We start from the raw sequence: 57,671 nt of genomic DNA, 5'->3' as shown, positions 1-57,671 counted from the left end.
ACCACGAGTAATTCTTGGCAATGGCAACCGTCAATTCCCGGTTTAGACCAAATGCATTGGCAGACTTTAGGGTTGGAAGAATTAGAACTACCTAGAGTTGGAGAACCAGATATCACCGCTCGCATTCGTCTCCAGCAACGTCTAGAAAGTTCTTTACTGGGACAGGCGGTATTAGATGCGGCATTAGCCCTAAAGCTGATTTTGCAACACCAAGACTCTTTTACCCTAGAATTAGCCGATCAGCGGTGGGTTTTGCAGCGACGAGACTTAGAAAGCCAGGTATTTATTCCCTTTGTGCGCCGCCTGAACCGAGAACTTAACAAGTTATTGGTAGCTCGTGGTATCCCCACAGAAGCCATTAATCAAGCGATTCTGACTGGTGGAGTGGCTTGTATTGGGACGGTGAACCGCTGGTTACGGCAAAAACTTCCCAGCACTAAGATTATTCAAGATTTATATCTCGGTGAAAACGGCGCTCCCAATTGCAGCCGGGTTGCTTATGGTTTGGCGATGCTGCCTTTGCATCCGCAGATTTTAGATATACCCAGGCAACAATACACTGATTATTTCTTGTTTACAGAATTGTTGCGATTGCTACCAGACCGTCCCTTATCTTTCGGTGAAGTTATTCAGTTATTTGAGGGTCGTGGGATTAATACTCGCATTTGTCAGCAACGGCTGCTGGCTTTTTTGGAAGGTGAACTGCCTTCCGGTTTGATACCTTCAGTCACAGAATCAACCTGGCTGACCCAGAGTTCGCAAGAAAATCCTGACTATCAGGCGATCGCCACAGCACCACTTTTTGAAAAACAAGGAAGTCTCACTTATCGTCCCAATTCTCAACAACTGTTGTCTTTACGTCGCTATCTAGATGCAATTAAGGCTAGTAATCAGCAATCACTGGAGGAACCATATACGGTGAATTTTGCCTTAGAGGTCGATCGTTGAGACTAGCAGATCGCGCTAGAAATAAGAATACTACTCAAAATTCCAAATGCTTATGTTACGAGCATTTGGAATTTTGCGAATTACTACTAGTACTTCAGCACAGTAATTTTTGGGATATGTGGGATATATACGATAGTATTATCTTTTTATTAGTTTTTATTAGATAGATAAAATACCGTAATTTTACAATCTATCACTTGAATTGAAAGATTCTGTAAATTTTTGGTTTTTGGTTTTTATATCGGCTAAAATTTGTGTATATTAACACTCAGTAGTATCGACAACAGTAGAAAAAATCGCCTAACAATCATGTCTATGTCTACACTACTAATGTAAAAATTCCTGTTATAAAACTAAGTTAGCCCTTGTGAATAATCTTTATCTTTATTCAGTTAATTGTTTACAACAGCCTTCACACCCATCAACTTTAAGCGTGAGAAAACGATTAATTGACATTGTTGGAGCCATTGTCGGGCTGATTATTACATTTATAATATCAATTCCTGTAGCAATTGCTACTTTTATTCATGAGCCAAGTCCAATATTTTATTCCCAAATTCGCTGTGGTTTAAACGGAAAAACTTTCCGCATCTGGAAATTCCGCTCAATGATAGTCGATGCTGATAAATTCAAGCATTTGGTTGAGAACCAAGCCAAAGGTCATATTTTTAAATCCATTGACGATCCTCGCATTACTCCTGTTGGGAAATTTTTGCGGCGTACTAGCTTGGATGAATTCCCTCAATTTTGGAATGTTTTGTTAGGGGACATGAGTTTAGTTGGTACTCGTCCACCTACTCCTGATGAAGTCAGCAATTACGATCCACACCACTGGGATAGATTGCGAGTCAAACCAGGCATTACCGGCGAATGGCAAGCTAATGGGCGTTCCAGCATTACAGACTTTGAAACCATTGTGAAAATGGATATGGATTATCAACGCAAGTGGTCTGTAACTTACGATCTGAGTCTGATTATTAAAACTATCTGGGTAGTCTTGAAAAAGACTGGGGCTTATTAAATTAGAGCATTGGGCATTAGGAGTACTGTTAGCGTCAGCGGGGCGTTTAGCCCGTGCTGAGTTAAGAGTTAAGAGTTAGGAGTTTTGTTTATCTCCTTGTCCCCTTGTCTCCCTTGTCTCCCTCATCTCCCTCATCTACCACTTTCTTGTTCTGACTTCTGAATTCTGAATTCTTTTTTCATCCCTTAACACCGCTACCTGTTTCTGTAGGTACAATGTAACGTTGTAAAAACAAAAATAGTAATAATACTGGAGCGATCGCAATCACTGAGCCAGCCGCTACTAACCGCCAGTCAAGGGAAAATGTACCTGCTAGCTTTGCGACTCCCAAGGGAAGAGTATATAAATTTTCGTCTTGGATGACAATTAAAGGCCACAAAAAGTCACTCCAAGCACCAATGAATACAAAAATAGCTAAAGTTACCAGTGCTGGGCGAACTGCTGGTAACATAATATGCCACCACAAACCTAACTCTGAGCTGCCATCCATCCGGGCGGCTTCTTCTATTTCTTTGGGGACACTCATGAAAGCTTGGCGCAACAGAAAAATGCCAAAGGCAGAAGCTAAACTCGGAAAAATCATCCCTAAATAAGTATTTCTCAAACCCATCTGGACTGTCAAAATATAAAGGGGAATCATCACGATTTGGAAGGGAATCATAATCGTAGAGACGATCGCTACAAAAATCCAGTCTCGCCCGACAAACGATAATCTTGCCAACGGATAGGCAGCCAAGGCGCAAAACAGCAGATTTAAGCCCACAGTCAGCACTGATACCAAGGTACTGTTATACAGGTATTGTCCAAAAGGTAGAGAGTTCCACACACTAGAGAAGTTATTTAGTGTCGGTTGGCTAGGTAGCAACTGTGGCGGCGACTGAAAAATATTTTCCGTTGGCGATTTCAAGGATGTACTGATTAGCCATAGTAAAGGAAAGAGCATCAACAGTGCGATCGCTCCCAACAGCGCATACATTAGCAGATTTTGCGATCGTGACTTTTTCCAGTTCAGCATTTGATTAATGAGGAAAAATTCCTTTCATAAAAGATATTTGCACAGTCAGCAAAATAATTATAAATGTGATTTTCTAATTCAATAGTAATGTAAGAATAATGCTATTTGCTGTTTATTTAAAAAATATTTGAGGGATACCTAGCTAGATTTTTAATCCTATTTAATTGATCGACTTGTGTCAATAATATGTTTAAATATATCTACAGGTAGAAAAAGTCCTATAGGTGAAACAGATATAGCAAGACAAACAGTTAAATCATTACAAATATACTGTTGTTTGGCTTTCCATTAATTCTTTTCAGTTATTTAAGTTTTGGAAATTTATGAACATACGACGTTTAGCTTTAATTAGTGCATTCGCTGTAATACTTCCTGCACTCAGCTTGAGCATCAAACCACCAAGTGCTGATGCTGTAGTTTATGGACAATATAAAAACATTAAGCTTCCCTTTGCCGCTGGTCAATCTCGTAAGGTAACAGGGACTCACAACAGAGCAACTGGTCGTCATGCCATTGATTTTGGTATGAATAAAGAAAATGTCCTAGCTATTCGTGGTGGCACAGTTTATCGTAAAGCGTTCGACTCTGAGGGTGGCGGTAATATGCTGATTATTGACCACGGAGACAATTTTTGCTCCATTTACTTGCATCTAAATGAGTTTAAAGTTTCTGAAGGTCAAACAGTACAGCAAGGGCAAGTTATAGCTATATCTGGAAATACGACATCTGTAGGTGCTACGCTTCCCTATCACCTTCACGTGAGTGTAACTCAAAAGGTAAATGGGGTTTGCTCGGCAAATCGAAGCCAGGAAATCGCAATGTTTTTTGATGAAATGCCAACCAGAGAACTACAGTACCCAGAGTTTATAACTTCTCAAAATAGGATTTCTAGCTCTAGCATTCCTTTTGCATCACCTGTTTCCAGCCGACTGAGCATGTCTTCATCAACTGTTGATCTTACAGTCAATGCTGCTAACTTACCTGGTAAAACGGTTTACGTGCAAATGTGGCGGTCAACAGCTTATGGCTATGCACCAAAAGAATGGAATTTTAGTAAAGTAGCTTCAGGAACTTCCATAACTTTTAATGACCTTGATGGGCCTGGTAATACTTTTGCTGGAGTTTCTTATTACACTATCGCCTCACTAAAACCTATTCCAGCAGGAGAAGCGGCAAAACAACGCACCTCTTGTTTTAGCGCGACAGGAGGACAGTATCTTTGTGACACAGTTCGTCGTTGATTAAGTAGACGTAGATTGGGTGGAGCGGAGCGCAGCCCAACTGATTATCAGGATGTTGGGTTATGCAAAGCCTCCACCCAACCTACAATTTTTTTGCAACTTAGCTTCTGTACACACAGGGTTCAAAAGTTTCTCTTACAGGCTAAAGCCAATTCACAGTAGTTAATCTTCAATCGCTACATAAGGTTGTGGTTCCCGCGAACGTTGGGCAATTTGTTCTCGCCGATACTTTGCAAGTTCGCTGTAAAGCCTCTTACGAGAGAGATTCACACTTCCAACAGGCTCATGCTCTAGCAGTGTATGCCAAGGGGAAAACAATATACCCTCATCTAAGCGTTTGCGTTCTTCAAAGTCAAATTTCTGACTGGGAATACGCACAGTTGCAACTTTAATAAATGGTGAATCTGCTTCTTGCCATTCCTGAACGTGGTCTTCAATCGGTGTTTTGTCGTCATCTACATAAAACTGAATTAGGAAGTCAAAAGATGCTTCTCGACCTTCTTCAGTCAAATATTTGACCAGCGTTTCTCGAAGGTAATTTTCTGATTCTGGAAGTATTTCTGGTGGTTTTTCAGGTTGTTGAGATTTGACAGATAATTTTACAATCCGCTCACCAAATTTAAACGGAGCCATACTCCAATATTGAATCAAAAGTGGATTTCCTACCTTTTTGCTACCAATTTTTTGCAAGATAGCAAAGGCGTAACCAAGTTCTTCCAGCCGTTCTGGGGACAGTTTTCCACTACCTGCTTGGGAAAGGTCGGCGTAATCACGAACATCTTTAGTCAAGAAAATAGGATAATTGTTAAGTATAAAATCTTGAGTTTTTTCTTCATCATCCAAGACTTTTTGCCCGTCCACATTCATCACCTTGATGGCGATACCGCGAACATCAGGCTGGCTATCGGAGTGAAATTTACCACGTTTTTCAGGCGAACCACCACTAGAGAAACGAATCCACGCAGGATAGGTTTGAGGCGTTTTGAACAAACCTACTTTTAGGTCTTCAGGAAGATTGGGTTCAATAATAAACTCTCCCCAAACGAGTCCATGACTTTTGCTATGAATTTGGCGGAGGTCTGGGCCTGTTTTTTGTTGAGCTTGGAGACTAGTTGCTATAATTTCGTCAATTATTGCTTCCTGCTCAGTGGTAGATGACGTTGGATTAGTCATAAAACATTTGATAATGTGTCCTCATTATCCTGAATCCTGGAACCTTTTTGAGTCAATCCGGTTTCCGTACAAATAACTTGTAGTGGTTTATCCCAAGGTTCAATAGGTATATGAGACAAATAGGCAAAATCAAAGACAATTCCGATAGTCGGCTTTGTCTGCCATTGCGGTAAACTGAGCAAGCGATCGTAATATCCGCCGCCATAGCCTAAGCGATATCCTTGATAGTCACAAGCGACACTAGGGACGAGAATCAAATCTACTTCGGCAGCATCTAAGATTGGAGCGTCGGGGTGTGGTTCACTAATCCCATAAGCGCCACTTTGGATAGGAACACTCGGTGTCCAAATATGCCAACATAGGGATTTATCAACGCAGCGAGGAAATCCCCAACGGTATTTTGTGTTTGCAAATAGTGGAGTGAGATCGGGTTCTTGGCGAAAGCTGAAATAAGCGAGTATTGTTTTTGCTTGGGTAAACAAAGTAGAATTTTGTAAATGAAAGCATAAGCGATCGCTTTTTTCTCTCCATTCTCCAACGGACATTGATTTACGTCTTTTAAGTAGAGTGCGGCGCAGTTGTGCTTTATTTAGTTGATGATTGACTTTGTCCATATAAATAAAAATATTCAAAAAAATAAGCTGGGCATCGCCCAGCTTGTATCACTCTACATTCAGCAGTACATTGTTATGCAGCGTGTTGACGATACCACTCAATGGTATTCTTTAGCCCTTGCTCAAAACTCACTTGAGCCGTGAAATTAAAGGCAAGATTTGCCCGTTCAGTATCTAAACAGCGGCGGGGTTGACCATTAGGCTTATCAGTTTGCCACACAATTTCCCCCTTAAACTCCATCAAGTCGCAGATTAGAGTTACTAAATCAAGAATGGAGATTTCATAACCTGTTCCCAAATTAACTGGTTCCGATTCATTATAGAATTGAGTCCCCATCACAATCCCCCGCGCTGCATCTTCTGAATAGAGAAACTCACGGGTAGGACTGCCATCACCCCAAACTGCAAGTTGCTTTTCTGCATTAATTTGGGCTTCGTGAACTTTGCGAACTAACGCTGGAATGACATGAGAACTTCCGGGGTCAAAGTTATCTTCTGGGCCATATAAATTTACTGGCAGTAGGTAAATCCCATTAAAACCGTACTGTTGACGGTAAGATTGCAATTGAACTAAAAGCGCTTTTTTTGCAATTCCGTAAGGGGCGTTAGTTTCCTCTGGGTAACCATTCCACAGATCGTCTTCTTTGAATGGTACTGGAGTGAATTTAGGATAGGCGCAGATTGTGCCAACACAAACAAATTTTTCTACTCCCGCTTGATAGGAAGCGTGAATTAGCTGGGTTCCCATAATCAAGTTATCGTAGAACAACTCTGCGGGTTTTTCGCGGTTCAAACCAATACCACCGACATGAGCTGCTAGATGGATGATTATGTCTTGCTGGTCAACTGCACGTTGGCTATTTTCCCAGACCCGCAAATCGTGATCGCGCGATCGCGGTATTGTAATTTTCTCGCGATCGGCTCCTGCTTTACACAGTTGATCTATCACCTGACGGCCTAGAAACCCCGATCCACCAGTGACTAGAATCCGTTTATTTTTTAGTTCTAAGGCGGTCATATTTTATCCTCTGTGATGCGAATCAGAAGTGCAAAGCGCCCAGTGTTTGACGAATAGTTGCAATATCATCTGGAAATTGCGAACCTTTTCCATTGGGTGAAGTATGACCCAATGCTTGTAAGTCTGCTTCTACCATTAGGGAAACTAGTTCTTCAAAGGTTACTGATGGTGTCCAGCCCAAGTTCTGCCGTGCTTTGGTAGAATCGCCAATCAACAACTCTACCTCAGATGGACGCAGGTAACGCTCATCAAACTCTACATAATCTTGCCAATTAAGATTCACATAACTAAATGCCAGTTCCAAAAACTCTCGTACCGAGTGGGTTTCACCAGTAGCAATTACGTAATCGTCTGGCTGGTCTTTCTGCAACATCAACCACATTGCTTTGACGTAATCCTTCGCATAGCCCCAATCTCGCTTGGCATCTAGATTACCCATATAAATCTTTTTCTGCTTCCCAGCAACGATACCAGCTACCGCTCTAGTAATTTTGCGGGTTACAAAGGTTTCACCCCGCCGTGGTGACTCGTGGTTAAAAAGTATGCCATTACAAGCAAACAAATTATAAGATTCACGATAATTTACAGTTTGCCAGTGAGCGTAAACTTTCGCACAGGCATAGGGACTGCGGGGATAAAAGGGCGTTGTCTCAGTTTGAGGTATTGCTTGTACTAAACCATACATTTCTGAAGAACCCGCCTGGTAAAATCGCACCTGAATTCCGGTACGATGCTGGTAGTCTCGAATTGCTTCCAACAGACGCAATGTCCCCATTCCTACTGCATCTACTGTGTATTCTGGTGAATCAAAACTGACTCTGACGTGGGATTGAGCGCCGAGGTTGTAAATTTCTACTGGCTTTACTTCTTCTAAAATACGCCGTAACGTTGTACCGTCTGTCAAGTCACCGTAGTGAAGAAACAAGCGCACTCCCTCTTTGTGGGGGTCTTCGTAAATGTGATCGATGCGGTCTGTGTTGAAGGTAGAAGTCCGGCGAATTACCCCATGAACCTCATAACCTTGTTCCAACAAAAACTCACTTAGATATGAACCATCTTGTCCAGTAATACCAGTAATCAACGCTCGCTTCTGTTGCGTCATGCTCAATTATCCCTTATTGTCTTTGATTAAAAAGTTACAGCCAATCTGATACAACCTAGCAACTAATTGCTGAATTGCCTAATGGGAAACCTACGAGTTCTTGTTGTTCTGAAACTTTTTCCGTAAATAAATATACTGAAGAAAAAGCAATTTAGCACGTAAGTCCAACATTTAGATAACTCAAAATTATTTAATTATGTATATTTTCTTCTACCAGACGATCGAGATTATTTTTATATATATTTTTTGTCAAAACTTCATATATCTCTAGTTATGTGAAGACTTAATAAAATAGCCATTTGAAATTAGACTTCTCACAAAAGTACCAAATATCCACACTCACAGAAGTCTGAATTAAGTAGAAAAGCACAAATGATAGAAATAAACATGAGCAATCCTGTGAGGGGAGAATTGGTACTTAGGGGCATTAACTGCCCCACAGAATCCACCCTAAGTATTTACTTAGTATGCGCCGTTATTTTTGGGTAGAATTACTACATCAACAGTTTTCAAGATGATCCATAAATCAAGCCAGAAATTCCTAAATTTGACATAATGCAGGTCTATTTGGACTCTCCGAGGATAGGGAATGTCATTACGCCCAGATACCTGCCACAAACCAGTAATTCCTGGACGGATTGTTAAAATCTCATCAATGTGATAACCGTATTTTGGAAGTTCTTCTCTTACCAAGGGTCGGGGCCCGACTACACTCATATCCCCTTTTAAAACGTTCCAGAACTGGGGAAATTCGTCTAAGCTAGTAATTCGCAAAAATCGACCAATTTTGGTAATCCGGGGGTCTTGTTTTAGCTTAAAACTGCTCTCAAATTCTTGTCGCAATTCGGGCGATGTTTCCATCATTTGCATGAGGATTTCATCCGCATTGCTTACCATTGTTCGGAATTTAATACAATTAAACGCTTTGTAATTTTTCCCTACCCGTTCCTGGACATAAAATATTGGCCCTTCTGAGCTGAAGGCAATCAGCAAGGCCAAAATTAAGTAGACGGGGAAGAACAAAATCAATACCGACAGCGAAAACACTATATCGAACAGTCGCTTGGCAAACTCTCCGTTTAAACCCTGAAAAGATAAACCTTTGGGCTTAACTTTTGGCGTCTTCGTTTTTTGACCGCGTTTTAAGAAACGCACAGACGCTCTAGTGTCTTGCCTTACGCCTCGCTTGCCGGAGAGGAGTGAGCTCTGGGCAGTCATCATACTCCTTAATAATCCACACCACACATAGTCCCAATATTAAAGCCAAAATGAGATGCTTCTGGGGGAAATTGCCAAAAGCCTAAAAAAATAAGACGTTAATCAAGACCATCATTGCAAAAATGGTCTTTTTTCGTTGCACTTGTTTACAAAATCTAGATAACGATCTGCAAAGATTTGCGGTGAAAACTGCGCAGCGTGCGATCGCATATACTCAGAATTGAATGAACCCTCATACATTTCAAATTTTTCTACTGCCTCCACCAAAGCCGCCTCTGTTTGCGTCTTGAAAAATATACCTGTCCCTGTATCCGCATCAGAGCGAATATCTCGCACTGTTTCTAAAGCACCCCCTGCACCATAAGCAATCACTGGCGTGCCGCAAGCTTGTGCTTCCACTAAGGCAATACCAAAATCTTCACAAGCTGCATATACAAACGCCTTAGCCCTAGACATATATTTTTTTACCACATTATCGGGTTGCCATCCCAGTATTTGGATATTAGAGTTTGCCATCTCGCGAATCTTGTTCATTTCATCTCCTGTACCAATGACTACTAACGGTCGTTTTAGTTGATTAAAAGCCTTGACAATCAACGATATTTGCTTGTAACTCACTAACCGGGAAACTGTCAGGTAGAAGTCTTCTTTCTCAGACAGAAACAGAAATTGAGCAATATTCACTGGTGGGTAAATGACTGTTGCTTCTCGTCGATAGCAACGCCAAATCCGCCGAGCTGTATGTTGCGAGTTGGCAATGAAATAATCAACGCGATTGGCACTCAATACATCCCACTGGCGCAAACGATGTAATAAATATCGCGTCACCCATCCAGGTAAGCCACTACCCAGTTTGCTGTGGTGCAGATAATCAAAGGTCAAGTCCCAGGCATAGCGCATAGGGCTGTGACAGTAGCAAATATGCATCTGTTCGGGAGTGGTAAGGATTCCTTTGGCAACAGCATGGGATGAAGACAGAATGACATCATAATGCCGCAAATCCATTTGTTCAATTGCCAAGGGCCACAAAGGCAAGTATTTTTGTATACCGTTGCGGGCATAAGGAAAGTTCTGGAGAAACGTCTTACCAATTTGACGCTTATATAAATAACTTTCAGGATTGCTGGATTCAAAATCGATGAGAGCATACAAATCAGCATCAATGTGATTCAAAATTTCTCGGACAACGAGTTCTGAACCACCGGTGGCTTTGGGTGTTAGCCACTCATGAACCAGAGCATATTTCAAGGGCACAGCTAACTTGAATAAATGGAAAATACAAAGGCCAACTTGATGACGTTAACTTAAAAGTTTCCTCTTGTGATTAATTAACGGGAAGCGCCCCAGATTAGCACATAAGACGGAATCTTTCCCTTAGAGGTTCCAGATGGATACTACAACCTGATAATCTCAGATTGGGCATGGGGCATTGGGCATGGGGCATTGGGCATTAGTTATTTCTTTTTGTCTCCCTAATTCCTAGTCCCCAGTCCCTACTCCCTCGATGAAAACTGATATGAAAGGGTGAATTTATGCGAATTCTGATTATGGGTGGTACTCGGTTCATTGGTGTTTATTTGACTCAATTACTGGTGGAACAAGGACACGAGGTGGTGCTGTTCAATCGTGGAAATCGGCCAGCACCTTCTTTAAAGGGAGTAGGACAAATTATAGGCGATCGCACAGATGCTACTCAATTAAAAGCAAAATTATCACAAGAAAACTTTGATGTCATTTTTGACAATAACGGACGAGAACTTACTGATACTCAACCATTAGCAGAAATTTTTCAAGACCGAGTGCAACATTTTGTGTATATGAGTTCTGCGGGAGTGTATCTCAAATCCGATCAATTGCCCCATGTAGAAGGCGATGCAGTAGATCCCAAAAGTCGTCATAAGGGTAAACATGAAACAGAAGCTTACCTGACTCAATTGGGATTACCTTTTACTTCCATTCGTCCTACTTATATTTACGGGCCTCGTAATTATAATGAGTTAGAAGGCTGGTTTTTTGACAGAATTGTGCGCGATCGCCCCGTTCCTATTCCCGGAAATGGTTTGCATATCACCCAGCTAGGTCATATAAAAGACTTGGCGCTGGCAATGACTCAGGTTTTGGGCAATGAAAAAGCCATAGGACAGATTTATAATATCTCTGGCGATCGCTTTGTCACTTTTGATGGTTTAGCCCGTGCTAGCGCTGTTGCGGCTGGCAAATCACCCGATGCTGTCAAAATCGTCCACTACGACCCGAAAAAGTTTGATTTCGGCAAGCGCAAAGCTTTTCCAATGCGGGTGCAGCATTTCTTTGCTTCGGTGAATAAAGCGCAAACAGAATTAAACTGGCATCCTGAATATGATTTGATTTCTGGTTTACAAGACTCTCTGGAAAATGATTATTTGGCTAATGCAAAAGATAAAGCTGAAGTAGATTTTTCTGTAGATGAGGAAATTTTAAAAGCGTTGTGAGTAAAGATGTTTAGGGGCAGACAGCGATATGCCCCTCACATCTTCAAAACTCATCAGGGTTAACGCCTAACTCGCGCAGTTGTGCTGCTAATCTGTTAGCACGTTGACTTTCTCGTTCTAGTTTTTCTAGCGGTGTGGGCAGCCAATTCCCACTTGCATCATACCAACGTAGCCACAATCGCTCAATTTGTTGGTAAGAACCTTGCCAAAGTCCTAAGCCCAGTTCCAAACCCGGCATCCACACCCGTGGGGTACTCAAGTCCAATTCGCTGTAACGGTCTGCAACTAATTGGAATGCTTGGAGTTTGTCAGTGTAGCGGTCAAACACAATGTAGTAAGGAATTCGCAAGATCCGCTCATAAACTTCCCATTTGGTCGGTGGTTGGTTAATTTCCCGCAGAGTTTGTCCTAAGTCTTCTTTTTCAGTACCAGGAGAAAGCAATTCTACCACTACAAAAGGAGCAACCCCTTCTTGCCAGATGACGTAACTTAGACGCAAGTTTTGCTGCTCGTAGAGACGTGAAACTCCCACAGCTGCAAACCAGTCTGGGCGTTTGTACCATAGTGTATGCCGGAGGTCATAATAAAGATTTAAGTCACTGGCTACAAATACCTCCTCTGTTGGATAGTTAGGTGGACGGAAGGTTTCGCGCAGAAGTTGGGGCTGAAAAAGGTGAAATTCGTCAGGCAAACCAGAGTCCTCCGGGTATTCACTGGGAAGATCGTACATGGTTGGTAAGACTTCTTTAGGAGATAGAGGCGGGTCTGTTTGGTACATAAAGGGAATCCTGACCGACTAATTTTAAGTTAACGGATCGCGGTAAAGATTGAGTCAAAATCAAAAATATTTTCTTCTACCTGAGAAAGACGCGATAAATTGCGTTTTTAGTCTTTACTGAAATAGGAATGAAAATTTTCTCTATTAGTCAGGCAAATCTTTTTTAAAATTGCCTGAATGCTACTGAAACTAGTTTCTGTAAATACCATTGTTGGTTGATAAAATGAGCCAGATTGTGCAATATCCACTCCACAATGTACTAGAAGCCCGTGCGCGTTTAGGTGAAGGGCCTATCTGGGATTCTACCCAAAACCTAATTTACTGGGTTGATATTTACAACCATCGAGTGCATCAATTCGACCCTGCAACAGGAAAAAATCGCTTTTTTGATGTGGGAGATGTGGTAGGTGCGATCGCAACAGCAGGTGCAGATAGATTAATTATGGCACTACGTCATCATTTAGCATTCCTCAACACCCAGACAGGCGAAGTTACTCCCATTTTGGAGATTGAAGCAAATCTGCCAGAGAACCGTCTCAATGATGGTAAATGTGACCCTCAAGGCCGCTTTTGGATCGGTTCAATGTCTTCTTCAGAAAAACCCCATGCTAGCCTCTATCGTTATGATGCTGATGGCTCATTACATGTGATGGAAACAGGATTGACTATCTCTAATGGGTTGGGTTGGAGTCCAGATCAGAAGACATTTTATTTAGCTGATTCTCCTCACCAAAAAATATATGCTTATGACTTTGATTCAGTAACAGGTAATATTATCAACCGCCGAACTTTTGTTGATTTAACTCATGAATCTTTCCATCCAGATGGGTTAACAATAGATAGTCAAGGAAATATTTGGTCAGCGATGTGGGATGGGTGGTGTGTGATTCGTTTCAATCCCAAGGGTGAAGAAATATTGCGGATTAATCTACCCGTTCCACTCGTAACGAGTTGTACCTTTGGTGGCAAAGATTTGCAAACACTCTACATTACTACCGCTTCAGTTGGACTCAGCCAAGCGGAGATAGAAAAAAGTTTCTACTCAGGTGATTTGTTTGCTCTCCAAACTGATGTTACTGGATTACCTAGCTATGATTTTGATAAATAAAGTATTAGCTGTGTAAAAGTGAAGCGCTAAATTTGCCTCTCGTATTCGTTCAACTCAACTCTTTACTTGTTTGCGAATTCTAAAAATTCCGAGTTCCGAGTTTTGATCTCGAAGTTTCCAGTTCTGATCCTGAAGTTTCGAGTTTTGAATCTCAAGTTTCGAGTTCTGATCTCGAAATTCCGAGTTCTGATCTCGAAATTCCGAGTTCTGATCTCGAAATTCCGAGTTTTGATCTCGAAGTTTCCAGTTCTGATCCTGAAGTTTCGAGTTTTGAATCTCAAGTTTCGAGTTCTGATCCTGAAGTTTCGAGTTTTAAATCTCAAGTTTCGAGTTCTGATCTCGAAGTTTCCAGTTCTGATCCTGAAGTTTTGAGTTTTGATCTCAAAATTCCGAGTTTTGCTCTCGAAATTCCGAGTTTTGAGGTTGCTGCCAATATTCCTATGTAGCTTATTCGTGGTTCACTTTACATCTAATATGGTATTTTCCTTAATTGGATTTTGCGGCAAAAGATAAATACCACCAGAAATTAAAGTTAGGGCAACAGAAACCCAAAAGGCAATCAGAGAGGGAGTTTGCCACACTTCAGGTAAGGGTGCAATTAAAAGTGCGATCGCAACTATTTGACTAACAGTTTTGAGTTTACCCCAAATATTCGCCCCGGTAATCGTCGTTTGATTCACCCGCCAACCAGCGATCGCTAATTCCCGCGCTAAAATCAAAAATACTCCCCAAGCCGGGATTTTTTCTAGTTCAATCAAAACCATCAATGGCGCTAGTACTAGAAATTTATCCACTAAGGGGTCGAGAAATTTACCCAACTCACTAATTTGGTTGAGTTTCCGCGCCAAATAGCCATCTAACCAATCAGTTAACGCCGCAACGATAAAAATCGCCAAACATATCCACCTAGCTTGTGGTGTGGGGTTGTACAAGCCATAAAGCAGAAATGGTACACCTAGAAGGCGAGAGAAGGTAATCCAGTTGGGTAGCGTCATTGAAAATTCAAAATTCAAAATTAACAAGTGTAAAGCAACAACCTGGCAAGCAAATATGCAAAATATATGCAGATTAGTGTATCTGAGTGTGCCTGCGTGGGAAAATCTGTTTTCTGAAGCTCTCTTAAAACAATACTATGACTGAACACACAGACTCTCAATTCCGCATCGAACGCGATTCGATGGGCGATCGCCAAATTGCTAGTAGCGTTTATTACGGTATACAAACGCTACGAGCCATAGAAAACTTCCCCATTAGCGGCATTAAGCCTTTAGCTACCTACGTAGATGCAGGATTAATCATTAAAAAAGCTACAGCGATTGTCAATGGAGAACTAAATTGCATTCCCCAAGATATTAGTCAGGCGATTGTCCAAGCAACTGATGAAATCTTAGCTGGGAAGTTCCGAGATCAATTTGTTGTGGATGTTTATCAAGCGGGTGCTGGAACATCCCATCACATGAATGTCAATGAAGTTCTCGCAAATCGCGCCTTAGAAATACTTGGTGAAGAAAAGGGCAATTACAAACGTGTTAGTCCCAACGACCACGTTAATTATGGGCAGTCTACCAATGATGTGATTCCGACAGCAATTCGCATTGGTGGATTATTGGCATTATCTAAAACATTACACCCAGCAATAAATGGAGCGATCGCATCTTTAGAAAACAAAGCTGTAGAATTTCAAGATATCGTCAAATCTGGCAGAACCCACTTACAAGACGCTGTACCTGTGCGTTTGGGCGAAAATTTTCGCGCATGGGCGCACATTCTTACAGAACACCAAAACCGGATTTATACCGCCTCTGGTGATTTGATGGTGCTGGGTTTGGGAGGTAGTGCAGCCGGAACGGGATTAAATACTCATCCTTTGTATCGCGCCCGCGTGGTAGAAGTTCTTTCAGAATTGATTGATACTCCTTTAGAACCTGCACCCCATCTCATGGCAGCTATGCAAAGTATGGCGCCATTTGTAAATGTTTCTGGTGCTTTACGCAACTTAGCACAGGATTTAGCCAAAATATCTCATGATTTACGGTTGATGGATTCGGGGCCGAAAACTGGTTTCAAAGAAATTCAACTGCCTCCAGTGCAACCCGGTTCCTCGATTATGCCAGGGAAATATAACCCAGTGATGGCAGAGATGACATCAATGGTGTGTTTTCAGGTGATGGGTTACGATAGTGCGATCGCTTTAGCCGCCCAAGCCGGACAATTAGAATTAAATGTGATGATGCCGCTAATTGCCTATAACTTGATTCACAGTATCGAAATTCTCGGCAATACCATCGCTGCACTCACCGAACGCTGCATTGAGGGAATTACTGCCAATCAGGAACGTTGTTTAGCTTATGCTGAAGGCAGTTTAGCTTTAGTAACCGCCCTAAATACCCACATCGGTTATTTAAATGCCGCAGCTGTCGCCAAAGAATCTTTAGAAACTGGTAAATCTTTACGGCAAATTGTTTTAGAACGCGGATTAATGAATGAAACAGATTTAGCCACAGTGTTAAATCTAGAACAAATGAGTGGTATCGTACCACTCAAAACAGAATAATAGATTATGGGGCATGGGGCATGGGGCATGGGGCATGGGGCATTGGGCATTGGGCATGGGGCATTGGACAATAATTAATAGTTCTTCTTCCCCTGCTTCCCCTGCTTCCCCTACTTCCCCTGCTCCCCCTGCTCCCTCTATCCCCTACCTATACCATGCAGACTCAAAAACCAGCTGTTAGTCTTATTCGGGCTACATCTTACGAACAAGAGGCTTTAAGAGAATCCTTAGTCACGCTGCTGGAACCTTTTGGAGGAATGGCAGCGTTTGTAAAAAAAGGCGATCGCGTTTTACTCAAACCGAATCTACTTACCGGATCGCGTCCTGGTAAAGAGTGTATCACCCGTGCCGAACTAGTTTATCAAGTTGCCCAAATGATAATTGAAGTTGGTGGTAAGCCATTTTTGGGCGATAGTCCTGCTTTTGGTAGTGCCAAGGGTGTAGCAATAGCAAATGGCTATCTGCCTATTTTAGAAGAACTCAATCTTCCCATCATCGATTTTCACGGTCAGCGTTACCAAACCGTTAGTGACAATTTTAACCATCTGCGACTGTCTAAAGAAGCAATGGAAGCAGACGTAGTGATTAACCTACCGAAAGTTAAATCACATGCCCAGTTAACATTAACACTGGGTGTAAAAAACCTGTTTGGTTGTGTCCCCGGCAAAATGAAAGCTTGGTGGCATATGGAAGCGGGAAAAGACGCGAATAGATTTGGTGAAATGTTAGTAGAAACTGCCAGAGCGATTAACCCTGACTTAACGATATTAGATGGTATCATCGGTCACGAAGGTAATGGCCCCAGCAATGGGGAACCTCGCCAACTGGGCATTTTAGCAGCCGCATCAGATATATTTGCCTTAGATCGGGCAATGGTAGAAATCCTCAATGTTTCTCCTGAACAAGTGCCCACAGTTGCAGCTTCTCAAAGGCTAGGAGTTTGTCCAGAACTTGCTGCCATAGAGTTTCCACATTTAAATCCTGACTTATTAAAAATAGAAGATTGGCGGCTACCAGACAAGTTAATCCCTATTGATTTTGGTATGCCCCGCGTCATTAAGTCTACCTTTAAGCATCTTTACACCCGATTTATCAAGGAACCAATCAGTGTTTATGGAAGGCAGTAGGGGGTGGGGAGAAATCAATTCAAAATTCAACTTGCGCTTCTAGCGCACCAAAGGTGCGACTCAAAATTCAAAATTGTACACTTACAGGGAAGCAAGCTACGCGCAGCGTCTGTCTGCGACACGCTGCGCGAACGTAGAGAAGAAAAAGACAAGGGGAGAATAACCCATGCCCCATGCCCCATGCCCAATGCCCCATGCCCCATGCCCAATGTCCAATCCCCAATCCTCAATTTAGTGCAAACGTCGTTACAGCAATTTCATTTATTAGCAGAGTAATCTGTAATTACCCTCCGATTGCTTAACTAAACCGCCCTATTATATTTAGTGGCGGTTTTTTTAGCTGATTAATTTGTTATACAATTTTTCGTCTGAGATTTTGATTTATTCAAAAAGTTATACGGATTTAGAATCTGGAAGTTGGGATTGGGTATTTTGTTCAGACATGGGGATTTGGTAATAACTTACTACACCTCTAGGCTACCTTCTAAAACTTGTTTACTCTATCTTTATGTAGATTGACAAAACGGCTGTAATATTACACAGATTGCAAAATTTAAATTCTTAAATATTTGTTTAGTGATATCACTGAATCCATTCAGCCTTATACAGTTAATGTATCTGTGTTTATTCGGTAGTTATCATTGGTTACAAAAATCATTACTACTATTTTTTCTCTGGTGTCAAATATTTTGTGTATAACTACCATATAACAATCAAAAGCACTGAATATCTATCAGTGCAATTGCGGTTTTGTGTCCTGTATCACAAATTAGCAATTCCAGTAAAATGACCTTATCAAAAGCTTTATAGAATGTTATAATCATGAAGTATCGGATAAATATGTTTTGCTAATTAATCTTTAATCAGCGAAAAAATGTAACTTATGATGCTGTCAAAGTTTGCTTTGCGTATGCAACCCGTTACACCATACAAGGAAACACCTGAAAATATTAATTACAAAATAAAACATGATTTGTTGACTTGTAACTTTGTATTAAGAACTCCATGTATAAAAAGGCTACTATGACAGTTGTATAACTGATTTAAATTGTAGAATGCTACACATTTTACAGTTTAAAAATAGCTAAAATAGTATTAATACTCTCACTCAGAGAGTAAACCTACACAGTGTTGCGAAGAACTTCAATTTTGTATGAATTCAAATAGCCAGTCTGCCAATGCCGATACATATTCCCAACGTTTGGCAGACATTGTGGGAACTGCGATCGCTCTGTTGACTCTTACCCTACCCGTATTTGTCATCGCCCACTATTCTTCAACTAATGTTCAAAATAACCAGCAACCTCTGATTCAAAATATACAAAGAAATCAAGATTGATCGAGCTTACCAGTCGCATTTTCTCATAAGGATATCTACAAAAAAGCAGAACACTGATTTTGTAGACAATCTCTGTAGATGTGGCTGTAGTTAGTCAAAAATAAGCTAAATCTGGATTGTGTGACCCAGATTTTAGTTGTCTTAAACATTGTTAGGACAGAAATGCCTCTAAGAACAATTAAGGGCGGAGGATATCCATAATACCCTCTTGGAAAAAGCGTTGCGAAGTTTGCTCGTAACGCTTTTTCTATTTTTTGGCTAATTCAAGGGAATAGGTTGCATCTGAAAGTTTCTTCCCCAGTGCCCTATGCCATAGAACAAATACCTTGGGAAGAGATCCATATTGCCCTAAAATTCTACACGGGGAGCGAAGCTGACAGAGTGCCCCCATGATTCACAGTTATCAGAGGAGTTTTTTGTGGACTTATCTCGTATTCCTGCCCAACCGAAACCTGGTCTAATCAACGTTCTGATTGAAATTACTGGCAAAAGTAAAAATAAATACGAATACGACAAGGAACTACAAGCTTTTGCTCTAGACCGAGTACTTTATTCCTCAGTACAATATCCTTATGACTACGGCTTTGTACCCAATACTTTGGCTGATGATGGCGATCCCCTAGATGGTATGGTCATAATTGATGAGCCGACCTTTCCCGGCTGTATTATTGCTGCGCGACCAATTGGCTTTTTGGAGATGATTGACGGTGGCGATCGCGATGAAAAAATCCTTTGTGTTCCTGACAAAGATCCGCGCTACACTCAGGTAAAATCTCTGAAAGACATAGCACCACACCGCTTAGATGAAATTGCTGAATTTTTCCGTAGTTATAAAAATTTGGAAAAAAAGGTGACTGAAATTCTCGGTTGGCAAGATGTAGACAAGGTTGCAGCTTTAGTTGAAAAATCCGTCAAAGCTTATAGAGGATAATAGAGGAGTTAAGAGTTAAGAGTTAGGAGTTAAGAGTTAAGAGTTATGAATTTTTATTCCTAACTCCTCACTCCTAACTCCTCACTTCACTTTGCTAACTTTCCCTTGTTACGGATTTTAAAATCTGCCACCAACCCTAAACCAGAATGCAGCGTACTCTCCTTTTGGCAAAAATTCATAACTGCACCCTTACAGGGGCAAATATCAACTACGTAGGTAGTATCAGTATTGATGAAATCCTTTTGGAAAAAGCTGGTATCTTACCTTATGAGCAGGTGCAAGTAGTTAATAGTGCCAACGGTCAGCGCTTTATTACTTATGCGATCCCGGCTCTAGCTCATTCAGGAATCATTGAGCTAAATGGGGGTGCGGCACGTCTAGGCATTATTGGCGATCGCTTGATTATAATGACTTACGGGCAGTTCACTCCAGAAGAGTTAAAAAGTTACTCTCCTACGGTAGTCATTGTGGACGAAAAAAACAGGCTGTTAGAAGTGCGGCGCTACGATGACCTGCTCACTAAGGTCTAATTTCAAGGAAAATGTCAAATTTTGAGTTGTCGGATTCCCAAAGCTACATAAGAGAAAAGTCATCTACCCTGCCAAGTAGCCCAGCAGGTGAGTTTATCGTGCAATTCTGGGGTGTAAGAGGTTTAATTCCTACTCCTAGTAGCAATACCAGTCGTTATGGTGGTAATACCGCTTGTGTAGAAATACATGTAGCTGGGAAACGCTTGATTTTTGATGGCGGTACAGGCTTACGCATATTGGGTAAAACTTGGCAAGAACTGGAACAGCCACTAGAAGCCCATTTATTTTTTACCAACTGCCAATCAAACCGAATTCAAGGATTTCCCTTTTTTGCTCCTGCATTTATTGGAGAAAATTGCTTCCATATTTACGGCACAGCGGCCTCAAATGGAGCCTCAATCAAACAATGTCTGTACGATCAGATGCTCCAGCCACACTTTCCTTACCCTTTACAGGTAATGCAGTCAGAATTGCAATTTTACAATCTGACCCCAGAAAGTGACGTAAAGTTAGATGATGTCACCATTACAATTGCATTAATTAATCAAACTCAGCGGTCAGTTGGCTACCGAGTTAGTTGGCAGGAGTATAGTGTTGCTTATATCACGGATTTGCACCAAAATGCCGATCAAGTGGAGCGAGAGCGGATTTTAGAGTTTATTAAAGGCGTTGACTTGCTGATTGCCAATGCCACTTATACTCCGCCGACATCTCACAACCATGATTCTGCTGATTTACTCTGGCAAGCTGCGGTGAATGCAGCTCTGAATGCTGGCGTCAAACGGCTAGCCATTTCTCATCATCACCCAGATGACCATGATGATTTTCTCGATCGGGTGCAAGTCGATATTAAATCTGCTTTTCCTCAAGCCCTATTAGCCCATGAAGGTCTGGTATTAGTTGTTGGTAAGTGATTTAGAGTCGTTGTAGCGATTTCCTAAGTTATGTTTAGGGTCATAGCCCTGACTGGGGAAGGAAGTTTCGCAGCATTGGTAGCCCTAAACTTTTACTACAAGTGATTGGCAGCTTTTATAAAAGAGCCGTTTTACCTGTTTTTCTGAGATCGGGCAGGAAGGCTTTTTTTCAGAGTATATGCTCTACTCTGTACAAACTAAACCCAAATTACACAGATATCGGCTTAATCCTAAAAAAGCTCAACGTTATATTATCATTGTTAGCATTTCGTTGAGATAACCAATTTTGATAAAGCTCTTCCCAATCCATCTATTTCACAAAATTGCTGTATACATCTAACTTAGCGGCTTGTATCGAAAAATTTCATATAATAATTGTTTAAGTATATACAGCTAGGTGAAATGTAGTGTATGTGATAACAGAAATAGGACGAAAGCTGCAATTTTTGCTCGGAGTATGGAGAAGTTCATGTAAGCTAAAAGCACTCTCGTCTTTTCCGACAGTATTGAAAGTAACTCATACACCAAATCCTGTACAAGCACACAGAGGCGGATTAAGTGGATATCAATACACTTGGGTATATGCCACTACAATTGAGTCATTAGCTGGAAAAGTTGTTATTGAAGAATTTGGTGCTTTTAGTTGGGTTGGAGGACAATGGTACTTCAAAAACTTCACAGGTAAACCCTTTACTCGTAATGATTTTATTGAATGGTATTCCTGTCCAAGAGGAATGATATTACCTAATTATCAATACACTGATTTTCAAAATTGGAGTGGTAGTGCCGAATTAATTAACATGAAAACCAAGTGGTATTTTATTGGGCGAAATGAAAGTGGTAGGCGTGTTAAGGGTGAAGCTGAGATTGAAGGATTTGGTGAGCTTTAGTCGGTAGACCCCCTTATTTGCAGTTAATGTGGTTTCAAAATTGCCTTGTTTCCAGTTCGCTACATTTATCTGTGGCGATCGCAGTATTGAAAGTGGCTCATCAAGTCCTTAGCATAAGTTTCAGTATCAATGCTCATTTCACCCCGTAAACAGGGTAGTACAGCATTCCACGAAAAAACTAATATGTGTAATAAGTGACCGAAAGCATTCTAACTCCGTTAGCTCCCCCAATGCTTAGGTGTAGCCCGCCGTAGGCATCGCAACCCATCAATTCCAACTTATCAAAAGAGGAAACCAGTAGTACCGAAAACTGCGATCGCACATCGCAGTTTCTATTCAAAGAGGATGTTTGAAAAGTCTAAATTGTTACTGGTCTTGGCTACTGGAAGTCGCGGCTACACGAAACTTTACTCACTTCTGTAGGTTAAAAACCTTTATAGACTATACGCGCTTTGGGCACAGCATTGCTGTGCCCTTACTATTCCACACAATTAAAATAGGCTATATTGCCCCTACGACGCATTTTGCAACTCGGCTGTGCGGACTGAAAGCTGCTCTGTCTTATTACCTCGTTGCACTTTTACCTGTAATACTTGACCAAGGCGACTGTCTTCCACAACATTCTGCAATTGTTCGGCACTGGTAATAGCTTTACCATCAATTTGCAGAATTACATCTCCGCGTCGGATACCCGCAGATGCGGCTGGAGAATTGGGGACAACTCGCATAACAAAAACACCATTGATTTCTGGTATCTGAATCGGAGAGTTGGGATCGGTATTATTTTGCTTGGCAAGATCGGGTGTCAAAGTTAGCATTTGCACACCGAGATAGGGATGAGCAACTTTGCCATCGCGTTGCAGTTGCGTTGCGATCGCTTTAGCTTTATCAATAGGAATGGCAAACCCAATACCCATTGCATCAGGGCGAATGGCTGTGTTAATCCCAATTACTTCACCTTGACCATTCAATAGTGGGCCGCCAGAGTTACCAGGGTTAATAGCGGCGTCTGTCTGAATGAAATCCAAGCGTTTATCGCTAATGCCGACTTGGGCGCTGGAACGTTTGAGGGTACTGACAATTCCCAAGGTAACAGTGTTATCGAATCCCAAAGGATTACCAACTGCGATCGCCCAGTCTCCTACTTGGACATTAGTGGAAGAACCCAAAGGCGCGACTGGTAAATCGTTACCAGCGTTAATTTTGACTACTGCCAAATCTGTGACTTCATCAATACCTTGAACTTTTCCTTCAAAGGTGCGACCATCTTTGAGTCGGACTGTTACTTTATCCGCCTTATCGACCACATGAGCATTAGTCATAACTAACCCGCTCTTGTCAATAATGAAACCTGAGCCTAAACCACGTAATTGCTCAGACGGCGGCATCTGTTGGGAGAAACCGTCACCAAAAAACCGACGGAAAAAGGGGTCTTCCATAAATGGATCGACGCGGCGAGTAATTGTTCGCTCAGTATCAATGCGGACAACTGCTGAACCAACACGATTCACTGCGGCTGTGACAAAGCTAGTGCTACCGATCGCAGCACTAGCTGGTGATTGCCGTTGAGCAATTAAATTTGAAGTATCAACAGTTATTGTGGGTGCTGGTTCGGCTTGGGAGGGTAACACTTGCAATGTGCTAACCGCTAGCACAACTCCTAGCGCGATCGCTAAAACATGAGTACTTAGTTGCCGTAAAGACCGAGATATTTTGGGAAATCGCATAATCACAACCTAATTTATAAGCTTAATTGTTGCTTAGTCGTGACAAATCTATTTACAGTTATTTTTATTTTAGGTTTCGCTTGCTCTTTACCCTACTGGGGTTAGGGCATTTTGCGAACTACCTGTAATCAACTTAATAGAAAATTTAACCCAAAAGCTATTATGGACATTACCCTTTCAAGTTCGGTTTTTACCCATCAATAAAACTTTTGGATTGCGAATAACATTAGTCCCCTCTCTGTTCTAACTGTAGATTATGGAAGTCCCTAACTTTTGTATAAAATTTCATTCCGATTAACTGCACCTAGCTGGGGTAAAGAGTTAATGGCTGAGTGGGGAGTGAGGTTAACAGGAACGGTTGGAGGTAATTGTAATTGTTTAACAACACTTTGCAAGAGTTGGTCTTGTCCAGTCCGCAAACCCCAGACATTTGTCCCACGGTTGATAATCGCAAACCAAACCAAACCGCGATCGCGTGTGGGCATTACTCCCGCTAAAGCGCTCACATCCCGGAGAGTACCAGTTTTGATCACAGTCGCTAGGGGAATGTGTCTAGTGTGTAGTGTCCCCCGGTGGTCGAATCCAGACATCGGGAATAAGTCAGCTAGATTCAGTTGATGGGCAGATGCTTCAGCTTGAATAGCCATAAACATGGCACACACAGCCCTGGGGGAAATGCGATTTTCCGGCCCCAATCCAGAACCATTGATTAACTGGATTTCCGCTTGTGGCACTCTCGCTAGATTAGCAGCAGTTGATTGGACTACAGGCGCTCCCCCTACTGAGTCTGCCAGCATCTCTGCCATATCGTTGTTACTATAAACGTTCATTTCCTTGAGCAGTTGCTTCAAGGGCAATGAGCGATGACGCAGTAACAAAGTTTGTTGAGGGTTTGGTTGCGCCTCAACTTTCACTGCACCCGCAATCACAACTTGAGGCTTGGGTGTTCCCTTGGGCATGATTGAGTGTGTATAAATTGCAGGGCGACCCCAAGTGGCACGATTTAGCGTTTGCTTGAGCATCAGACCGGCTAGCATTGGCTGACGTTGAAAATTCATGGCAAAACTGCCAGTAATAATCAAATTTCCTTTTACTTGCTTGATGCCCATTTGATTGAGAGTATTACCAAGAGCGATCGCTTCTTCCCAAACAAACAAAGGATCGCCACGGCCTGTAACCACCAAATCGCCCTGCACAACTCCATTTACCACTGGGCCAGTGACACTCACCAAAGTATCAAATTGGTAATCTGGCCCCCAAGTTTTCAAAGCAACTAGTGAAGTGGCAATTTTGGTTAAAGAAGCAGCCGGCAGAGGTGTCGTACCTTGGTGATTTGCCATCAGCATTGGTCCCGACTGCATCCAAATTCCCTGACTCTCAGCCAGATTTTGCGCCACCACTTTTGATGTGATGAGCTTTTTCAAATATTCCTGCACTGTAGTCGCCCCAGTTGGATTTGGATCGGGGGCAAGAACAAAGCCAGGGCTACTTTGCCAAGTTAGTGCATCTAAGGCATCTAGAGGTTTGATTTGTACTCCAGCCATTTCCAGCCAAAGCGACACCAAACCTGAACCCAATAATTCCAGCATTTTTTATTCCTCTGTTAGGATCTCAAGCGTTGTTTACTGTGCTAATATACAAGCTTTTTTACAAAAATCAGTATTGAGTCATAATAACTGGTGTTTTTCTCATCTGTAAGTAGGGTGAATAATATTGTTTTCGCGCTAAAGACACGATAAATCGCCGCCTCTATAATAATCAGCCTTTTGTCTTGACAGCGATTCATCGCGTCTTTTGCCTTAACCTACGCGCAGGGTGTCGCAGCCTGATAATAAAAGGCTTTATGCTGTGCGATCGCTCTTGGTAATTCCATAACCTTGAAACAAGGAAAGGGAAAGTATTCAAAATTCTCTCCCTTTTTTCCCTTAATACACTAATCAGCATTCAAGTTGCATAATCAGGGCGGACATCTTATCCGCCCTACAAGATAGTGAGAAAATTTTAATATGCAAATTAGATGTGTTTTAGCTTACCTACTTTCTTTCTGGATGCGCTGCATCCTCTGGTGAAGGAGTACCCATCCGGTTAATTGTGGCAATCATCTGATACAAACGTCCCAAATCGCGTTGATTGAAGTATAAAATGAGGCGAGGTAATCCAACAGTTTCATCTTGTGCTTCTTGAGGTAATGCCTGACTTTTTTCAATTCTTCCTTGAATAATAATGTCGCTGAAATCAGCATTAAGTTGTTCTAAAAGAGCGTCTGATATATCTGTCTTCAGGCGGATGACTAGCTTATTGCTTACATAGCGGCTGGAATGATAAACCTGGTAAAAACGGGTGATAGCATCACAAGCCACATCCAGGTTGTCTGTCACTGTATAAAGGTTGGGGTCTTCAGGATTGACAAGACCGTTTTGCACTAATTGCTTATCAATATATTCGCTCCAAGAGCGCCAGTAATCACCACCAGGGCGATCGATTAAAACTAAAGGTACTGGCCCAAATTTACCAGTTTGGCTTAATGTCATACATTCAAAGGCTTCATCTTGAGTGCCAAAGCCTCCCGGAAACAAGGCTACAGCATCACTTTCTTTGAGGAGAAACAGCTTGCGGGTAAAGAAATATTTGAAGTTAATTAGCTTGGGATCGCCCTCTATAAAAGGGTTTGCTTGTTGTTCAAAGGGTAACTGAATGTTTAATCCAAAGGAATTTTCTCGTCCAGCACCTTCATGACCCGCCTGCATGATTCCACCACCACCGCCAGTCATCACCATAAATCCTAATTGAGAAACAGCGCGAGCAAACTCAAGGGCCATTTGGTATTCTGGCCTATCTGGCGCTAGACGAGCAGAACCAAAGATGGTGACTTTGCGAACGTGTCGGTAATCATAGAAAAGCTGGAAACCGCGCTCCATATCTGCTAATGCAGCGGATAATATTTTCCAATCGAGACGCTCAATTTCAGTATCAGCTAGACGAACAATAGTAGTAAGTGCTTGCTGAATAAATTGCCGATTTTTTAATGTCGGTAAACGAACGATCAATTCAGCGATATCCGCCTGTAAAGACTCTAATATGTCAAACGACGCAGATGAGGTCATGAGAACTGCTGCAACAATGGCACTATATTTTACGTGAACTACTCACACTCTAGCAAGCGAGAATAGCCTTCTGATGTGCAATTAGCAAATTTATAACTGGTTTTGAAGCTAGGAAATTCTAAAAATCTTTTTGATAAGGCTTGTTGCAATACTTCAACTGTTGGACACCATAACAAGTTCTCTTAGTAGATAGATTGACATAATTTCCCTACTAAGGATAATTGTCATCACAATACATAGCAGATTTCAAGGAAGGTGAGGTACACAACGATTTGTCTGACCCAGGTATAAAGCTTGTTTTACTCCTGAATTCTGTATTCTGCGGTATATCGGAGTTTGTGTAAAATGATATAACTTACATCTATAGCGTATATCAAAAGAAAATTTTGTATCTTATTGCCAGATTTTTTAGGAATTAATGTCCATAATAAAAGCACTCTAACCCTAATCTAAGAAAGTAAAAAAGCTCTTTAAATCGCAATACCGTTCAGTTCAACCTAAAATCCTTGGTAGAGACACGAAATGGGACTAGGCTTCTCTACAAGACGCTGCGCGATCGCCCCACTATGCTAATGTCCCGCTGGCTAACGTGTCTTTACAGGTCAAAATCAGTACCCAAAATCCTTAACCCAAGCTTATTTCTCTAAAGGATGTTTGATCGCAAACTATATCAATTACGCTTAGACACATTAATTCATAATGTGAGTTATTTATATAGTGCCTAAATCTTATAGAATATTTTCGCAAATCTAAGTAGGAAGATAGATGGAAGTTTCTGGACGCATCAATTACCCACTGAATCCTCCTCCCCCTCTTGAAGATTTTCCCGTCCTTCAAACTGAAAAATATACCCTACGGCTGGCTTCAACTGAAGAAGAATTAGAATCAATTTTTCGGTTGCGCTTTGAAGTTTTTAATCTTGAACTAGGCTTGGGGTTTTCTGCTTCTAATTTTACCCAGATGGATATAGATAAGTTTGATGCGGTTTGCCATCATTTAATCCTAATCTCCAAACATACGGGTAAAACGATTGGAACTTATCGGATGCAGACCTATATAATGGCTTCTCAAAGACTAGGCTTTGATGCTACCGATATATTTAATCTTAATGGAATTCCCAATTCTGTGCTTCAGGTATCAGTGGAAGTTGGGCGTGTATGTATAGCTAAAGAATATCGCAATAGTCAGGCACTTTTACTACTCTGGGAAGGGCTGGCAAATTATCTCATCTGGAGTAAAAACCAATATTTTTTTGGCTGTGCATCATTACTAACACAATGTCCTGGGCAAGCTACTTGCGCTTATGATTATTTTCGGCAGAATAACTTGATGCATCCAAGTATTTTGGTTTACCCAAATTCACAATTTTGTTTAGAACTGACTCAAAATTATCCAGGTTCATCTAATATTGAAATTCCTAAAATTTTGCAGGCTTACTTGAATATTGGAGCTAAAATATGCAGCCTTCCTGCTATTGACCGACACTTTAAAACTATTGATTTTTTAACTATATCTAATATTGCAGACTTTGGCAGATGGCGTTATCCAAACCCTCTCAAAAAACCCTTACCACAAATATAGCTAGATTTAGTGTATTTTATACTTTATTGACATCTCGGTTTCAAAACAAAATCCAGTTTTGCAGGATTTGATACAACCTTGCCCATTTCTTTTTGTAGTTAATAAAGAAGAGGTGTTGATTGCCAATCTTTCCAATCAAATTAAAGTCCAGTTGGCGATGTTTAACAAATAGGCTTTGCTTGAAGTCTTCGCTATGTCTACGATGGGCGTAGCTGCGACACCTCATCCAGTCCACTTAATTTAGATAATTTGAGAAAACTTTTTAGGAAACCCACTTATGCGCCATCTCAAATTTGCTCCGAGTTGGTTGCGATTTTTAACTATCTTCTTATTGACGATGGGTATATTATTTCGCTTTTCTAATCTTGATGGTAAAGTTTTTTGGCACGATGAAATTTATGCCTCATTGCGAATTTCTGGTTACACAATTAATGAAGCTAAACAGCAACTCTTTAATAATCGTGTGATTGGTAAAGAAAGTTTTGCTCAGTTTCAAGGTGCAAATCCAGAAAAAAGCTTAAATGACACAATTATGTCTTTAGCAAAACAAGATCCTCAACATCCGCCATTGTATTACATAATAGCTAGATTGTGGATGGAAATCTTTGGTAATTCGGTGACGGCTATTAGAAGTTTATCAGCCTGCATTAGTTTGCTGGTGTTCCCTTGTGTTTATTGGCTATGTCGAGAATTATTTAATGTGCCATTATCGGTTCCTGGTGTTGCGATCGCACTCATGGCTATCTCTCCAATTCATCTAGTATACGCCCAAGAAGCACAAGAATATATTCTTTGGTTAGTCACCATTTTACTATCTAGTGCGTCTCTGCTGCGAGCCATAAGGCTAGAAGATGAGCTAGCAGAAGAACGACAAAAACCAGATTTATTCGCTATTTGGAGCCTTTATGCAGTTACTTTAGCGATTAGTCTTTATACATTTCTTTGGAGTGCATTTGTAGCAGTTGCTCACGGAATTTATATAATTACCGCTGCCAAATTTCAGTTTAATGAAACTGTTAGAACTTATCTGATAGCATCACTGGTAGCTTTTTTAGCTTTCATGCCTTGGATAACAGTTGTGATTGGTGAATTTTTTCAATTTTTGATTTCAGCAGATAAAACAACGATACAGTCAGAATTGATACCTATATTTCCATTTTTGCTAATGCAGTTAAGCCGGATTTTTTTTGATATAGACCTTAGTTCCGAAAATTCTCTAGGCTATGTAATTGCACTAGCTTTTTTAACTTTAGTAGCATATTCAATTTATTTTATTTGTCGAGCAACTAACTATAAAGTCTGGTCTTTTATCATCACATTAATTGTAGTACCAGCATTACCCCTAATACTGCCAAATTTAATTGCTGGGAGTATACGAGCGTCTATCGAACCATATTTAATACCATCTTATTTAGGAATCCAAATAGCTGTTGCTTATCTATTAGCTACACAATTATATAATGAGAGCGGGGCACGTCGGAGCTTTTGGTACATAATCATGACATTAGTGATTATTTGTGGTTTAATTTCTTCTAAGGTAAGTTTTCAGGCAGAAACTTGGTGGAATAAGGGTATAAATTATAGCAGTCCACAAGTTGCCCAAATCATCAATCAGAGTAATCGTCCACTTTTGATCGCTGATGCTTTGGGTAATAATTATGGTAATATCTTTTCTTTAAGCTATCTTTTGGAACCAAAAGTACGATTTCTGTTGGTAAATCAAAAAATTCCTAAAATTCCTGATGGGTTTACTGATGTGTTTTTACTTAATCCTTCAGACACTTGGGGCAAAACAATAGAAAAAAAGTATAAATTAAAGACAGATATTGTTTATAGCGATCGCTATTATTCGATTTGGAAATTGGCTAAAGCTCGTAATGTGCGCCGACGTAATATCTCATCTAATAATAAATTATCTGCTAATTTATAGCGTGCTATAGCTGTTACCAGATGCTTTAATGACAGCGATTAAACATGATGTAGTTGTTTCATTAAGATACATAATTTTTGTAAAATTTATTGTGAAATTTAGTTATGCGGCATCTCCAACTTGCTCCAAATAGATTGCGATTTCTCATTGTAGTTTTGTTAATGGTGGGTATATTTTTTCGTTTTTTTAACCTTGACCGCAAAGTTTACTGGCACGATGAGACTTTCACTTCATTACGAATTTCTGGTTATACGTCAAATGAAGTTAAGCAGCAAATATTTAATGGTCGCATAATTAATAAGGAAAGTTTTGCCAAATTCCAAAGTCCCAATATGGAGAAAGGCTTACGTGACACAATTATATCTTTGGAAGTAGACGATCCACAGCATCCACCACTGTATTATATACTCGCTCGGCTTTGGGTAGGAATCTTTGGTAATTCGGTGACAGCAATCAGAAGTTTATCTGCGTTTATCAGCTTGTTGATTTTTCCGAGTATTTATTGGCTATGTCGAGAATTATTTAAAGCATCGGTATGGGTATCTGAGGTTGCGATCGCACTCATGGCAATCTCCCCTATTCACTTAGTATACGCCCAAGAAGCACGAGAATATATTCTCTGGATAGTGACTATATTGCTATGTAACGCTTCATTACTACGAGCATTACGATTGGAATCACAACATGGAGTACTACGTATACTAAATTGGGGAATATATGCAGTCACTTTGGTACTTAGTCTCTATACATTTTTGTTCAGTGGATTTGTTGTAGTCGCTCATGGAATTTATGTAATTGCCACTGCAAAATTTAGGTTTACTAGAACAGTAAAAGCTTATCTATTAGCATCTTTTGCAGGGTTTTTAGCTTTTACACCTTGGATACAGGTTGTGATAGTTAACTTGTTGCAATTAAAAAGTTCAACAGCTTGGACAAAAAGACATTTACCCTTAGATGCTTTGATTAAATCTTGGCTTTTACAGTTAAATAGGATTTTTCTGGATTTAGATTTAGGCTTTGAAAATCCCTTTACCTATGTAATTACGCCATTTTTTTTAGTTCTTGTTGGATATTCTATTTATTTTATTTATCGAAAAACTAACTATAAAATTTGGTTGTTTATTGTCACGCTAATTCTGATTCCTGCATTACCTTTAATGCTACCAGACTTACTTTTTGGGGGTATACGCTCACTTGCAGAACGTTATTTATTGGTTTCTTATTTAGGAATTCAATTAGCTGTTACTTATTTACTAGCTATGCAGCTATATAATAAGAGTATTGTACGCCGAAGAATCTGGCAAACAATCATGGGACTAGTGATTATTTGTGGACTAGTTTCTTATGGAGTGAGTTCTCAGGCCGAAACTTGGTGGAGTAAGGTTATTAGCTATGGTAATCCACAAGTTGCAAAAATTATAAATCAGGCAACTCATCCACTTTTAATTAGCAATGATTCTGGTATTAATTATGGAAATGTCTTTTCTCTCAGCTATCTTTTACAGCCAAAAGTGCAGTTTCAATTAGTAAGAAACCTTTCTATCCCTAATATTCCTGATGAGTTCACTGATATTTTTTTACTAAATCCTTCGGATACCTGGCGTAAGCAAATAGAAACAAATTATAATTATAAAACTTTTGTAGTATACCGTGACAAAAATTACTTGCTTTGGAAAATAGAAAATCCACGTAGGTAGCAATGTATTTTTTGAAAAAATTAGGACTTAACCAAAACTAGACACTGTAGTTATGGGCAATTCATATAAATGAGTTCGCGTCAGATAGAGAAGGAACTTAATTGTTTTTCAATTATTATTTGTATAATTTTATATTAAAAAATATTTTTATATATTCAAAATTATATGGAGATATTTGCTAAAGTCATTATCTTTTATAAGATATTTAAATAGGTTCTTGATTAAAATCAGCTAAAAACAACAAAAATAAATATTAAACAAATTCTCATCTGAAATTAATTTAAGTAATGGTACGATGCTTTAAATTATCCTTTGTGATGAATTCAATGATTCATTGAAAGGTGTTCTATGCAAATAACAGATTTTCTTAGTCTTTTACATCCTGCGATCGCAATTATATTCGTCTTTCCACTTATTGGTACAGTAGTTAATTTTGCTTGGCAAACACGCCAACGCAGATTGCAAATTTTAGCAGGTAGTAAGAGTAAAATTCCTCCAGTGGTGGGTGCAGAACATAAGCAGTTAGGTGAAAGGCTCACAAGTGCAGTTGTTGGATTAACTTTAATCGGATTAAGCTACCCTATTGGTAAAAATATTATCAAAAATCAATTGTGGAATCAAACACCTTTCCAAGTTATTTTTATACTGCTAATATTTGCTGTCACCATCGCCTCATTAGTATTTCTTTATCGGGCAAAACAGCGGGTGTGGCGGGCAGTTTTTGCAACTTTGACTGGTGCAGGTTTAGTAATTATCGGCTGTCAAGATGGAGTCTATCGCCGCACCAATGAGTGGTATTGGTCACATTATTATATTGGCATTACCGCAGCACTGCTAATGATTTTCTCATTAGCAATTGTTCAAGATATTTATCAAGATAAGTCCAATCGCTGGCGTCTTGTCCATACGATTTTAAATTGCATTGCTTTGTTGCTATTTATTGGACAAGGTATGACAGGAACGCGAGACTTGTTAGAAATTCCTCTGAATTGGCAAGAACCTTATATTTATCAGTGTGATTTTGTTAATAAAACTTGTCCAACACCAAATTCCCAAGCACCAAAATAAGCAGGGGAGCAGGGGAGACAAGGGGACAAGGGGACGGAATTATTGAACAAGCCTCTTCCTTATCTACCTTGTCTCTTCTCCATACCCAATGCCCAATGCCCAATGCCCAATTATAATAATTTATTTGTCTAATCATTGTAGTGGTAAAGTGACAATTACTGTTGTACCAACACCCTGCTCACTTTCTAATTGAATATGACCACCATGTAACTCCACACATTTTTTAACTATAGTGAGTCCCAATCCTGTTCCTTGAATTACACCCACATTGCTGGCGCGATAGAAGGTTTGAAATAGATGAGTTTGATCTTTGAGAGGAATTCCCATTCCCCGATCTTTGATTTGAAAAATTGCGAGGCGATCTTTGCAAATCAAATCAAACCAAATAGTATCACTTTCAGGAGAATATTTAATGGCATTGGAAATCAAATTAGTTAAGGTACAATTTAGTAGGTCTTCATCAATTTGGGCTTGGGTCGATTCACCTTGACAAGTAAAGATAATGCTGTGCTTACTACCTGCATTGAGTTGAAGAATATCTGTGAGTTCGCTACAGAAATTTTCTAAATTTAACAGCGTAGGCTTGTATTCAAGTTTAGCTGCTTCCGTTTTACTCAAGAATAATATCTCATCTAAAAGATTAAGCATCTGGTTGATAGCATTTTGTATTCGATCGAAATATTTAGTTCTGCGGATATCAGTTAGTTTATTGTTGTTGTATTGAAGGATATCTACAGCCGTCTGAATCGTAGTCATAGGGGTGCGGAACTCGTGAGAAACCATTGCTACAAAGTTTGACTTTAACTCGTTGAGTTCCTGTTCTTTTGCCAGCGCTTGACGGGTGCGTTCTTCACTCTCGCGTAGTTGGTTGAGAATTTCGCTTCTTTCAATGGCATAGCGAATGGCACGCACTAACCATTGTATAGTGATTTTATCTTTAACTAAATAGTCTTGCGCTCCTTCTGCTAATGCTTGCAGTGCTAAATCTTGATCGTCAACACCTGTTAATACCACAACTGGGATATCAGGTACTGCTGCCATAAATTCTTTCAACGTGTCCAGTCCAATAGAGTCTGGAAGGCCGAGGTCTAACAAAACTAAGTCGAATCTGCGTTGCTTTCGACTCTCTATCTGAGAATTATCAAGGTTAGACGTAGAATTTTCCCTGCTAGCTTCTATCGCCTCAGATAACCGTTCAACATGTAACATCTGCCATTGTTCTTGATCTGAATTTAAAAATATCCGGCGTAGCAGATGAGCATCACTTGCACTATCTTCTACTAATAGAATGTGAATTGTGAGCTTTTCCATAGTACAGGGTTATATCAATTTGTTAGATAATCACCTGATTTCCTATTTTTTAGATAGGGCTAGAATTCATGCGCTTGTTAAAAGGTTAATAAGCGGTTATTAGATACCTATTTAAAGATACCTTAATTTGCGTTGAGGGTAAAATAAAATACTGTTCCTACGTCCGGCCCGGTTTCGACTCAGCCCAGATGCGTGCGATCGCCATACCGCTCAACGATTTTTTTGTAGATAGCTAGACCAATGCCAGTACCAGAAAATTCTCGACGAGTATGAAGACGGCGGAAAACCTCAAAAATTCGCTCAAGATATTGAGATCATTATCCTGAGCGATCGCTATATGTAAATTACTTAGAGCTAGACTGAGGGCAGTATCACAGTCAACGAGAACAAATTCCTGACCGCGAGTACCCACACGATAATAAACATACCTGCGGTAAGCTACGCTAACGCACCAACGTAGAGAGAGACAATGCAATTTTTGACACAAAAACAAGTGGAGATGTAGTGTAACACCACATTTCCACTCTAAATTTAGTGTATTAGGGTTACAACAAAAGACCCCACGAGCTGATTAAAACTTGGGAAAGTTCAAATTAATTAACGTGACTCAGTTCCTTGATTGGGGCTACCTGCTACACCATCGTTTTCTGGAGCTTCTGGAGTAGCAGTGGATTTAGCATCACTCTTTTGTGCATCACCAGTTTTGCGGATACTTTCCTCGGTAGGGGTTTCGCCGTCAGCAGAAGCAGTAGACGCAGGTTGTTCATTATTAGATTTTTGTTGTTCAGCCATGATTACATCCCTTATTATTTATCTTTGAGATTATCTTAAAAAATTAGGAGTATGAATGCATCTATCCAGATATAGTTATGGCTGATTTTTACCTCTATCGGAAGTATTGTTTAGTATTACTCATGTATGCTGAAAAAATCCAGAAATGTAGAGTTATTTAACCTTACAACCCTTCTTATGGCTAAGGTAGAACCTGGAACGGGTTTTATGTCTAAGATGTTTTTGAAATTGCTTTATTGATAGTTGCCAGGAAATAGCAAGCGATCTGAGTCTGGCTAGGCGAATAATATGGTGTGATGATGGTGATACAAACTATTAAAGTCTAATTAATGAACCAGAACAATCTATCGTTACCATCTGGATCTATCCTTCGCAAGGCAACCTCTGGGGATCAGTGGTCGATTCGATTGCTGGTATTTTCAGCCAAACTCGATCCAACCCAATTAAATTGGCAGCAATTTTGGGTAGTTGAATACAATGAGAATCTGATAGCTTGCGGACAGCTGCGTAACTTTTCAGGGGCACAAGAACTTGGTAGCTTGGTCGTTGCATCAGCTTGGAGAGGTCGCGGTTTAGGTAGTTTGCTAACGCAGCATTTGATTAATACAGCAGTGCAACCACTTTATCTGGAATGCTTAGGTCAACGGCTGGTGCAGTTTTACAGTCGCTTTGACTTTGTGCCAATATCTTTTGAAGACTTGCCACAATTTCCCAAGACAATAGGCTTATCTACGCTCAAGGAGAAATTTAGATTCTCGCAGTTAGCTAAAAGGCTGCTCAAAGTTCCTGTGGTATTTATGGAATATCGAGGTCAGACTAATTCGTAATTCGTAATTCGTAATTCGTAATTTAAGAGATGCAGAACAAGGCTTGATACAAGATGTTTCTAGTCCTTTACTCTCCCCATTTCCTATTTCAACTTAGAGGTTTAGCAAAAATCGTTAGTAAGACAGGCCCTAGTAAATAATGGTGATTCAAACACAATAGCCCAGCAGAGGAGCCAAGAAGTTGACGTTGATTAGGGCTGTAGAGTCTAATTCCACGGGGAGAGATTGGCAATAATTGAGGTTCTGTCTCTTTTTTGGAAGTAATGTCAACCAAATAAAAGCGTCCACCGGGAGAAAGTACCCGTGCTATCTCACTAATCACCTGTTTTGGTTCCAAATAGTGCAAGAAGCTGATAGTACTGAAAACGGCATCAAATTGACCATCAGCAAAGGGAAGAGACTCAGCTTTGCCCTCAATATAAATTAAGCGTGGACGATGGCGGTTGTTCTGTCTTGCTACCCGCAACATATTAGCAGATAAATCCAATCCGGTAGCTTGGAGATTGGGAAACTGAGTAGCAAGGCGCTCAAGCAAGCGTCCAGTACCACAGCCGATATCAAGTACATTTGCTAGCTCTGGTAAATCGACGTACTCCAGCAACCGTTGGTGAATGGCTCGATAAAACACTGAAGGAAAGAACCAATCGTAACTTGGTGCCCATAGGTCAAAAAGTAGCTTTTTATTATTGAAAAAGTCGTCAGTCATTAGTTTTTGCAGCTTGCTTAAAGCTTGATGCTTTTTGAGGGTAAGTTTGGTTGCGCCTCCAAGAATTTGGTTAACAACACAAATTAACTATAGCGGTTCTGAATTAGTTGTAATATCGGGCTTTTGTTGGCTTAGTTACACGAAGCTGAAGACTGGCTAATTTCTAGGTTCAATGCCAGATAAAATTAATGTTTCTACCAACTTGCGATCGAGGGGTTGGGAGAAAAAATATCCCTGTGCATATTTGCATTTCATCACTTGAAGTTGTGCCAGTTGCTCTAGTGTTTCTACGCCCTCTGCTATGACATCTATATTTAGACTCTGTGCTAGAGCGACGATCGCTTGAATAATCTCTAAGTTTTCTCCATTAGCACCAATCTTAGCAATAAAGGAACGATCGATCTTCAAGGCATTACTGGGAAAGCGGTGCAGGTAACTCAAGGATGAATAGCCGATGCCAAAATCATCTAAGTGTAATTGGATATTCATCTCTTGCAGCTGCAATAGCATAAAAGTTGCTAATTGAATATTCTCCATAAGTACGCTTTCGGTAATCTCCAGCTTTAAACTGCCAACTTCTAAACCAGTCTCTTGGATAATTTGGTTAATTTGCTCAATTAGGCTAGGTTGTGAAAACTGCTTAGTGGAAAGATTTACACTGATTGTTAAAGGTGGGTCAGTAGGAAATTGTAGTTGCCAAGCACGCATCTGCCGACAAGCCTCGCCTAGTACCCAATAACCAATAGGGATAATCAGCCCAGTTTCTTCTGCCAGGGGAATAAAGCTGTCTGGAGATATTAATCCGTATTGCGGGTGCTGCCAGCGAACGAGAGCCTCGAAGCCAATAATTTTGTAAGTTTCTAATAAAATAATTGGCTGGTAGTAAACCTGAAACTCCTGGCGTTCAACTGCCCGTCGTAGATCCATCTCTAACTCTAATAGCTTTGTAACTTGGGTGTACATGGTTGAGTCAAATATTTCATGGCGTGCCTTACCCAATGCTTTAGCGCGATACATTGCAATGTCAGCATCGCGCAAGAGTTCCTCCGGTCGGTTGTAACTACCCTTGCTCAGGGCGATGCCAATACTGACGGTGGTAAATACCTCGTACCCACTGAGTTGGAACGCAGATGTCAGAACTTCGTGTATCCGCTCCACTACGCTTGTTACGTCATTGGCATTTTGGAGATCGTCAAGCAAAATTGTAAACTCATCTCCCCCTAGACGGGCAACTGTGTCTCCAGCCCGCAGGCAATTTTCTAATCTACGAGCAAGGGCAGTTAGTAGTTGATCTCCAATTGTATGACCGAGACTATCGTTGACAACTTTGAAGCGATCTAAATCTAGAAAGAGAACAGCGAATCTATAATCTGCACGTCGTTTTGTCAGCATGAGCGCCCGTTCTAGCCGTTCCATAAATAAGGCACGGTTTGGCAGTTTGGTTAGTATATCGTGAAAGGCATCATGAATTAATTGCGCCTCTGCCAGTTTTAGAGCAGTAATGTTGCGAGAAATACTTAAAACAAAATATACTGAACCATCGCTAGCCAATTCAGGCACAAGACGGGTATGGTAATGTCTTGTTTGCTGGGCGATCGCTAAACTGCATTCAAACTCCGTTTCTTGCTTGGTTTGGAAAACTTGCCGAAGCTTGCGATCGCATATCCAGCAAAATTCTTCCGGCAGATTTAACTCTGCGTTTGTTTTGCCGATAAATGTTTCGGCTGATATTCCTGTAATGTTTTCAATAACTGGATTAACGTAAACGTAGCGCAATTGAGGGTTAAATCTGGAAATAATATCGGGTGCATTTTCAATTAGTGCTTTGAATTCTTGCTGGCGACGTGCTAATGCTTCCAGAATTTGGTTGCGCTCGGTGATATCCTGAAAGACCAAAACTGCACCCGTGATATTACCGTTATCATCTTTAATCGCTGCAACACTATCATCAATTGGTATTTCTGTACCGTTTTTAGCGATAAGTATCCTCTGTTCTGGTAGATCGATAGTAACGCCAGACTGAAGGACTTGCGTTACAGGACTTTCAATTATTATACGAGTTTTTTTAGGAGCAATATTGAATACTTCTGCTGCTTCTTTACCAAACGCATCTGAATAATTCCAACCCGTCAGTACCTCCGCAATTGGATTCATAAAAGTCACAGTTCCAGATTCGTCGCTAGTAATCACAGCATCTCCAATACTTTTAAGTACAGTAGTCAGCCATTGTTCATTCTGTTTTAATTTTTTTTCCGTCCGATGTTTAGAAAGAGTAATTTCAATCGTGAATTTTAATTCTTTTTCTTTAAAAGGCTTGAGAATGTAGCCAAACGGCTCTGTTACCTTTGCTCGATTCAATGTTGATTCATCTGCATTAGCAGTCAGATATATGACTGGAATATTAAAAATATTATGAATTATCTGAGCAGCCTCCACACCGTCCATATTTCCTTTGAGGTGAATATCCATTAAAACTAAATCTAAAGAATCGTCTGCTGCTTTCTTAATTGCTTCTTCTCCAGAATCGGCAAGCCCTATAACAGTGTATCCAAATTTCCTGAGCCGATTTTGTATATCCATTGCCACGATGAATTCATCTTCAACAACTAATATATTTACTGGGTTCATGTTTTTATTGAAAATTTAAATTTATAAATTTTTAGTCGGAAATATAATTTTATACTTTACTCCGTTATTGCTGCTAAAATCGATATTGCCTTTTAGCTGATGTGTTAGACCTTTTACTAATCGCAGACCTAATGATTCTGTATTGTGAAAGTCAAAATCTTGGGCAAAACCGACACCATTATCACTGATGGCAAGTATATATAAGTTTACTCCATCAAAGCGAAAGTCAATAGAAATTTCTCCCCCCTCTGTTTGGGGAAAGGCATATTTTAGGGAATTTGAAATAAGTTCATTGATAATTAAGCCGCAAGGAATAGCTGCATCAATGGCTAGAAAAACCTCCTCAACATTCATTTTCAAGGTAATAGCGCTGGAATTAACGTTGTATGAATAAAATAAATTAGTTACTAAATCTTGGACATAGTCGGCAAAATTAATCCTTGCTAAGTCTTGAGATTGATATAGTTTCTCGTGGATCAGAGCCATTGATTCAATCCGGTTCTGGCTATCTTTGAATACCTCAAGAGCTTGATTGTCCTTGAGATACTCTGCTTGCAGGTTGAGCAGACTAGAAATAATCTGCAAGTTATTTTTTACTCGATGATGAATTTCTTTCAATAGCACCTCTTTTTCTTGAAGCGATGCTTTAATCTGCTCCTCTGCTTGTTTACGCTCCCGTCTCACTAGTGCTTCGCGCAACTCGCGGGCAACAGCAGGGGTTAGTCGCGCTAAATTGCCTTTGATGATGTAGTCATGGGCACCAGCCTTCATGGCGGCGACTGCGGTATCTTCACCAATAGTTCCTGAGACGATAATGAATGGCAGGTCAAGTCCACTTTCCTTAACCTGCTTCAATGCAGCAGGGGCGCTAAAGGTGGGCATAGAATAATCGCAGATAACGATATCCCATGTTTGCTCTTTGATCGCAGCTTTCATGGCTGTGGGTGTATCAATCCGTTCAAAGGTTACTTCGTAACCACCACGTTGTAGTTCGCGCAGCAGCAACAAAGCGTCGTCTTCTGAATCCTCAACAAGTAATACGCGCAGTGGTACACTCATGTAATTCGTAATTCGTAATTCGTAATTCGTAATTCGTAATTAAGAAAGTCAGCCTTACGTCTATAACCTGATTTTGGAGGATTGGGAGAAGCTATATTCTTGGTGGTGATTCGTTTAAGACAAACCAGTACAATCCTAGTTGTCGCACTGCTTCACTGAATTGGGAAAAGTCTACTGGTTTGCGAACATAGCTGTTGGCTCCCAAGCTGTAACCATTGATTAAGTCTTGCTCCTCTTTGGAGGAGGTGAGAATGACGACGGGAAGGATTTTTGTCCTGTCATCGGTTCGCAGGTGTCGTAAAACTTCCAGACCATCCATTTTAGGCAGTTTCAAATCCAAGAGGATGATATGGGGCATAACGTTCATGTCGCGATCGGCGTATACACCTTTACCAAAGAGATAATCTAGAGCTTCCACCCCATCCCGTGCTACTACTACCTCGTTCATAATATTGTTTTTCTTGAGTGCCCGTAGGGTGAGCGCTTCATCGTCAGGATTGTCTTCTACAAGTAAAATCATGTTGTATTCCTCTAGTTAAAGGGTGAAGTAAAATGTTGCGCCTTGCTCCACTACGCTTTCTGCCCAGACACGGCCACCATGACGGTGAACAATGCGCTGCACAGTAGCTAATCCGATGCCAGTGCCTTCAAACTCAGTCATGGCGTGTAGGCGCTGAAAAGCACCGAAGAGTTTCTCAACATAGGCCATATCGAAGCCTGTGCCATCATCACGGACAAAATACACGTGGCTGTCATCTTGCTGCAAAAGCCCAAATTCTATCCGTGCTTTTTGATGTTTACCTGTAAACTTCCACGCATTACCCAGTAGGTTTTCTAACACGATCCGTAACAGATGAGCATCACCATTAGCAACCAATCCCGGCGTAATGATAAACTCTACTTGGCGTTCTGGTTGGGTTTTGTGCAACTCTGTAGCGATCGCCTCCACCAATGCGCTCAGATCGACCTTTTCGTAACGCATCTCACTACGCGTTAATCGTGACAGATTCAGTAAATCGTCGATCAGTTGTGCCATTCGCTGGGTAGCTGCACGCACTCGCTGGAGGTAGTTTTGACCTAATGCGTCCAGCTTGTCAGCATAATCTTCTAGGAGTGCTTGACTAAAGCCATCGATGCTCCGCAAGGGGGCCCGCAGGTCATGAGACACAGAATAACTAAATGCTTCCATCTCTTTGTTAGTGGCTTCGAGTTGTGCTGTGCGTTCTGCAACTCGCCCCTCAAGCTGGACGTTCAGACGCAGAATCTCTGACTCCGCCTTTTTGCGCTCATTAATTTCAGTTTGCAATTCTTCGTTAGTGTTTCTCAGTTCGGCAGTCTGTTTGTTAACCTCTATTTCTAACTCATCGCGAGCTTTTTGCAGAGAATTTTCCATCCGCTTGCGTTTGACGAGTTCCTGATTGGTAATCGTGGCTGCCAAACCAACGATAAGAGAAGCGATAATGCTGCCAAAAATAGTTAGCAAAGTTGTTTGATGAGCGCTGGCGTTCGCCTCCATTGACCGCTGTTTCAACAACTGATTCTCTTCGTTCTCCATAGCTGTAGTCAGCATTCGGATGTCCTCCATAATTTGCTGACCCCGATCTGTTTGAACTATTTGCAGCGCAGACTCTAAATTTTTGCTCCTAGCGTCGATCGTCTGTTCAATCAAAACCAGTTTTTTGGTTATCAGGGGTTCAAGGCGATCGAGCCGTTGCTGTTGATTCGGGTTATCCACAGTCAATTGGCGCAGAGTCTTAAGTTTCTGAGCAATCTCGCCAGTTGCACTGCGGTAGGGTTCCAAATACCGTTCTTTGCCTGTGAGAAGATAGCCTCGTTGTCCAGTCTCTGCATCTTTAATCTGTGACATGACTTCTTTTGTCTTTTCAAGCACCTCGCGTGTATGTGTTACCCATTGAGCGTTTTCTCTATACTGAAGCAAACTAAGGTATGAGATGATGCCAACACCAGTCATAATTGCGACTGCTATTACAAAACTGCCTGTATTCTTTTTGTAAATAGCCCATTCCATTTTTTACCTTCCTAGTTGAAAAAATAGCTGCTGGCTAAATTGGTAAAAACGGTGAGCCAGTGCTGTAGAACGGTAACAGTTGCTCTCTACTGGCTATCTTCTTTTGTTTACGTTCGCGAACAGCGTGTCGGAGACAGAGACTGTGCCAATGAGACGAACCGCGATCGCTGCGTTAGCGCCGTTAGGATCGTCACGCGTTCCCGTCTTTGAAAGAGAAGGGTGACTAGCTGTCCAACTACTCGTCATAGTTTTAGTAACTAATACCAAGTTTCTTAACTTTGAGAGCGAATTAGCTTTAATAAAGGATATCCATATTAATTAATGATTGTGACCGTATATTTGCTGAGACATGAGAAGGCAAATAATAACTTTTGTTAACTAATTCAGTATATTTCCGTAGCTATTTTCCCAAAATTTTCGCTTGCATAAATTACATTAACGTGCTATAAAACACCAGTAATTGCACGTAAAAATCTTTACTTATATTAGCTTGATATTAAATTGATTAATAAATACGTAGACTAGATAGAAACATCAAGTACTATCAGTAACCTGAAAAATTCTGTATCGTTCAGGGATTGAGCCGAAATGTTTGTCAAATAGTTGCAATTTGCTGAAAAGCCTTGTCCTATCTGCCTTTTTGCCCTGAAAAGGAGCTTCTTTACTAGAGAAAGGTTACGGGGTTCAGTTTTGGATGGGTTTTTCAATATGAAGTGAAAAGTCAGAACAAATTATCGCGAACTGTAGTACTTGAATGTGTAGTTAACACTAATCTTTCTACCTCTGTAGAAAACCAAAGAAAAAATAATAAGGGACATCCAAAAATTCAATTACTCAATTTTTGCATCCAATAGGAGCAGGGGGGACGAGGGGACAAGGCAGACAAGGGGACGAGGGGGACAAGGGGACAAGGTAGACAAGGTAGCAATATCTCTACCTTGTCTCTCCGCAGACAAGAGTCTTCCCAAAGCGATTGATTATTTTTTTATTTGGAAGTCCCTAAGTGCATAAAACTACAAAACCTAACTGTATTTATTTATAGAGGTTCAAATACAAAAAACTCAATTTAGTTTGAAATTATCAAGGTAAAAAATTATGACAAGCTTTATTCAAGTTCACTCACACAACGATCTACTGCACCCAGTCCGCGAGTGGTTGGAAACGATAGAAATTCATAACTCTAAATTGGCTCATTTTCTATGCAAAGCTATTCCTGCTCAATGTCCCTTTGAGCGAGATATCATGCTGCTTGGCCGGAAGCTATTTCATATTCCACCTATGTGTAAATTAAATCCTCTATACGAGGAAGTGGTTGGTTTGCGTTTTAGAGCGCTCTGTTATCTCGCCGATGAATGTGGTGAAGATATCACAGCTTATTGCTGATCGCCAGTTGGATTGTTCTTCGATCGAGCAGCGATCGGTAATTGCAGATTTACGGTTGTTACTTACTCAGGTTTATACTAAGCTAACGTACACCTAATTAGATGTTTGGCTATTAAGTAGCTAACACTATTGTTGCTTCCCGTATCCTGCTGAAATTATTAAGATCATCATGACGCACATCTTACTGATTGAAGATGAGGTCAAACTGGCACGATTTCTTGAATTGGAATTGAATTATGAAGGCTATCAAGTCAGTATTGCCTACGATGGATTAACTGCACTCACCGCAGCCAGAGAGTTGCATCTGGATTTAGTAATTTTAGACTGGATGTTGCCTGGTTTGTCGGGGTGGGAAATTTGCAGCCGCCTGCGGAATATCGCCCAGAAAGTGCCGATAATTTTATTAACCGTCAAAGATGAAGTAAGCGATCGCATTGCAGGTTTAGACGCTGGTGCTGATGATTACCTCGTTAAACCCTTCAGCGTTGATGAATTATTAGCCAGAGTCAGCACTCGCCTACGAAGAAGCAAGTAGAGTACGCAGATGTTTTAGAATTTGAAGACCTAAGTTTAAATCGTCGCACGCGGGAAGTATACCGAGATCGGCAGTTAATTGAGTTAACTGCGAAGGAATTTGATTTACTAGAATATTTATTGGCCCATCCGCGACAGATAATTAGCTGCGATCGCATTTTAGAGGAAGTCTGGGGTTATGACTTCATGGGCGATGCCAACATCATTGAACCTTACATTAACTACTTGCGCCTGAAACTTGAAGCCAATAATGAAAAATGTCTCATTCAAACTGCGATCGGTGTTGGCTACACATTGCATGATTGAATTGGAGAGAGACAAGCGAAAGATTTTTCAATAATTCTTCCTTATTCCCTCAGTGCCTATTGCCTAAAAGCAAAAGGCCTCAACATAGCAAACTTTGGCGTTTTTGGCAATCTCTACAAAAACTCATCCAACTTAGAGTTAATTATATTAGGATGCACAAAGCTATCATCCAAAATCCAAAACTCAAAGTGGCATGACCTATCTAGAAACAGCAGCACAGTTCTATGACGAAGTTGCCCAAACCCCGCAAGTTGGACTTTGTTGTGTACAAAGTACGCCTCTGCAACTACCAGGATTGAAAATTTCTTTGCCAATGCAGGAAATGAATTATGGTTGTGGCACCACTGTTCACCCCACTGAACTAGGAAACCAACCTACTGTGCTGTACGTCGGTGTTGGTGGCGGTTTAGAAGCGTTGCAATTCGCTTATTTTTCCCGTTATGCAAGTGCTGTAATTGCCGTTGAACCGGTTGGGGCTATGCGGGAAGCAGCTGCACGTAATTTGGAAATTGCTGCTCGAGAAAACCCCTGGTTCAACACCAGCTTTGTCGAAATCCGCGAAGGTGATGCTTTTAACTTACCTGTTGCTGATGCTAGCGTCGATATCGTGGCACAAAATTGTCTTTTCAATATCTTTGAACCAGAAGATTTAACTCGTGCTTTAAAAGAAGCATATCGGGTGTTAAAACCAGGTGGACGCTTGCAGATGAGCGATCCAATTGCGACTCGTCCCATTCCAGCACATCTTCAAAAAGATGAGCGGCTGAGAGCCATGTGTTTATCAGGCGCACTCACATATCAAGAGTATACTGAAAAAATTATAAATGCTGGTTTTGGTCAAGTTGAAATTCGTGCCCGTCGTCCTTATCGCCTACTAGATTCCCAGACTTATAATTTAGAAGAAAACCTACTTTTAGAAAGTCTGGATTCAGTCTCATTTAAAGTTGTCATTCCAGAAGATGGTGCTTGCATTTTCACTGGGAAAACAGCAATTTATGTTGGTTCTGAACTTTTCTTTGACGATTTGGCAGGTCATATACTTCAGCTAGGTATTCCGGCTGCGGTGTGTGATAAAACGGCTGCTAACCTTGCTGTTAGTAACCCAACAGAAATAATTGTTACCAACTCAACCTGGCACTATAGCGGTGGTGGCTGCTGTTAATTTATTTAAGAAAGAATTCAGATGTCAGGAGCCAGAATGGGCTAAACCTTAGCTATCCGCTAACAGAATGGTTCTGTGCAACTGGGTGATGAATGCACAATTTCAATATTTTCACTAATTACATTCTGAATTCTAGATTCTGAATTCTGACTTCTTTTTTATAAACTCCAAAATGTTGTTAATAAGTCTGTTTTTAGCTACGCTTTTTTTAGCATATTCAAATGGAGCAAATGATAATTTTAAAGGTGTAGCGACGCTGTTTGGTAGCCGAACTAGCAGCTATCAAACAGCAATTTTATGGGCAACTTTCACAACTTTTGCTGGTGCAATAACTGCGACTTTTTTGGCAGGAGCGTTAATTAAAAACTTCTCTGGAAAAGGACTATTACCTGATGCGATCGCTAATTCTCCAGAGTTTCATCTTGCAGTCGCGATCGCCACTGGATTGACTGTAATCATTGCTAGCCTCATCGGGTTTCCCATTTCCACAACTCACAGTTTAACAGGTGCGCTGGTTGGCGCTGGATTAGTTGCGATCGGACTACAAGTTAATTTTGCAGCTTTAGGAACTTCCTTTATTTTGCCTTTATTACTCAGTCCGATCGTTGCTATTCCCTTGTCCACAGGAATTTACAGCTTATCTGGCTATATTAATTCAAAATGGCATCTACCAGTCAACCAAAAAATGATTGATGCTTGTCATTTTTTCAGCGCTGGAATTGTCAGTTTTGCTAGAGGATTCAATGCTACTCCTAAGATTGTTTCACTCCTTCTAATTATTGAGTATTTCTCGATTCAGGGAGGAGCGATCTTGATAGCGATCGCAATGGCACTTGGCGGTTTACTCAACTCCCAAAAAGTTGCAATAACCATGAGTGAAAAGATTACTTCAATGAATCATACTCAAGGCTTATCAGCAAATATAGTAACTGGTATTCTGGTCATTGCAGCTACTCGGTTTGGGCTTCCAGTGTCTACCACTCACGTTTCAGTTGGTTCTATTTTTGGTGTTGGATTAATTAACAAAAAATCTAAATCTAATACTCGTGTTTTTTATCAAATTTTCCTATCGTGGATTTTAACTTTACCAACTGCTGCAATTATTAGTGCAATAACCTACAGATTATTGCAAGGTTAGAAAAATTTAAAATTGTTGTGCAATTTTTTAGGAGTAGTAACTAATGCAAACTCAAGCAAAAATTATACGAGATACAGCAGTCACAGCCTTTAAAAATAAACTCAGTTCACCTTTGACAAAAAAAGGAATCACTGTTTTACAAATTAATCTAGGTAAGCGTTGTAATCTTGCTTGTACACACTGTCATGTAGAAGCCGGGCCAAAACGTACAGAAGAACTTTCTCCTGAAATTTGCGAACAATTGATTTCACTAATCCATAAATTTCCCGAAATTAAAATTGTGGATTTGACTGGTGGCGCACCTGAAATGAATTATGGATTTAAGCCACTAGTAGAAGCAGCCAAAACAACTGGGAAACAAGTTATTGTCCGGTCTAATTTGGCGATTTATTTTGAAGATGGATTTGGTGATTTACCACAATACTTTGCCCAACACCAAGTAAGAATTGTGGCTTCTCTACCCTGTTACCTAGCAGATAATGTTGATAAAATGCGCGGTACTGGTGTTTTTGATAGTTCAGTCAAAGCTTTGCAGTGGCTTAACCAAATGGGCTATGGTAAAGACCAAAATTTAATTTTGGACTTGGTTTTTAATCCCCAGTTACCCACCGATGAAAAATTTTCTTTAGCTCCCGAACAGAGCAATCTAGAACGAGATTACAAAATGTTCTTACAAGAACATTTTAATATTGTGTTTAACAACCTCTTTACCTTTACTAATCTACCAGTTGGTAGAACCAAAATGCATTTAGAACGAAAAAAACTGTACGCTAGCTATTTGCAGTTTTTAGAGTTGCATTTTAATCCCAGCACAGTTGAACATTTAATGTGTCGCGATGAACTTTCAATTGACTATCTGGGCAATGTATATGATTGTGACTTTAACCAAATGATGAATTTGCCTGCAAAAACTCGTAATGGTGAAACTTTGACAGTTGGCAAATTATTAGAAGCTGGCAATTTAGACTTAATTAATGAGGTACAAACTGCTGCTTATTGCTATGGTTGTACTGCTGGGTGTGGTTCTAGTTGTGGTGGTGCTTTGCTCTAATGTCTTTTATCGATGAAATTAATCCTGTCAATGCTTTGATTGTGGGAGCCAGCCAAGGTATTGGTTTAGGTTTTGTGAAAAAATTGCTACACGATCGCACAATAGCTAAAATTTATGCAACTTCTCGTCAACCGAAATCGGCCTCAGAGTTAATAGCTCTTGCAAACGAATATCCTGAGCGATTAATTTGTTTGGAGATGGATATTACTGATGAGTTACAGATTATTGAAGCTGTTCAAAAAATACATAATCAAGTTGATAAACTGCATTTGGTAGTCAACTGTGTAGGACTGTTACATGAAGATACTTTGCAACCTGAAAAAAGCTTAAAACAGATCAATTCAAAAAATTTGCTGCGCTACTTTCAGATAAATAGTATTGGTGCTGTCTTACTGGCTAAACATTTATTGCCTCTGTTTCGTCATGGAGAACGCAGCGTGTTCGCCACTATTTCTGCTAAATTGGGCAGTATTGGCGATAATCAACTTGGTGGATGGTATGGCTATCGGGCTTCTAAAGCAGCACTCAATATGTTGATGCGAACTGCGGCAATTGAGTATAAAAGAAGTTGTCCGAAAGCATTAATAGTAACATTACATCCTGGTACAACTGATACCCGCCTTTCTCGTCCTTTCCAAAGAAATGTACCTGCGGAAAAATTATTTTCAGTAGAACGTACTGTTACCCAATTATTGGCTGTGATCGAACAGCTTCAAGACGGCGATAGTGGACACTTTTTCTCATGGGATGGGAGCAGATTGCCTTGGTAACTGCGTTACGCTGATGCTAATGAAACCTACGTTATTTGTAACCTCAGCCTATGAAGTTTTTTGTGCCAGCAGCCAAAGATGATATCAAAGCAGAGCAGGTGTATAGTGCTCTTGCTCAGTCTCTTAAAGCACCAATAACCGAAAAGCGTATTTGGAAGTTACAGTGGCGCGATCGCGAAATTGATATGGAATGCGAGGTAGGGAAAGCTTTACCATCCTCTTACCAAACTGGGAAAGAGCTAGTTTTGGCAATCTTTGAGTGTGAAAACCTTTATAAGATTTGTACTCTTACCCGTGGAGGAGTAAAGGGAGAACCTATTTTGGTTGAAAAAAACTCTCAGTCCTCAGCAATATATTTTTCGGATAATGTAAATTGACAAGAAAAATGATTTTTAAACGCAATATTTAATTATATTATCGGCTATTTCTCTAAAGTGATCTTTAAGAAGAGAAATCTGCTCTAGCTGATTCCAAGCCCAGTTTCCGCTACCTTGTAATGTCTTTATCGGGCGGAAATTTTTAAGTTGAGAAACAGGTACATTTTGCCAAATACTGTTTTGAACTAAGACATTCATGTCCTCAATTTCTCCAATTTGGTAATTATTTGGAAGTCCCTGGCACAGATTACCATTTAGTCTTGGAATAAGATCCGTTCTAATAGAATCAGAAATTTTATCGTGGTGAATTTGATCTGCCTTCACTAGTTGGTTATTTCGAGTGTCAAAACCGTTAAAAATCCACCCAGCAAATTTCGGAGAGCCTAATTGGTCATACTGAGTCAGATAAGGGTTAGAAGACTTAAATCGCTTAAAACCACTGCCCCAATCCTGAAAAAAACCAGGGAGCATTTCACCTATCAACCCAACACAGTATGCGCTGAAAGTGTCAGATGTGCATGGAACAATGAAATAATCAGACGAGTAGAGCGCAGCTCTAACCAAAGCACCAAAAGATGGAGGTAAGTCAATCAATGCGTAATCATAGGGGTCTACGTCGTTTCTTTTATTCGCAAAGTCAATCAGGTCACGCAGTACAACATATTTAGCAACACCAGTACCTGTAAGTAAATCAGAACCAACACTTAGCGATTCTGAGTAAACGTTCAGCCAAAAGTCGCCAGCTACAATCTCTGCCTTAGAGTGCGTATGATGTCCTTTGTGGCTAAAAAATTCAAATCCCCCTGTATTTTGCAAAAATCTTTGTAGGTAGGCACGGATGGTAGTTCCATAGGGTACATTCTGAGTTGGTAATGTTTTAGTAAAGTTGTTAGTACCCAAGACAGCTAAAGACAGATTGCACTGTGGGTCAAAATCAATCATCAGTACACGCTTTTCTTTTCGTGCTATTGCGTCTGCAAGATTCCACAGAATCGTTGTTTTTCCTACTCCACCTTTATTATTAAAAATTGAAATTATCTTGGTCATAAGCTAACTACTATTCTTAATGAAGTTCTAAAAACCACATAGTTATAATTAACTGTATGTTATTGGTTGTAGTATAAAATACATAACTTTAGTTTAACTAACTAAAATAGCAATCTGCCTTTTGTAAAGATTTCTTGACACACAAGTATTTCTACAGCTATTTCAGAGTTGAGTTTATTCAATGGTTCAACAAAATCAATTCCATTTACTGATGCTGGCATAGCACTCTATAAAATGGATAGGAGAATATATATTGCTTATCAAACTAAAACTTATTATGAGTTTAAGTCTACTTACACTTTGTAAAGCTATGAATTGAGGCTAATACTCTGTCTTCAAATCGCTTTTTGCCTAACATAGCTGATAATTCTGCCTGACCTACTTTTAAAATTTAGGTTCTAAGAACTAGGAAACTCTAACTCAGCGTTTCCCCGTCCTAACTGCACCACCTCAGATGGTAGGTGTCGCTCTAACCAATCTTCCAAATCAGCCATTACCTCTCGATAATTGAGGTCACGCTGAATTTCATGATAAGCTTCTGGATACTCGATTCTCAGCTTATCTGTATAATTTACCCGTTGATAAAAGATGTCGCTTCCCACAGGTAAAGCAACTCGGTCTGCACCACCGTGGAGAATCAACAATGGTAATTGCCAATCACCTGCGTGAGCATTAATCCAATCAACTGTTGCAAAAAATTCTGTAGCTAGACGGGCAGTACCAAGGGTATGTCGCATTGTATCCTGAGCGATCGCGGCTACAACCTGCGGATCTCGTGAAGCAGTACTGATGTCAATACCTGTATTCAGTGTGAAACGCGGCCACACCCGTGAGAGCATTTTTCCTAAAAGTACCCGAATCGGTGAAACCCCAACTTTCCCCAAGGTTGGCGCAAGAGCGATCGCACCCTGCAATAATGATGCTTGTTGGGGATAGCGCAGAATGTAATCTAAGACAATCACCGCGCCTAAACTGTGACCCAAGAGAAAAACTGGACATCCAGAATTCTGAGTCTGAATTAACTGTAAAAAGGCTCCCAAGTCTTCACGAAACTCACTCCAAGCGTTGATATAGCCTTGCTGACCCGGTGAGCGTCCATGACCGCGCAAGTCTAAGGCATAGACAGCGTATTGCTTGGGTATCAACTGCTCAATTATATTACTGTAGCGATCGCTGTGCCCTCCAAGTCCATGCACAATAGCTAATATTGCCCGGACTTTACCCTCTGGATGCCAGCTTTGGTAATACAGTTCAAGTCCTCCAACACCTGTAAATCTGCCTTCTTTACGAGAAGCTAGGCGATCGCTATGGTCAATCATACGGTTAATTTTTTACGTATTCTCCCAACAAGCTACTAAAAAGTCAACATTTATAGTAATTACAGTTAATTGAGTTACCCTCATCTATTTAAAGTATCTTGAAAATAATTCCCCAACTTCTAACCGTGGGTTGGTTAATGATCTCTAAACCAGAGTCAGGAGTAAGTGTGATGTTTCAAGCCTTACCAAAAACGATCGCTTTTGAAGAATTCCTCAATTGGAAGCCAGACGGCGGATGTTATGAACTACACGATGGGGTAATTGTTGAAATGCAGCCAGTAGGAGATCATGAAGAGATTAATGGTTTTTTAGCGGGTGAAATCACTTTAGAGTTCAAACGATTAAAACTTCCATACCTCATACCCAAGCAAGCGCTGGTTAAGGTTCCTGACAAAGAATCAGGTTATTCGCCTGATGTGATAGCGATCGATCAAAAGAATCTTTCAGCAGAACCGATGTGGAAAAAGTCTTCAACGGTTACTCAAGCTGCGTCGGTTCCACTAGTTATTGAAGTCGTCAGTAGTAATTGGAGGGATGATTATGCATCCAAGCTGGTTGACTACGAAACTTTTGGCGTTCCTGAATACTGGATTATTGATTATTTAGCTTTGGGCGGTAGAAGGTACATAGGTAATCCCAAACAACCTACTATTTCCATCTATTATTTAATGGACGGTGAGTATCAAGTTAACCTATTTCGGGGTAATGACCGGATTGTATCGCCCACTTTCCCAGAATTGAATTTGACCGCCGAACAGATTTTTCAAGCTGGACGTTCAGAAAATCAATTATGACCGCAGTGCTGATACTCCCATAGGGCCACGAGTCACACCCAGCTGATTTTGCAACTTCAACTCGCGCCAGAGTTGGGAACCTGTAATCTCACCTTGCAATAATTGACTATAAAAATGTATTGTTTTACTCACTTGTTCTGGTGTTTCATTCACAAATTCGATGCGAAACTGACGTAATCCCAGTTCTATGAGGCGCTGTACGTACTCGGCTCCCGTTTGAGCAGTGCCGTTAAATACAGTATTTCGACAACCTACATCTGCTTTAATAACGTGTTCGCTACCTACACGGTCTTTTAATTTCACTTCCTGTTTTTCACAAGGTCGTCCACAGTTAGTATAGTCTGTACCCGTTGAGAGAAAGGCGCAAAAAACACAATGCTCCATGTGAAACATCGGTATATGCTGATGGATTGTTACCTCAAACCACTGGGGTGGACAACTAGTGAGCAGGTCTTGTAGTTGGGTAATATTCAGGTCATAAGATGCCGTCAGCCGTTCTAAACCAAAGTGTTGCTGAAAGTAGTCTGCTGTTAAGGGATTAGCAACGTTGAGCGAAAAATCTCCGATACAACGGTCTGCTGCAAAGAATTGCAATTGGTCATAATTCCGTATCAGATAGCCATCCGCTTCCGAGGCGCGTACTTGCTGCAAAATCCAATTTTCTCCCGGTTTGGTAATTCGGGGTGGTGCAACCCAAATTGTGGGGAGTTGGGAATTAGGAGTTAGGAGTGCTGAGTTATCAGTTAAAAGTGAAGAATTTTCTGCTTTGTTTTTTTGCTGTTGCTGGCGCACCATTTGCACCGCTTCTTGGTAGGCACGGGGGTCTTCAAATTCACAATACAGTGTTTCAATACCAGCTTTGAGGGCGGCTTGGAGTTGCTTGAGATTTCGTACTAGGACGATGAGTAAAGGAAATGTAGCTTTAGCTTCCCGCAGGGTGGGAGATGAGGGGAGTAAGTTTTGGAAAGAGACATCAGAAGCTAATTGCCAGCGTTTGGGTTGACTTCGCAATTCTTCCAACTGTGCTACGATTTCCCGCCGCATCCGGTTCAACTCACTTACGGGTAGCATAATAGCGCCGCTGAGGTGGTTGGTTAGTGTTCCTAAACAGAAAGGGGTGTTACCGAGACGACCGAATTGTTCTTTTAAACGGTCTGTATCTAGTGGTTTGGTGTGCGCTTCAACTAGAGAAGTTGCAGATTCTACCTGTACAATATTACCGAGTTTATCGCGGGCGATCGCAATCAACGCCTGACCAACTTCTCCATAAACCTCTACATCAATCGGACGTTGAAATTGAGGATTCTCGCCAGCAAAACTCTGCCGCAATTGCTTATCGAGTTCTGGATCGCTGGTTTTCCAAATGCGATCGCCTATATGCACTCGGCGCAGGTTCAAGTCATTTCGACCAAATGTCAGCATGGTTTCTTTACCTTTGGATACCACAGCATAAACCCGGCCGCCTTCTTCCTTCGCCTCTGGATGACCGCAGTCAAACACAATTCCATCTCCCGGTTTTACAGGCGCTTCCAGTTTGACTGTTACCTGTTCGTTGTGAATGCGGCTGACTTCACCTAAATAAACCCCACGTTTTTTGCCAAAGCGGGCGTGAACTAATTCCTGATTATTAATCCCGCCAAACCAGCCCGTGTAGAGTCCGCGAGAAAATGCCATTTCTAGGTTGTAATGTTCTTGGTCTGATTGACCTCTCTCCCAGTCTCTCTCTGTTGGCGTAAGCCTGCCGTTAGGCATAGCAAAGATGGGAGCTTTTATTCCCCCTTCCCTAGTAGGGAAGGGGGTTAGGGGGTTAGGTCTTTCCAATTCCGTCATTACACTATCCAAAGCTTGCCGATAAACACGGGTAACATTAGCAACATACTCTGGAGCTTTCAGACGACCTTCAATCTTGAGACAAGTTACTCCTGATTTCACCAAATCGGGCAGAACGTCTAACCCTGCTAAGTCTTGAGGACTGAGTAAATATTTGCGATCTTTTAAATTCACAACTTCGCCATCAGCGATTAAATCGTAGGGCATCCGACAAGCTTGGGCACATTCACCTCGGTTAGCAGAACGTCCACCTAAAGCCTCGCTAGTCAAACACTGACCGGAATACGCTACGCACAAAGCACCGTGAACAAAAACTTCTAAGGGCAGCGAAGTTTCTTGTTGGGCAATCTGCTGCTGAATTTTATTGATTTCTTTGAGAGAACATTCACGTGCCAGCACCACCAATTGACAGCCAAGAGATTTGGCAAATTCGACTCCAGCCGCACTGGTAATTGTCATTTGCGTGGAAGCATGGATGGGAAAATCGGGGGAAAGTTGACGGATGAGACGGCATATACCAATATCTTGAACGATCGCTGCATCCACACCTGCTGCAATAATTGTGCGGAGATATTGCTGTGCTTCTGCTAGTTCTTTGGGAAATATGAGTGTGTTGACAGTGACATAACCCTTTACGCCCCGACGGTGCAGGAATGTCATCAATTGGGGTAAGTCCGCCTCAGTAAAATTTTCTGCCCGCATTCTGGCGTTAAACCGATCCAAACCGAAGTAAATCGCATCTGCCCCATTTTCCACAGCAGCTTTAGCACACTCCCAATTACCTGCTGGCGCAAGTAGTTCAGGACGTTGAAGGGAAAGTTGCAAAGGGGAGATATCGCTTTTCATTAGATTTAGGGAGGTTTAACTAGCACCATAGTGATTTTATCGAAGTTATTGAGGGATGGGGCGATCGCTCTTTCATCTGCGGTTCATTCAATCTTCTGGAGGATGCCAACCCGCAAGTACCCAATAACTATGAACTTCTAGTGCATCTGCATCATCACTCAAATGTAGAACTGCAACAGTTGCTCTACCAGTCGGCGTTTTGCCAACAATACGTACACCATCTTCACTCCAGCCAAAATGCTCAAACCAGACTTGAGTACGAGGGTTAAATAGCTTTACCGTTTCGCTCGTCTCTGGATCAAACCCTGTAGTTTTATCACTTTTGTAGCGATTACATAGGGGACAAGCTAACCACAAGTTTGATTCATCATTGCTACCATTTTTAGATATGGGAATAATATGTTCGATTTTCAAACGTGCCATTACTAAACGCTGAGGACTCAAACAATAACCACATCGGTTTCTAGCAGCACTGCGGACACGACGTTCTATTTCTACAGAAATGTAAAAACGGGCCATTGTTATTAATTGAGGGCTGGTTTCAAGCCGCGTTCAACAGCTACTTTTAAAGCTCTTGCTTTACTTACTAAGCCATGTCGATAGACCTGCATGAGTTCATCTAGTTGACGAACTTCTGCATCATTCAACTGTCCCTCTCGATGACGCGCTTGCAAGTCACTGAAAACCTCTTGCTGCTCAGTTTCCATCTGCATATCGCACATAGCCAAAATCCGATCATCCGGTAGAGACTCCAGAGGTAGTTCGGTAATGGCGCGGTCAATCCATTCTAGTAATACATCTTCAAGTCGCCGATGTGTAAAAGCAGCGATTTCCTTTGCTTTTTGTGCCAGTGTTTCAGGGAGTTGAAGGGTGACAATTTCAGCCATTTTCTACCTGCTTGCTTTTACTTATGATTGTATCTGCGATCGCTCTGCATCTTCTGGTTAAAAAATAGCGATCGTTTTTCTTTATTAGCGTGGACGGTTCGTTAAAAAGAGCGATCGCTATTGCATAAACTACAACTCAAATTGGGAATACTGAGTAAAGGGCAGGTATTTACTGTGCGGAATCGAAGCAACTACCTACCATACATCACGCTGCTGAAATTTTAGCAACTAGGAGAAAATTGTGAGTTTACCAGTTACAGTAACCTTTATGCTTGCTGATTGGATTGTCAAAGGACTAACAGATGGAACTCTTGAACGGGTTGGAGGTGTAATTAGGGAAGTAGGCAGTAAGCGAGTAATTACTTGGTTAAGAGAGGTTAATTCACCTACTCAAGGAATTTTGCAGGTAACTAGTGCAGTCAGTATATTGAACCTGGGTGTCTCAGTTATAGGCTTTGTTGTAATAGCACAACGGCTTAAGGAATTAGAACAACGCTTACAACAAGCACAAAAAATTTTAAATAACATTAATCGTAAAATCGACCTTAGTTTCTATGCAAATCTTCGTGCTGCAATCGAATTAGCAAATAATGCTTTTACAATGACCAAAACTGAAAATCGTAGAAATAGCGCCCTACAAGCTATTAACCGTTTTTTAGAAGCAGAGCATATTTATGCTGAATACACCGATATCGAAATTGAGCAAAAAAGCCAAATTATTGATGAATATCTACTAACTTTATCTTTAGCTTACCTAGCTGAAGCACGTTGCTATTTAGAATTAGAAGAACATGATACAGCACTTCGCCGGTTTCAAGAAGGAGCAAAAGTTCTCCGTTCACGTATTAAAAAATATATTGACATTGTACTTACTTCTAACCCAGCAGCATACTTACAACCTTGTTACAAAGGTCAGATAGATTTGCGTAGGCTAACACAAATTTACCAGTGGATTAACCCCAATTTAGATGAAAATGCAGTTTTTGATTTGCAACGTGAGAACTTATTTAAAATGGGAGAAGAGTTATATTCTATATATAAATGGGTAGATTCACTCCCACCAGCAATTTTAACTCGTGATGAAGTTCAAGGAGGTTGGTTCGGCCCAGATCATAAGGATTTAAAACAAGAAGCAGATAAACGTCTTCCTAAAGTTATGGAAGCTGTAGAATCTATGATAGAAACCCATCGCCGTTTTAAATCTTACCAAACAGAAGTGCAAGCAATATCCCAATTAGGAATCAGCTTTCATAACTGGCTTAAATTAACTCCGTCTACAGAAATTAAACCAGACGGCGCAGAATTAATGTACATAATTCCATCTAAACCTTTAGAGTTACAGCCTTTCATCTGAACTAATTACAAGATTAAAGATGAATTAATCAAGGTCAAGAAAGTCTCTGGGAGTAATAATCTGGTTTTGATATTCGGCTAGGGACTTGAGTGATAAAAGGTCTTGATCTCCTGTGATTAAAAATTCTGCATTGGCATCTTTAGCAAGTTCTCAAAATTTGTTGTTATCTGGATCTCTACAGATGTTTATTTGAGATTTTATTTCTATAAAGATTCAAATTCAACAAGAAGCAAATTTATTCCATCCATTATTATTGGAAATTTTTCTTCAGGTATATTTAATTCATGAAAACATTTATCTCTATATTTTTCTTTTTTGGTAAAGTTAGTGATGGCTTTAACTAATGGCTTTTTTACTTCGTAGCTTTCGTAAGGATTCAGGTCTAATATTCAGGAAGTAGGGAAGGGCGAGACAGATAATTA

At 40.7% G+C, this 57,671-nt stretch carries 50 protein-coding genes and 2 pseudogenes (1 of these 52 running past the window's edge); 26 read left to right on the top strand and 26 right to left on the bottom strand.

Annotated elements, in window-relative coordinates:
* Together RMZ42_RS09415 and RMZ42_RS09410 are read left to right on the top strand one after the other, a co-directional pair.
* Positions 1-948, top strand: partial view of a hypothetical protein gene (locus RMZ42_RS09415; RefSeq protein WP_322671170.1) — the final stretch only. It extends 3,132 nt beyond the left edge of the window; the window shows 948 of its 4,080 coding nt (coding positions 3,133-4,080); the start codon falls outside the window, past its left edge; the stop codon is at positions 946-948.
* A 367-nt stretch (positions 949-1,315) separates the two neighbouring features.
* A complete protein-coding gene (locus RMZ42_RS09410) occupies positions 1,316-1,969 on the top strand; it encodes a sugar transferase (RefSeq protein ID WP_322671169.1) in 654 nt (217 codons plus the stop codon).
* Positions 1,970-2,147: 178 nt separating this feature from the next.
* Here RMZ42_RS09410 and RMZ42_RS09405 read toward each other — a convergent pair whose 3' ends face one another.
* Positions 2,148-2,984 (bottom strand): carbohydrate ABC transporter permease, encoded by an 837-nt coding sequence (locus RMZ42_RS09405; RefSeq protein ID WP_322671168.1) that lies wholly within the window; start codon positions 2,982-2,984, stop codon positions 2,148-2,150.
* Positions 2,985-3,307: 323 nt separating this feature from the next.
* On the opposite strand from RMZ42_RS09405, the gene RMZ42_RS09400 reads away from it, so the two are divergent.
* Positions 3,308-4,225 (top strand): M23 family metallopeptidase, encoded by a 918-nt coding sequence (locus RMZ42_RS09400; RefSeq protein WP_322671167.1) that lies wholly within the window; start codon positions 3,308-3,310, stop codon positions 4,223-4,225.
* Positions 4,226-4,387: 162 nt separating this feature from the next.
* Here RMZ42_RS09400 and RMZ42_RS09395 read toward each other — a convergent pair whose 3' ends face one another.
* The 6 genes from RMZ42_RS09395 to RMZ42_RS09370 form a co-directional block, all read right to left on the bottom strand.
* Positions 4,388-5,398, bottom strand: a complete 1,011-nt coding sequence (locus tag RMZ42_RS09395; protein ID WP_322671166.1) for a catalase family protein — start codon at positions 5,396-5,398, stop codon at positions 4,388-4,390.
* Entirely contained in the window at positions 5,395-6,012 is a 618-nt protein-coding gene (locus RMZ42_RS09390; RefSeq protein ID WP_322671165.1) for a 5-formyltetrahydrofolate cyclo-ligase, read from the bottom strand. The genes RMZ42_RS09395 and RMZ42_RS09390 overlap by 4 nt, the downstream gene beginning before the upstream one ends.
* Positions 6,013-6,085: 73 nt before the next feature.
* Positions 6,086-7,030 (bottom strand): GDP-L-fucose synthase, encoded by a 945-nt coding sequence (locus tag RMZ42_RS09385; protein WP_322671164.1) that lies wholly within the window; start codon positions 7,028-7,030, stop codon positions 6,086-6,088.
* A 22-nt stretch (positions 7,031-7,052) separates the two neighbouring features.
* Positions 7,053-8,132 carry a GDP-mannose 4,6-dehydratase gene (gene gmd, locus RMZ42_RS09380; RefSeq protein WP_322671163.1) on the bottom strand — a complete coding sequence of 360 codons (1,080 nt, stop codon included), beginning with the start codon at positions 8,130-8,132 and terminating at the stop codon, positions 7,053-7,055.
* Between the two features lie 462 nt (positions 8,133-8,594).
* Entirely contained in the window at positions 8,595-9,350 is a 756-nt protein-coding gene (locus tag RMZ42_RS09375) for a sugar transferase (RefSeq protein WP_322671249.1), read from the bottom strand.
* A 111-nt stretch (positions 9,351-9,461) separates the two neighbouring features.
* A complete protein-coding gene (locus tag RMZ42_RS09370; protein WP_322671162.1) occupies positions 9,462-10,604 on the bottom strand; it encodes a glycosyltransferase in 1,143 nt (380 codons plus the stop codon).
* 278 nt (positions 10,605-10,882) lie between these two features.
* On the opposite strand from RMZ42_RS09370, the gene RMZ42_RS09365 reads away from it, so the two are divergent.
* Positions 10,883-11,821 carry an NAD-dependent epimerase/dehydratase family protein gene (locus RMZ42_RS09365; RefSeq protein WP_322671161.1) on the top strand — a complete coding sequence of 313 codons (939 nt, stop codon included), beginning with the start codon at positions 10,883-10,885 and terminating at the stop codon, positions 11,819-11,821.
* Between the two features lie 43 nt (positions 11,822-11,864).
* Here RMZ42_RS09365 and RMZ42_RS09360 read toward each other — a convergent pair whose 3' ends face one another.
* Entirely contained in the window at positions 11,865-12,599 is a 735-nt protein-coding gene (locus tag RMZ42_RS09360; protein WP_322671160.1) for a Uma2 family endonuclease, read from the bottom strand.
* A gap of 223 nt (positions 12,600-12,822) precedes the next feature.
* Here RMZ42_RS09360 and RMZ42_RS09355 point away from each other — a divergent pair, with 223 nt between their 5' ends.
* Positions 12,823-13,707, top strand: coding sequence for an SMP-30/gluconolactonase/LRE family protein (locus tag RMZ42_RS09355; protein WP_322671159.1), 885 nt, complete (start codon positions 12,823-12,825; stop codon positions 13,705-13,707).
* 458 nt (positions 13,708-14,165) lie between these two features.
* On the opposite strand, the gene pgsA is transcribed toward RMZ42_RS09355, so the two are convergent.
* Entirely contained in the window at positions 14,166-14,702 is a 537-nt protein-coding gene (pgsA, locus tag RMZ42_RS09350) for a CDP-diacylglycerol--glycerol-3-phosphate 3-phosphatidyltransferase (RefSeq protein ID WP_322671158.1), read from the bottom strand.
* 137 nt (positions 14,703-14,839) lie between these two features.
* On the opposite strand from pgsA, the gene RMZ42_RS09345 reads away from it, so the two are divergent.
* From RMZ42_RS09345 to RMZ42_RS09315, 7 genes are all read left to right on the top strand, one after another.
* Complete coding sequence (locus tag RMZ42_RS09345) at positions 14,840-16,261, top strand: aspartate ammonia-lyase (protein ID WP_322671157.1); 1,422 nt, start codon at positions 14,840-14,842, stop codon at positions 16,259-16,261.
* 155 nt (positions 16,262-16,416) lie between these two features.
* Positions 16,417-17,388 carry a DUF362 domain-containing protein gene (locus tag RMZ42_RS09340; RefSeq protein WP_322671156.1) on the top strand — a complete coding sequence of 324 codons (972 nt, stop codon included), beginning with the start codon at positions 16,417-16,419 and terminating at the stop codon, positions 17,386-17,388.
* A 1,153-nt stretch (positions 17,389-18,541) separates the two neighbouring features.
* Positions 18,542-18,727: a hypothetical protein gene (locus RMZ42_RS09335; RefSeq protein WP_104905165.1), complete on the top strand. Its 186-nt coding sequence runs from the start codon at positions 18,542-18,544 to the stop codon at positions 18,725-18,727.
* Positions 18,728-19,145: 418 nt separating this feature from the next.
* Entirely contained in the window at positions 19,146-19,658 is a 513-nt protein-coding gene (locus tag RMZ42_RS09330) for an inorganic diphosphatase (RefSeq protein ID WP_322671155.1), read from the top strand.
* A 146-nt stretch (positions 19,659-19,804) separates the two neighbouring features.
* A complete protein-coding gene (gene panD / locus RMZ42_RS09325; RefSeq protein WP_094349223.1) occupies positions 19,805-20,188 on the top strand; it encodes an aspartate 1-decarboxylase in 384 nt (127 codons plus the stop codon).
* 11 nt (positions 20,189-20,199) lie between these two features.
* Entirely contained in the window at positions 20,200-21,102 is a 903-nt protein-coding gene (locus RMZ42_RS09320) for an MBL fold metallo-hydrolase (RefSeq protein ID WP_322671154.1), read from the top strand.
* A 413-nt stretch (positions 21,103-21,515) separates the two neighbouring features.
* Positions 21,516-21,992, top strand: a complete 477-nt coding sequence (locus RMZ42_RS09315) for a hypothetical protein (RefSeq protein WP_322671153.1) — start codon at positions 21,516-21,518, stop codon at positions 21,990-21,992.
* Positions 21,993-22,504: 512 nt separating this feature from the next.
* Here RMZ42_RS09315 and RMZ42_RS09310 read toward each other — a convergent pair.
* The 3 genes from RMZ42_RS09310 to RMZ42_RS09300 form a co-directional block, all read right to left on the bottom strand.
* Entirely contained in the window at positions 22,505-23,719 is a 1,215-nt protein-coding gene (locus RMZ42_RS09310; RefSeq protein ID WP_322671152.1) for an HhoA/HhoB/HtrA family serine endopeptidase, read from the bottom strand.
* Between the two features lie 266 nt (positions 23,720-23,985).
* On the bottom strand, positions 23,986-25,308 hold the full coding sequence (locus tag RMZ42_RS09305) for a D-alanyl-D-alanine carboxypeptidase (protein ID WP_322671151.1): 1,323 nt from the start codon (positions 25,306-25,308) through the stop codon (positions 23,986-23,988).
* Positions 25,309-25,752: 444 nt separating this feature from the next.
* Positions 25,753-26,823 carry an LOG family protein gene (locus RMZ42_RS09300; protein ID WP_322671150.1) on the bottom strand — a complete coding sequence of 357 codons (1,071 nt, stop codon included), beginning with the start codon at positions 26,821-26,823 and terminating at the stop codon, positions 25,753-25,755.
* A 765-nt stretch (positions 26,824-27,588) separates the two neighbouring features.
* Here RMZ42_RS09300 and RMZ42_RS09295 point away from each other — a divergent pair.
* The 4 genes from RMZ42_RS09295 to RMZ42_RS09280 all read left to right on the top strand — a co-directional run bounded on the left by RMZ42_RS09295 (position 27,589) and on the right by RMZ42_RS09280 (position 33,099).
* On the top strand, positions 27,589-28,404 hold the full coding sequence (locus RMZ42_RS09295) for a GNAT family N-acetyltransferase (RefSeq protein ID WP_322671149.1): 816 nt from the start codon (positions 27,589-27,591) through the stop codon (positions 28,402-28,404).
* Between the two features lie 277 nt (positions 28,405-28,681).
* Positions 28,682-30,334: a glycosyltransferase family 39 protein gene (locus RMZ42_RS09290; protein ID WP_322671148.1), complete on the top strand. Its 1,653-nt coding sequence runs from the start codon at positions 28,682-28,684 to the stop codon at positions 30,332-30,334.
* Positions 30,335-30,438: 104 nt separating this feature from the next.
* A complete protein-coding gene (locus tag RMZ42_RS09285) occupies positions 30,439-32,031 on the top strand; it encodes a glycosyltransferase family 39 protein (protein WP_322671147.1) in 1,593 nt (530 codons plus the stop codon).
* A 348-nt stretch (positions 32,032-32,379) separates the two neighbouring features.
* On the top strand, positions 32,380-33,099 hold the full coding sequence (locus RMZ42_RS09280) for a DUF4079 domain-containing protein (RefSeq protein ID WP_322671146.1): 720 nt from the start codon (positions 32,380-32,382) through the stop codon (positions 33,097-33,099).
* A 132-nt stretch (positions 33,100-33,231) separates the two neighbouring features.
* Here RMZ42_RS09280 and RMZ42_RS09275 read toward each other — a convergent pair whose 3' ends face one another.
* The 3 genes and pseudogenes from RMZ42_RS09275 to RMZ42_RS09270 all read right to left on the bottom strand — a co-directional run bounded on the left by RMZ42_RS09275 (position 33,232) and on the right by RMZ42_RS09270 (position 35,202).
* On the bottom strand, positions 33,232-34,410 hold the full coding sequence (locus RMZ42_RS09275; protein ID WP_322671145.1) for a hybrid sensor histidine kinase/response regulator: 1,179 nt from the start codon (positions 34,408-34,410) through the stop codon (positions 33,232-33,234).
* Between the two features lie 122 nt (positions 34,411-34,532).
* Positions 34,533-34,721, bottom strand: a pseudogene (locus tag RMZ42_RS34680) (ATP-binding protein); the annotation flags it as partial.
* Between the two features lie 286 nt (positions 34,722-35,007).
* A complete protein-coding gene (locus tag RMZ42_RS09270) occupies positions 35,008-35,202 on the bottom strand; it encodes a hypothetical protein (RefSeq protein ID WP_322671144.1) in 195 nt (64 codons plus the stop codon).
* 329 nt (positions 35,203-35,531) lie between these two features.
* Between RMZ42_RS09270 and RMZ42_RS09265 the strand changes: the two genes are divergently transcribed.
* Entirely contained in the window at positions 35,532-36,029 is a 498-nt protein-coding gene (locus RMZ42_RS09265; RefSeq protein WP_322671143.1) for a GNAT family N-acetyltransferase, read from the top strand.
* Between the two features lie 88 nt (positions 36,030-36,117).
* On the opposite strand, the gene RMZ42_RS09260 is transcribed toward RMZ42_RS09265, so the two are convergent.
* From RMZ42_RS09260 to RMZ42_RS09235, 6 genes are all read right to left on the bottom strand, one after another.
* On the bottom strand, positions 36,118-36,735 hold the full coding sequence (locus RMZ42_RS09260; RefSeq protein ID WP_322671142.1) for a class I SAM-dependent methyltransferase: 618 nt from the start codon (positions 36,733-36,735) through the stop codon (positions 36,118-36,120).
* Positions 36,736-36,891: 156 nt separating this feature from the next.
* Complete coding sequence (locus RMZ42_RS09255; RefSeq protein WP_322671141.1) at positions 36,892-39,363, bottom strand: EAL domain-containing protein; 2,472 nt, start codon at positions 39,361-39,363, stop codon at positions 36,892-36,894.
* Between the two features lie 21 nt (positions 39,364-39,384).
* A complete protein-coding gene (locus RMZ42_RS09250; protein ID WP_322671140.1) occupies positions 39,385-40,422 on the bottom strand; it encodes a sensor histidine kinase in 1,038 nt (345 codons plus the stop codon).
* A gap of 91 nt (positions 40,423-40,513) precedes the next feature.
* A complete protein-coding gene (locus RMZ42_RS09245; RefSeq protein WP_292861307.1) occupies positions 40,514-40,942 on the bottom strand; it encodes a response regulator in 429 nt (142 codons plus the stop codon).
* Positions 40,943-40,957: 15 nt separating this feature from the next.
* Entirely contained in the window at positions 40,958-42,451 is a 1,494-nt protein-coding gene (locus RMZ42_RS09240; RefSeq protein ID WP_322671139.1) for a sensor histidine kinase, read from the bottom strand.
* 93 nt (positions 42,452-42,544) lie between these two features.
* Complete coding sequence (locus RMZ42_RS09235) at positions 42,545-42,697, bottom strand: hypothetical protein (RefSeq protein ID WP_322671138.1); 153 nt, start codon at positions 42,695-42,697, stop codon at positions 42,545-42,547.
* A gap of 849 nt (positions 42,698-43,546) precedes the next feature.
* Here RMZ42_RS09235 and RMZ42_RS09230 point away from each other — a divergent pair.
* The 7 genes and pseudogenes from RMZ42_RS09230 to RMZ42_RS09200 all read left to right on the top strand — a co-directional run bounded on the left by RMZ42_RS09230 (position 43,547) and on the right by RMZ42_RS09200 (position 49,172).
* Positions 43,547-43,834, top strand: a complete 288-nt coding sequence (locus tag RMZ42_RS09230; protein WP_322671137.1) for a Mo-dependent nitrogenase C-terminal domain-containing protein — start codon at positions 43,547-43,549, stop codon at positions 43,832-43,834.
* 169 nt (positions 43,835-44,003) lie between these two features.
* A pseudogene (locus tag RMZ42_RS09225) lies at positions 44,004-44,674 on the top strand (response regulator transcription factor).
* Positions 44,675-44,867: 193 nt separating this feature from the next.
* On the top strand, positions 44,868-45,836 hold the full coding sequence (gene arsM, locus RMZ42_RS09220; protein WP_322671136.1) for an arsenosugar biosynthesis arsenite methyltransferase ArsM: 969 nt from the start codon (positions 44,868-44,870) through the stop codon (positions 45,834-45,836).
* Positions 45,837-46,008: 172 nt separating this feature from the next.
* Complete coding sequence (locus RMZ42_RS09215) at positions 46,009-46,974, top strand: inorganic phosphate transporter (protein WP_322671135.1); 966 nt, start codon at positions 46,009-46,011, stop codon at positions 46,972-46,974.
* 43 nt (positions 46,975-47,017) lie between these two features.
* On the top strand, positions 47,018-48,025 hold the full coding sequence (gene arsS, locus RMZ42_RS09210) for an arsenosugar biosynthesis radical SAM (seleno)protein ArsS (protein ID WP_322671134.1): 1,008 nt from the start codon (positions 47,018-47,020) through the stop codon (positions 48,023-48,025).
* On the top strand, positions 48,025-48,795 hold the full coding sequence (locus RMZ42_RS09205) for an SDR family NAD(P)-dependent oxidoreductase (protein WP_322671133.1): 771 nt from the start codon (positions 48,025-48,027) through the stop codon (positions 48,793-48,795). The genes arsS and RMZ42_RS09205 overlap by 1 nt, the downstream gene beginning before the upstream one ends.
* A 62-nt stretch (positions 48,796-48,857) precedes the next feature.
* Positions 48,858-49,172 carry a hypothetical protein gene (locus tag RMZ42_RS09200; RefSeq protein WP_322671132.1) on the top strand — a complete coding sequence of 105 codons (315 nt, stop codon included), beginning with the start codon at positions 48,858-48,860 and terminating at the stop codon, positions 49,170-49,172.
* 15 nt (positions 49,173-49,187) lie between these two features.
* On the opposite strand, the gene RMZ42_RS09195 is transcribed toward RMZ42_RS09200, so the two are convergent.
* Entirely contained in the window at positions 49,188-50,219 is a 1,032-nt protein-coding gene (locus RMZ42_RS09195; RefSeq protein WP_322671131.1) for a ParA family protein, read from the bottom strand.
* Between the two features lie 398 nt (positions 50,220-50,617).
* The gene (locus tag RMZ42_RS09190; RefSeq protein ID WP_322671130.1) at positions 50,618-51,538 is read right to left on the bottom strand and encodes an alpha/beta hydrolase; all 921 of its coding nucleotides are present in this window, start codon (positions 51,536-51,538) and stop codon (positions 50,618-50,620) included.
* Between the two features lie 170 nt (positions 51,539-51,708).
* On the opposite strand from RMZ42_RS09190, the gene RMZ42_RS09185 reads away from it, so the two are divergent.
* Positions 51,709-52,332, top strand: coding sequence for a Uma2 family endonuclease (locus RMZ42_RS09185; protein ID WP_322671248.1), 624 nt, complete (start codon positions 51,709-51,711; stop codon positions 52,330-52,332).
* Here RMZ42_RS09185 and RMZ42_RS09180 read toward each other — a convergent pair.
* The 3 genes from RMZ42_RS09180 to RMZ42_RS09170 all read right to left on the bottom strand — a co-directional run bounded on the left by RMZ42_RS09180 (position 52,327) and on the right by RMZ42_RS09170 (position 55,895).
* Entirely contained in the window at positions 52,327-55,008 is a 2,682-nt protein-coding gene (locus RMZ42_RS09180) for a U32 family peptidase (protein ID WP_322671129.1), read from the bottom strand. The two genes, RMZ42_RS09185 and RMZ42_RS09180, sit on opposite strands and share 6 nt — an antisense overlap.
* An 87-nt stretch (positions 55,009-55,095) precedes the next feature.
* The gene (locus RMZ42_RS09175) at positions 55,096-55,527 is read right to left on the bottom strand and encodes an HNH endonuclease signature motif containing protein (protein ID WP_322671128.1); all 432 of its coding nucleotides are present in this window, start codon (positions 55,525-55,527) and stop codon (positions 55,096-55,098) included.
* 5 nt (positions 55,528-55,532) lie between these two features.
* Positions 55,533-55,895, bottom strand: a complete 363-nt coding sequence (locus tag RMZ42_RS09170; RefSeq protein WP_322671127.1) for a hypothetical protein — start codon at positions 55,893-55,895, stop codon at positions 55,533-55,535.
* Positions 55,896-56,136: 241 nt separating this feature from the next.
* Here RMZ42_RS09170 and RMZ42_RS09165 point away from each other — a divergent pair, with 241 nt between their 5' ends.
* Positions 56,137-57,249, top strand: coding sequence for a hypothetical protein (locus RMZ42_RS09165; RefSeq protein ID WP_322671126.1), 1,113 nt, complete (start codon positions 56,137-56,139; stop codon positions 57,247-57,249).
* The last annotated feature ends 422 nt before the right edge of the window (positions 57,250-57,671 follow it).

The organism is Nostoc sp. DedQUE05, from assembly GCF_034530955.1.
GTDB lineage: Bacteria > Cyanobacteriota > Cyanobacteriia > Cyanobacteriales > Nostocaceae > Nostoc.
This window is presented reverse-complemented; position numbering and strand designations above follow the sequence as displayed.

Excerpts from the sequence above, each read along its gene's own strand:
- RMZ42_RS09405 (WP_322671168.1), bottom strand. The coding sequence starts at position 2,984 with ATGCTGAACTGGAAAAAGTCACGATCGCAAAATCTGCTAATGTATGCG.
- RMZ42_RS09400 (WP_322671167.1), top strand. The coding sequence starts at position 3,308 with ATGAACATACGACGTTTAGCTTTAATTAGTGCATTCGCTGTAATACTT.
- RMZ42_RS09395 (WP_322671166.1), bottom strand. The coding sequence starts at position 5,398 with ATGACTAATCCAACGTCATCTACCACTGAGCAGGAAGCAATAATTGAC.
- RMZ42_RS09390 (WP_322671165.1), bottom strand. The coding sequence starts at position 6,012 with ATGGACAAAGTCAATCATCAACTAAATAAAGCACAACTGCGCCGCACT.
- RMZ42_RS09385 (WP_322671164.1), bottom strand. The coding sequence starts at position 7,030 with ATGACCGCCTTAGAACTAAAAAATAAACGGATTCTAGTCACTGGTGGA.
- gmd (WP_322671163.1), bottom strand. The coding sequence starts at position 8,132 with ATGACGCAACAGAAGCGAGCGTTGATTACTGGTATTACTGGACAAGAT.
- RMZ42_RS09375 (WP_322671249.1), bottom strand. The coding sequence starts at position 9,350 with ATGACTGCCCAGAGCTCACTCCTCTCCGGCAAGCGAGGCGTAAGGCAA.
- RMZ42_RS09365 (WP_322671161.1), top strand. The coding sequence starts at position 10,883 with ATGCGAATTCTGATTATGGGTGGTACTCGGTTCATTGGTGTTTATTTG.
- RMZ42_RS09360 (WP_322671160.1), bottom strand. The coding sequence starts at position 12,599 with ATGTACCAAACAGACCCGCCTCTATCTCCTAAAGAAGTCTTACCAACC.
- RMZ42_RS09355 (WP_322671159.1), top strand. The coding sequence starts at position 12,823 with ATGAGCCAGATTGTGCAATATCCACTCCACAATGTACTAGAAGCCCGT.
- pgsA (WP_322671158.1), bottom strand. The coding sequence starts at position 14,702 with ATGACGCTACCCAACTGGATTACCTTCTCTCGCCTTCTAGGTGTACCA.
- RMZ42_RS09345 (WP_322671157.1), top strand. The coding sequence starts at position 14,840 with ATGACTGAACACACAGACTCTCAATTCCGCATCGAACGCGATTCGATG.
- RMZ42_RS09340 (WP_322671156.1), top strand. The coding sequence starts at position 16,417 with ATGCAGACTCAAAAACCAGCTGTTAGTCTTATTCGGGCTACATCTTAC.
- RMZ42_RS09335 (WP_104905165.1), top strand. The coding sequence starts at position 18,542 with ATGAATTCAAATAGCCAGTCTGCCAATGCCGATACATATTCCCAACGT.
- panD (WP_094349223.1), top strand. The coding sequence starts at position 19,805 with ATGCAGCGTACTCTCCTTTTGGCAAAAATTCATAACTGCACCCTTACA.
- RMZ42_RS09320 (WP_322671154.1), top strand. The coding sequence starts at position 20,200 with ATGTCAAATTTTGAGTTGTCGGATTCCCAAAGCTACATAAGAGAAAAG.
- RMZ42_RS09310 (WP_322671152.1), bottom strand. The coding sequence starts at position 23,719 with ATGCGATTTCCCAAAATATCTCGGTCTTTACGGCAACTAAGTACTCAT.
- RMZ42_RS09305 (WP_322671151.1), bottom strand. The coding sequence starts at position 25,308 with ATGCTGGAATTATTGGGTTCAGGTTTGGTGTCGCTTTGGCTGGAAATG.
- RMZ42_RS09300 (WP_322671150.1), bottom strand. The coding sequence starts at position 26,823 with ATGACCTCATCTGCGTCGTTTGACATATTAGAGTCTTTACAGGCGGAT.
- RMZ42_RS09295 (WP_322671149.1), top strand. The coding sequence starts at position 27,589 with ATGGAAGTTTCTGGACGCATCAATTACCCACTGAATCCTCCTCCCCCT.
- RMZ42_RS09290 (WP_322671148.1), top strand. The coding sequence starts at position 28,682 with ATGCGCCATCTCAAATTTGCTCCGAGTTGGTTGCGATTTTTAACTATC.
- RMZ42_RS09285 (WP_322671147.1), top strand. The coding sequence starts at position 30,439 with ATGCGGCATCTCCAACTTGCTCCAAATAGATTGCGATTTCTCATTGTA.
- RMZ42_RS09280 (WP_322671146.1), top strand. The coding sequence starts at position 32,380 with ATGCAAATAACAGATTTTCTTAGTCTTTTACATCCTGCGATCGCAATT.
- RMZ42_RS09275 (WP_322671145.1), bottom strand. The coding sequence starts at position 34,410 with ATGGAAAAGCTCACAATTCACATTCTATTAGTAGAAGATAGTGCAAGT.
- RMZ42_RS09270 (WP_322671144.1), bottom strand. The coding sequence starts at position 35,202 with ATGGCTGAACAACAAAAATCTAATAATGAACAACCTGCGTCTACTGCT.
- RMZ42_RS09265 (WP_322671143.1), top strand. The coding sequence starts at position 35,532 with ATGAACCAGAACAATCTATCGTTACCATCTGGATCTATCCTTCGCAAG.
- RMZ42_RS09260 (WP_322671142.1), bottom strand. The coding sequence starts at position 36,735 with ATGACTGACGACTTTTTCAATAATAAAAAGCTACTTTTTGACCTATGG.
- RMZ42_RS09255 (WP_322671141.1), bottom strand. The coding sequence starts at position 39,363 with ATGAACCCAGTAAATATATTAGTTGTTGAAGATGAATTCATCGTGGCA.
- RMZ42_RS09250 (WP_322671140.1), bottom strand. The coding sequence starts at position 40,422 with ATGAGTGTACCACTGCGCGTATTACTTGTTGAGGATTCAGAAGACGAC.
- RMZ42_RS09245 (WP_292861307.1), bottom strand. The coding sequence starts at position 40,942 with ATGATTTTACTTGTAGAAGACAATCCTGACGATGAAGCGCTCACCCTA.
- RMZ42_RS09240 (WP_322671139.1), bottom strand. The coding sequence starts at position 42,451 with ATGGAATGGGCTATTTACAAAAAGAATACAGGCAGTTTTGTAATAGCA.
- RMZ42_RS09235 (WP_322671138.1), bottom strand. The coding sequence starts at position 42,697 with ATGACGAGTAGTTGGACAGCTAGTCACCCTTCTCTTTCAAAGACGGGA.
- RMZ42_RS09230 (WP_322671137.1), top strand. The coding sequence starts at position 43,547 with ATGACAAGCTTTATTCAAGTTCACTCACACAACGATCTACTGCACCCA.
- arsM (WP_322671136.1), top strand. The coding sequence starts at position 44,868 with ATGACCTATCTAGAAACAGCAGCACAGTTCTATGACGAAGTTGCCCAA.
- RMZ42_RS09215 (WP_322671135.1), top strand. The coding sequence starts at position 46,009 with ATGTTGTTAATAAGTCTGTTTTTAGCTACGCTTTTTTTAGCATATTCA.
- arsS (WP_322671134.1), top strand. The coding sequence starts at position 47,018 with ATGCAAACTCAAGCAAAAATTATACGAGATACAGCAGTCACAGCCTTT.
- RMZ42_RS09205 (WP_322671133.1), top strand. The coding sequence starts at position 48,025 with ATGTCTTTTATCGATGAAATTAATCCTGTCAATGCTTTGATTGTGGGA.
- RMZ42_RS09195 (WP_322671131.1), bottom strand. The coding sequence starts at position 50,219 with ATGACCAAGATAATTTCAATTTTTAATAATAAAGGTGGAGTAGGAAAA.
- RMZ42_RS09190 (WP_322671130.1), bottom strand. The coding sequence starts at position 51,538 with ATGATTGACCATAGCGATCGCCTAGCTTCTCGTAAAGAAGGCAGATTT.
- RMZ42_RS09185 (WP_322671248.1), top strand. The coding sequence starts at position 51,709 with ATGTTTCAAGCCTTACCAAAAACGATCGCTTTTGAAGAATTCCTCAAT.
- RMZ42_RS09180 (WP_322671129.1), bottom strand. The coding sequence starts at position 55,008 with ATGAAAAGCGATATCTCCCCTTTGCAACTTTCCCTTCAACGTCCTGAA.
- RMZ42_RS09175 (WP_322671128.1), bottom strand. The coding sequence starts at position 55,527 with ATGGCCCGTTTTTACATTTCTGTAGAAATAGAACGTCGTGTCCGCAGT.
- RMZ42_RS09170 (WP_322671127.1), bottom strand. The coding sequence starts at position 55,895 with ATGGCTGAAATTGTCACCCTTCAACTCCCTGAAACACTGGCACAAAAA.